Annotated in this window: 52 protein-coding genes and 2 pseudogenes (2 of these 54 cut by a window edge); 26 read left to right on the forward strand and 28 right to left on the reverse strand. The window is 56.6% G+C overall.

The window, feature by feature from the left end; translation table 11 throughout:
* Nucleotides 1-406: the 3' portion of a heme ABC transporter ATP-binding protein gene (locus tag ACYBHZ_RS01620; RefSeq protein WP_460272433.1), read on the forward strand. 398 nt of this gene lie to the left of the window's left edge; the window shows 406 of its 804 coding nt (coding positions 399-804); its start codon lies off the left edge, out of view; its stop codon occupies nt 404-406.
* 74 nt (nt 407-480) lie between these two features.
* On the opposite strand, the gene ACYBHZ_RS01625 is transcribed toward ACYBHZ_RS01620, so the two are convergent.
* Nucleotides 481-780 carry a DUF2218 domain-containing protein gene (locus ACYBHZ_RS01625; RefSeq protein WP_460272434.1) on the reverse strand — a complete coding sequence of 100 codons (300 nt, stop codon included), beginning with the start codon at nt 778-780 and terminating at the stop codon, nt 481-483.
* Nucleotides 781-907: 127 nt separating this feature from the next.
* Here ACYBHZ_RS01625 and ACYBHZ_RS01630 point away from each other — a divergent pair, with 127 nt between their 5' ends.
* From ACYBHZ_RS01630 to gph, 5 genes are all read left to right on the forward strand, one after another.
* Complete coding sequence (locus tag ACYBHZ_RS01630; RefSeq protein ID WP_460272435.1) at nt 908-1,804, forward strand: siderophore ABC transporter substrate-binding protein; 897 nt, start codon at nt 908-910, stop codon at nt 1,802-1,804.
* Complete coding sequence (locus ACYBHZ_RS01635) at nt 1,801-2,730, forward strand: ABC transporter permease (protein ID WP_460272436.1); 930 nt, start codon at nt 1,801-1,803, stop codon at nt 2,728-2,730. The genes ACYBHZ_RS01630 and ACYBHZ_RS01635 overlap by 4 nt, the downstream gene beginning before the upstream one ends.
* Nucleotides 2,723-3,664, forward strand: a complete 942-nt coding sequence (locus ACYBHZ_RS01640; protein WP_460272437.1) for an iron chelate uptake ABC transporter family permease subunit — start codon at nt 2,723-2,725, stop codon at nt 3,662-3,664. The genes ACYBHZ_RS01635 and ACYBHZ_RS01640 overlap by 8 nt, the downstream gene beginning before the upstream one ends.
* Nucleotides 3,661-4,413: an iron ABC transporter ATP-binding protein gene (locus ACYBHZ_RS01645; RefSeq protein WP_460272438.1), complete on the forward strand. Its 753-nt coding sequence runs from the start codon at nt 3,661-3,663 to the stop codon at nt 4,411-4,413. Before ACYBHZ_RS01640 ends, ACYBHZ_RS01645 begins: the two co-directional genes overlap by 4 nt.
* A 73-nt stretch (nt 4,414-4,486) precedes the next feature.
* On the forward strand, nt 4,487-5,134 hold the full coding sequence (gene gph, locus ACYBHZ_RS01650) for a phosphoglycolate phosphatase (protein WP_460272439.1): 648 nt from the start codon (nt 4,487-4,489) through the stop codon (nt 5,132-5,134).
* A gap of 91 nt (nt 5,135-5,225) precedes the next feature.
* Here gph and ACYBHZ_RS01655 read toward each other — a convergent pair whose 3' ends face one another.
* From ACYBHZ_RS01655 to xdhA, 8 genes are all read right to left on the reverse strand, one after another.
* On the reverse strand, nt 5,226-5,579 hold the full coding sequence (locus ACYBHZ_RS01655) for a carboxymuconolactone decarboxylase family protein (protein WP_460272440.1): 354 nt from the start codon (nt 5,577-5,579) through the stop codon (nt 5,226-5,228).
* A 231-nt stretch (nt 5,580-5,810) separates the two neighbouring features.
* Nucleotides 5,811-6,893, reverse strand: a complete 1,083-nt coding sequence (locus tag ACYBHZ_RS01660) for a BMP family ABC transporter substrate-binding protein (protein ID WP_460272441.1) — start codon at nt 6,891-6,893, stop codon at nt 5,811-5,813.
* A gap of 39 nt (nt 6,894-6,932) precedes the next feature.
* Nucleotides 6,933-7,859, reverse strand: a complete 927-nt coding sequence (locus tag ACYBHZ_RS01665) for an ABC transporter permease (RefSeq protein WP_460272442.1) — start codon at nt 7,857-7,859, stop codon at nt 6,933-6,935.
* Nucleotides 7,859-8,944, reverse strand: coding sequence for an ABC transporter permease (locus tag ACYBHZ_RS01670; protein ID WP_460272443.1), 1,086 nt, complete (start codon nt 8,942-8,944; stop codon nt 7,859-7,861). Before ACYBHZ_RS01670 ends, ACYBHZ_RS01665 begins: the two co-directional genes overlap by 1 nt.
* The gene (locus ACYBHZ_RS01675) at nt 8,941-10,479 is read right to left on the reverse strand and encodes an ABC transporter ATP-binding protein (RefSeq protein WP_460272444.1); all 1,539 of its coding nucleotides are present in this window, start codon (nt 10,477-10,479) and stop codon (nt 8,941-8,943) included. The genes ACYBHZ_RS01670 and ACYBHZ_RS01675 overlap by 4 nt, the downstream gene beginning before the upstream one ends.
* A complete protein-coding gene (gene xdhC, locus ACYBHZ_RS01680) occupies nt 10,476-11,399 on the reverse strand; it encodes a xanthine dehydrogenase accessory protein XdhC (RefSeq protein WP_460272445.1) in 924 nt (307 codons plus the stop codon). The genes ACYBHZ_RS01675 and xdhC overlap by 4 nt, the downstream gene beginning before the upstream one ends.
* Nucleotides 11,396-13,810 carry a xanthine dehydrogenase molybdopterin binding subunit gene (gene xdhB / locus ACYBHZ_RS01685; RefSeq protein ID WP_460272446.1) on the reverse strand — a complete coding sequence of 805 codons (2,415 nt, stop codon included), beginning with the start codon at nt 13,808-13,810 and terminating at the stop codon, nt 11,396-11,398. Before xdhB ends, xdhC begins: the two co-directional genes overlap by 4 nt.
* Nucleotides 13,810-15,171 (reverse strand): xanthine dehydrogenase small subunit, encoded by a 1,362-nt coding sequence (gene xdhA / locus ACYBHZ_RS01690; protein WP_460272447.1) that lies wholly within the window; start codon nt 15,169-15,171, stop codon nt 13,810-13,812. The genes xdhB and xdhA overlap by 1 nt, the downstream gene beginning before the upstream one ends.
* A gap of 227 nt (nt 15,172-15,398) precedes the next feature.
* Here xdhA and dnaE point away from each other — a divergent pair, with 227 nt between their 5' ends.
* The gene (gene dnaE / locus ACYBHZ_RS01695) at nt 15,399-18,917 is read left to right on the forward strand and encodes a DNA polymerase III subunit alpha (RefSeq protein ID WP_460272448.1); all 3,519 of its coding nucleotides are present in this window, start codon (nt 15,399-15,401) and stop codon (nt 18,915-18,917) included.
* A 72-nt stretch (nt 18,918-18,989) separates the two neighbouring features.
* Here dnaE and ACYBHZ_RS01700 read toward each other — a convergent pair whose 3' ends face one another.
* Complete coding sequence (locus ACYBHZ_RS01700) at nt 18,990-19,202, reverse strand: SlyX family protein (protein ID WP_460272449.1); 213 nt, start codon at nt 19,200-19,202, stop codon at nt 18,990-18,992.
* A gap of 160 nt (nt 19,203-19,362) precedes the next feature.
* Between ACYBHZ_RS01700 and hisS the strand changes: the two genes are divergently transcribed.
* From hisS to hisG, 3 genes are read left to right on the forward strand one after another with little or no spacing between them, the layout of a single operon-like run.
* The gene (gene hisS / locus ACYBHZ_RS01705; protein WP_460272450.1) at nt 19,363-20,847 is read left to right on the forward strand and encodes a histidine--tRNA ligase; all 1,485 of its coding nucleotides are present in this window, start codon (nt 19,363-19,365) and stop codon (nt 20,845-20,847) included.
* Nucleotides 20,847-21,956 carry an ATP phosphoribosyltransferase regulatory subunit gene (locus ACYBHZ_RS01710; RefSeq protein WP_460272451.1) on the forward strand — a complete coding sequence of 370 codons (1,110 nt, stop codon included), beginning with the start codon at nt 20,847-20,849 and terminating at the stop codon, nt 21,954-21,956. The genes hisS and ACYBHZ_RS01710 overlap by 1 nt, the downstream gene beginning before the upstream one ends.
* Nucleotides 21,956-22,654, forward strand: coding sequence for an ATP phosphoribosyltransferase (gene hisG, locus ACYBHZ_RS01715; protein ID WP_460272452.1), 699 nt, complete (start codon nt 21,956-21,958; stop codon nt 22,652-22,654). The genes ACYBHZ_RS01710 and hisG overlap by 1 nt, the downstream gene beginning before the upstream one ends.
* A gap of 84 nt (nt 22,655-22,738) precedes the next feature.
* On the opposite strand, the gene ACYBHZ_RS01720 is transcribed toward hisG, so the two are convergent.
* Entirely contained in the window at nt 22,739-23,158 is a 420-nt protein-coding gene (locus tag ACYBHZ_RS01720) for a DUF1489 family protein (protein WP_460272453.1), read from the reverse strand.
* 144 nt (nt 23,159-23,302) lie between these two features.
* On the opposite strand from ACYBHZ_RS01720, the gene ACYBHZ_RS01725 reads away from it, so the two are divergent.
* Both ACYBHZ_RS01725 and ACYBHZ_RS01730 read left to right on the forward strand, forming a co-directional pair.
* Entirely contained in the window at nt 23,303-25,570 is a 2,268-nt protein-coding gene (locus tag ACYBHZ_RS01725) for an adenosylcobalamin-dependent ribonucleoside-diphosphate reductase (RefSeq protein ID WP_460272454.1), read from the forward strand.
* 431 nt (nt 25,571-26,001) lie between these two features.
* The gene (locus ACYBHZ_RS01730) at nt 26,002-26,397 is read left to right on the forward strand and encodes a hypothetical protein (protein WP_460272455.1); all 396 of its coding nucleotides are present in this window, start codon (nt 26,002-26,004) and stop codon (nt 26,395-26,397) included.
* 291 nt (nt 26,398-26,688) lie between these two features.
* Here ACYBHZ_RS01730 and ACYBHZ_RS01735 read toward each other — a convergent pair whose 3' ends face one another.
* Nucleotides 26,689-26,979, reverse strand: a complete 291-nt coding sequence (locus ACYBHZ_RS01735) for a hypothetical protein (protein ID WP_460272456.1) — start codon at nt 26,977-26,979, stop codon at nt 26,689-26,691.
* Nucleotides 26,980-26,994: 15 nt separating this feature from the next.
* Between ACYBHZ_RS01735 and ACYBHZ_RS01740 the strand changes: the two genes are divergently transcribed.
* Nucleotides 26,995-27,342: a cytochrome-c peroxidase gene (locus ACYBHZ_RS01740; protein ID WP_460272457.1), complete on the forward strand. Its 348-nt coding sequence runs from the start codon at nt 26,995-26,997 to the stop codon at nt 27,340-27,342.
* Between the two features lie 20 nt (nt 27,343-27,362).
* On the opposite strand, the gene ACYBHZ_RS01745 is transcribed toward ACYBHZ_RS01740, so the two are convergent.
* Nucleotides 27,363-27,758: a hypothetical protein gene (locus ACYBHZ_RS01745; RefSeq protein WP_460272458.1), complete on the reverse strand. Its 396-nt coding sequence runs from the start codon at nt 27,756-27,758 to the stop codon at nt 27,363-27,365.
* A 157-nt stretch (nt 27,759-27,915) separates the two neighbouring features.
* Here ACYBHZ_RS01745 and panC point away from each other — a divergent pair, with 157 nt between their 5' ends.
* The 3 genes from panC to ACYBHZ_RS01760 all read left to right on the forward strand — a co-directional run bounded on the left by panC (nt 27,916) and on the right by ACYBHZ_RS01760 (nt 30,887).
* A complete protein-coding gene (gene panC / locus ACYBHZ_RS01750; RefSeq protein WP_460272459.1) occupies nt 27,916-28,788 on the forward strand; it encodes a pantoate--beta-alanine ligase in 873 nt (290 codons plus the stop codon).
* 12 nt (nt 28,789-28,800) lie between these two features.
* Nucleotides 28,801-29,622, forward strand: coding sequence for a 3-methyl-2-oxobutanoate hydroxymethyltransferase (gene panB, locus ACYBHZ_RS01755; RefSeq protein WP_460272460.1), 822 nt, complete (start codon nt 28,801-28,803; stop codon nt 29,620-29,622).
* Nucleotides 29,623-29,969: 347 nt separating this feature from the next.
* Nucleotides 29,970-30,887: a pirin family protein gene (locus ACYBHZ_RS01760; RefSeq protein ID WP_460272461.1), complete on the forward strand. Its 918-nt coding sequence runs from the start codon at nt 29,970-29,972 to the stop codon at nt 30,885-30,887.
* A 22-nt stretch (nt 30,888-30,909) separates the two neighbouring features.
* On the opposite strand, the gene ACYBHZ_RS01765 is transcribed toward ACYBHZ_RS01760, so the two are convergent.
* From ACYBHZ_RS01765 to ACYBHZ_RS01775, 3 genes are all read right to left on the reverse strand, one after another.
* Nucleotides 30,910-31,107, reverse strand: a complete 198-nt coding sequence (locus ACYBHZ_RS01765) for a CsbD family protein (protein WP_460272462.1) — start codon at nt 31,105-31,107, stop codon at nt 30,910-30,912.
* Nucleotides 31,108-31,174: 67 nt separating this feature from the next.
* Nucleotides 31,175-31,381, reverse strand: a complete 207-nt coding sequence (locus ACYBHZ_RS01770) for a CsbD family protein (RefSeq protein ID WP_460272463.1) — start codon at nt 31,379-31,381, stop codon at nt 31,175-31,177.
* 91 nt (nt 31,382-31,472) lie between these two features.
* Entirely contained in the window at nt 31,473-32,471 is a 999-nt protein-coding gene (locus ACYBHZ_RS01775) for a 2-hydroxyacid dehydrogenase (protein WP_460272464.1), read from the reverse strand.
* Nucleotides 32,472-32,624: 153 nt separating this feature from the next.
* On the opposite strand from ACYBHZ_RS01775, the gene ACYBHZ_RS01780 reads away from it, so the two are divergent.
* Genes ACYBHZ_RS01780 through ACYBHZ_RS01790 form a run of 3 tightly spaced genes read left to right on the forward strand, consistent with a single transcriptional unit; the run spans nt 32,625 to nt 35,071 of the window.
* Entirely contained in the window at nt 32,625-33,170 is a 546-nt protein-coding gene (locus ACYBHZ_RS01780) for an SH3 domain-containing protein (protein WP_460272465.1), read from the forward strand.
* Nucleotides 33,171-33,176: 6 nt separating this feature from the next.
* Complete coding sequence (locus ACYBHZ_RS01785; RefSeq protein WP_460272466.1) at nt 33,177-34,166, forward strand: capsular polysaccharide export protein, LipB/KpsS family; 990 nt, start codon at nt 33,177-33,179, stop codon at nt 34,164-34,166.
* A gap of 26 nt (nt 34,167-34,192) precedes the next feature.
* Nucleotides 34,193-35,071: a cation diffusion facilitator family transporter gene (locus ACYBHZ_RS01790; RefSeq protein WP_460272467.1), complete on the forward strand. Its 879-nt coding sequence runs from the start codon at nt 34,193-34,195 to the stop codon at nt 35,069-35,071.
* Nucleotides 35,072-35,117: 46 nt separating this feature from the next.
* Here the strand turns inward: ACYBHZ_RS01790 and ACYBHZ_RS01795 are convergent, their stop codons facing one another.
* The 6 genes from ACYBHZ_RS01795 to ACYBHZ_RS01820 form a co-directional block, all read right to left on the reverse strand.
* Complete coding sequence (locus ACYBHZ_RS01795; protein WP_460272468.1) at nt 35,118-37,142, reverse strand: M3 family metallopeptidase; 2,025 nt, start codon at nt 37,140-37,142, stop codon at nt 35,118-35,120.
* Between the two features lie 64 nt (nt 37,143-37,206).
* Nucleotides 37,207-38,247 (reverse strand): HesA/MoeB/ThiF family protein, encoded by a 1,041-nt coding sequence (locus ACYBHZ_RS01800; protein ID WP_460272469.1) that lies wholly within the window; start codon nt 38,245-38,247, stop codon nt 37,207-37,209.
* Nucleotides 38,244-38,711: a dUTP diphosphatase gene (dut, locus tag ACYBHZ_RS01805; protein WP_460272470.1), complete on the reverse strand. Its 468-nt coding sequence runs from the start codon at nt 38,709-38,711 to the stop codon at nt 38,244-38,246. The genes ACYBHZ_RS01800 and dut overlap by 4 nt, the downstream gene beginning before the upstream one ends.
* Nucleotides 38,712-38,734: 23 nt before the next feature.
* Nucleotides 38,735-39,934 (reverse strand): bifunctional phosphopantothenoylcysteine decarboxylase/phosphopantothenate--cysteine ligase CoaBC, encoded by a 1,200-nt coding sequence (coaBC, locus tag ACYBHZ_RS01810; protein ID WP_460272471.1) that lies wholly within the window; start codon nt 39,932-39,934, stop codon nt 38,735-38,737.
* 95 nt (nt 39,935-40,029) lie between these two features.
* Entirely contained in the window at nt 40,030-40,851 is an 822-nt protein-coding gene (locus ACYBHZ_RS01815; protein WP_460272472.1) for a ChaN family lipoprotein, read from the reverse strand.
* Complete coding sequence (locus tag ACYBHZ_RS01820) at nt 40,848-41,729, reverse strand: RNA polymerase factor sigma-32 (protein WP_460272473.1); 882 nt, start codon at nt 41,727-41,729, stop codon at nt 40,848-40,850. Before ACYBHZ_RS01820 ends, ACYBHZ_RS01815 begins: the two co-directional genes overlap by 4 nt.
* Before the next feature lie 122 nt (nt 41,730-41,851).
* Here ACYBHZ_RS01820 and cobU point away from each other — a divergent pair, with 122 nt between their 5' ends.
* From cobU to ACYBHZ_RS01840, 4 genes and pseudogenes are all read left to right on the forward strand, one after another.
* Nucleotides 41,852-42,400: a bifunctional adenosylcobinamide kinase/adenosylcobinamide-phosphate guanylyltransferase gene (gene cobU / locus ACYBHZ_RS01825; RefSeq protein ID WP_460272474.1), complete on the forward strand. Its 549-nt coding sequence runs from the start codon at nt 41,852-41,854 to the stop codon at nt 42,398-42,400.
* Nucleotides 42,397-42,966: a histidine phosphatase family protein gene (locus ACYBHZ_RS01830; RefSeq protein ID WP_460272475.1), complete on the forward strand. Its 570-nt coding sequence runs from the start codon at nt 42,397-42,399 to the stop codon at nt 42,964-42,966. The genes cobU and ACYBHZ_RS01830 overlap by 4 nt, the downstream gene beginning before the upstream one ends.
* A 75-nt stretch (nt 42,967-43,041) precedes the next feature.
* The gene (locus tag ACYBHZ_RS01835; RefSeq protein WP_460272476.1) at nt 43,042-43,728 is read left to right on the forward strand and encodes a glutathione S-transferase; all 687 of its coding nucleotides are present in this window, start codon (nt 43,042-43,044) and stop codon (nt 43,726-43,728) included.
* An 89-nt stretch (nt 43,729-43,817) separates the two neighbouring features.
* A pseudogene (locus ACYBHZ_RS01840) lies at nt 43,818-44,462 on the forward strand (magnesium chelatase domain-containing protein); the annotation flags it as partial.
* 352 nt (nt 44,463-44,814) lie between these two features.
* Here the strand turns inward: ACYBHZ_RS01840 and ACYBHZ_RS01845 are convergent.
* The 3 genes from ACYBHZ_RS01845 to ACYBHZ_RS01855 are packed head-to-tail and all read right to left on the reverse strand — an operon-like array spanning nt 44,815 to nt 49,401.
* A complete protein-coding gene (locus ACYBHZ_RS01845) occupies nt 44,815-45,966 on the reverse strand; it encodes a 5'-methylthioadenosine/S-adenosylhomocysteine nucleosidase family protein (protein ID WP_460272477.1) in 1,152 nt (383 codons plus the stop codon).
* Nucleotides 45,963-46,418, reverse strand: a complete 456-nt coding sequence (locus tag ACYBHZ_RS01850; RefSeq protein ID WP_460272478.1) for a response regulator — start codon at nt 46,416-46,418, stop codon at nt 45,963-45,965. The genes ACYBHZ_RS01845 and ACYBHZ_RS01850 overlap by 4 nt, the downstream gene beginning before the upstream one ends.
* Nucleotides 46,399-49,401 carry a hypothetical protein gene (locus tag ACYBHZ_RS01855; protein ID WP_460272479.1) on the reverse strand — a complete coding sequence of 1,001 codons (3,003 nt, stop codon included), beginning with the start codon at nt 49,399-49,401 and terminating at the stop codon, nt 46,399-46,401. The genes ACYBHZ_RS01850 and ACYBHZ_RS01855 overlap by 20 nt, the downstream gene beginning before the upstream one ends.
* 401 nt (nt 49,402-49,802) lie before the next feature.
* Here ACYBHZ_RS01855 and ACYBHZ_RS01860 point away from each other — a divergent pair, with 401 nt between their 5' ends.
* Nucleotides 49,803-50,369: a recombinase family protein gene (locus ACYBHZ_RS01860; RefSeq protein WP_460272480.1), complete on the forward strand. Its 567-nt coding sequence runs from the start codon at nt 49,803-49,805 to the stop codon at nt 50,367-50,369.
* A 67-nt stretch (nt 50,370-50,436) separates the two neighbouring features.
* Here the strand turns inward: ACYBHZ_RS01860 and ACYBHZ_RS01865 are convergent, their stop codons facing one another.
* Nucleotides 50,437-51,939 (reverse strand): tyrosine-type recombinase/integrase, encoded by a 1,503-nt coding sequence (locus ACYBHZ_RS01865; RefSeq protein ID WP_460272481.1) that lies wholly within the window; start codon nt 51,937-51,939, stop codon nt 50,437-50,439.
* Between the two features lie 672 nt (nt 51,940-52,611).
* Between ACYBHZ_RS01865 and ACYBHZ_RS01870 the strand changes: the two genes are divergently transcribed.
* Nucleotides 52,612-53,391 carry a hypothetical protein gene (locus tag ACYBHZ_RS01870; RefSeq protein ID WP_460272482.1) on the forward strand — a complete coding sequence of 260 codons (780 nt, stop codon included), beginning with the start codon at nt 52,612-52,614 and terminating at the stop codon, nt 53,389-53,391.
* A gap of 306 nt (nt 53,392-53,697) precedes the next feature.
* On the opposite strand, the gene ACYBHZ_RS01875 is transcribed toward ACYBHZ_RS01870, so the two are convergent.
* Complete coding sequence (locus ACYBHZ_RS01875) at nt 53,698-54,108, reverse strand: hypothetical protein (RefSeq protein WP_460272483.1); 411 nt, start codon at nt 54,106-54,108, stop codon at nt 53,698-53,700.
* A gap of 7 nt (nt 54,109-54,115) precedes the next feature.
* A complete protein-coding gene (locus tag ACYBHZ_RS01880) occupies nt 54,116-55,852 on the reverse strand; it encodes a recombinase family protein (protein WP_460272484.1) in 1,737 nt (578 codons plus the stop codon).
* Between the two features lie 38 nt (nt 55,853-55,890).
* Here ACYBHZ_RS01880 and ACYBHZ_RS01885 point away from each other — a divergent pair.
* A pseudogene (locus tag ACYBHZ_RS01885) lies at nt 55,891-56,260 on the forward strand (YifB family Mg chelatase-like AAA ATPase) (its annotated part continues 515 nt past the right edge of the window); the annotation flags it as partial.

The raw sequence follows: 56,260 nt of genomic DNA on the forward strand, positions 1-56,260 counted from the left end.
GGAACTCTCCGGCGGAGAACGCCAGCGCGCCCAGCTTGCCCGCGTGCTGGTGCAAATCTGGGAACCTGTTCTGGACGGTCACCCACGCTGGCTCATCCTCGACGAGCCGGTCTCGGCGCTCGACATCGGCCATCAACTTGCCGTGATGGAATTGGCCCGCGATTACGCCCGGCGTGGTGGCGGCGTCATCGCGGTGATGCATGATCTCAACCTGACAGCTATGTTTGCCGATCACGTCGCGCTGCTCGGCAATGGGCAGATGCTAGCCACCGGCACGCCGCAAGACGTCTTCACCGACGGGCGGTTGTCGGCCTGTTACGGCTGTGCCCTGCGAACGAATACTCCGCCCCCGGCGGGTGGGCCATGGATTTTGCCGCAAGCCTCGCAACACGTTCCCCAGCACTGATAAGATATAAAAAAAGACCGCCCCTGAAAGGACGGTCTTTTTCGATTTTATAATACCTTGAATGCCTTACTCAGTCAGACGGCCTTTTCCATTGGCCCCCAAGCCATTTCCTCAAACGCTTCACGGAAGGCAAATTTCTTGAGGTGCACATCAATGATCGCACGGGCCTTGCCCATGCCTACGTCATCCTGCGCCGTCAGACGCACGATCAGGCTCTGCTCATTCGCCTCCAGTGTCGCAGGCCCCGACGGCAAGGCGGCCTGGCCTGCGGTCGAGGTATATTCGACCTCTACTTTATGAGCGAAATGCTTGCAGAGTTGTTGCAGATATTTGGACGCATGCTGCGTCTCGAAACGTCCGGTTTGAATGTGCACTGGGGTCTCCTAGCTTTTCAGTCAGAATACGGGTTGCGGCACCATCGCGCAATAACTTATGAAAACAATCAAGAATGGAGCAGCTGAGTCTGATCCTCATGGCTTGTCCCTCAGATTGGAGAAACGCATGTCCCGCACCTTGTTGAAAGCCGCCTTTCTGGCGGTGATGGCCACCTCGGCCGTCGCAGAAGATATCACGATTGACACAGCCACCGGCCCCGCGACCGTTCCTCACGCACCCAAATCCGTAGCCGTTTACGACATGGGCGCGCTCGACATGTTGGACGCACTGGGCGTCGAAGGCATCTCCGCCACATCCAAGACTTATCTGCCTTATCTGTCAGACCACCAAAGCGATATCGGCACCCTGTTCGAACCGGATTATGAGGCGCTCAACGCGCTTTCCCCGGAGCTAGTGATCGCCGGGGGACGCTCCTCCGCTCAGGTGGACTCGCTGTCGAAACTCGCGCCGACCATCGACATGACCATGTGGGGCGACAATCTTCTGGACCAGACCCGCGCCCGTCTCGCCACCTATGGCGAGTTATTCGACAAACAGGACGAAGCGGCAACTCTGACCGCCAAACTCGACGACGAGATCGCCGCGACTGAGGCCGCCGTTCAAGGCAAGGGCACCGCGCTCATCCTTCTGACCAATGGCGGCAAGGTTTCGGCCTATGGCGCAGGCGGTCGTTTCGGTTGGATCCACACGGAAATCGGCCTGCCGGAAGTCATCGACGGGCTGGAAGACACGGCCCATGGCGAATCCGTCTCTTTCGAGTTCATCCGTGAAGCCGATCCGGATTGGATCCTTGTGCTCGACCGTGTGGCGGCCATCGGCGGCGAAGGTGAAAGCGCCAAGGCGACGCTCGACAACCCGATCATGGCCGACACCAAAGCCGCGAAAGCCGGACATATCATTTATTTGAACTCGGGCGGTATTTACATTGCCGGCGGCGGCATCCAATCCACGCTTGAAACCCTCGACATCATCAAAACGGCTTTCAGCGGCGACAACTCGTGACACGCAAATCCATCGTCCTCGCCACTTTGGCGGTTTTCACCCTCGTGAGTTTGCTCACGGGGGTGTCGTCTTTGCGCGGGGACGATCTTTGGCTCCTTTTCGTGAGCCGTATTCCCCGCACAGCCGCTGCGCTTTTGGCGGGTGCGGGCCTCGCTGTGGCCGGGGTCATCATGCAGATGCTCAGCCGCAACCGCTTCGTCGAACCAGCCACCGCAGGCACGGGTCAAGCCGCCGCCCTCGGCCTCGTGGCAATCACGCTTTTGGTCCCCGGCGCTGCGATCTGGTTAAAAATGACCGCCTCCACGGTCACCGCCCTCATCGGCACCGCAGGCTTTCTGGCCATCGTGCGCCGCCTGCCCCGCCGCGATCCGCTCATGGTGCCGCTGACCGGCATCGTCTACGGCGGCATCCTCGGCGCGCTGACCACGTTTCTCGCCTATGAGCGCGACCTTCTGCAATATATCGACATCTGGATGACCGGCGAATTTTCCGGCGTCATGCTCGGCCGCTACGAATTCCTCTGGATTGGTGGCATTCTGACCGTGGCGGCTTATCTATATGCCGAACGCTTCACCATCGCGGGGCTTGGCGAAGAGGCCAGCACCTCGCTTGGCCTCGATCATCGCCAGATCATGGCGCTTGGGCTTGCCATCGTTTCGATCATCACAGCGATCACCGTCGTCACCGTCGGGATGATCCCCTTCGTGGGCCTTGTCGTCCCCAACATCGTGGCCCGCATCATGGGCGAAAACCTACGCGCCACATTGCCCGTCGTGGCGGCGAGCGGCGCCGGGCTTGTGCTTGGATGCGATATCCTTTCCCGCGTCATTCGCTACCCGTTCGAAGTGCCCGTCGGCACCATCCTCGGTGTGATCGGTGCGGCGATCTTCCTGTGGCTTCTGAACGGGAGAGCCGCCCGTGGTTAAACCCCGTTTCCTACTGCTCTGTGTGCTATGCGCCTTGTCTGTTGCTGCCTTCATGACCCTTGGTGCGCGCGGCAACTGGGATTTTATCCTCCCGTTCCGTGGGATGAAGCTTCTGGCGCTCGTCACCATCGCATCCGCAGTCGCTCTTTCGACCATGGTGTTCCAGACGCTCACCGCCAACCGCATCCTCACGCCCACGATCATGGGCTTCGATGCGCTGTATCTGATGCTTCAGACCTCGCTGGTGTTCTTCCTCGGCGGGTTGGGTTTTGCCACGCTCGATGCGACGCTGAAATTCGTGCTTGAGACCGCATTGATGCTCACGGCTGCACTCATTCTATTTGGCGCCGTCCTGCGCAATTCAACCGATCTGAGCCGCATGGTGCTGACCGGGCTTATCCTTGGCGTCCTGTTCCGCAGCCTCACCGCGCTCATAAACCGCCTGATCGATCCGTCCGAATTCTCCGTCGTGCAACAAGCGAGCTTTGCCCGCTTCAACGCCGTCAACGCCGATCTGACATGGATCGCCGCCGCAATTACCTTGGCCGCGTTCATCTGGCTGATGCGCAAACATCATGAGTTAGATGTGATTTCGCTTGGCCGTGAAGCGGCGATCAATCTTGGCGTGGATCATGACCGCGCGACACGTCGGCTTCTCGTTGTCGTCGCCCTACTGGTGTCCGTCTCCACTGCCCTTGTCGGGCCGATCGTGTTCTTCGGCCTTCTGGTGTCCGCGCTCACCCACCGGCTGATCGGCACATGGCGGCACTTCGCTCTCCTCCCGGCATCGGCCCTGATCGCCACCACGGTTCTGGTCGCAAGCCAAACACTCTTCGAACGCGCTCTTCGCCTGCAGACCTCGGTTTCCGTGGTGATCGAGGCGCTTGGCGGACTCGTCTTTCTCTTTCTCATCCTGCATCGGAGGCCCCGATGATCGAAACCCTCTCCCTCTCTGTGCACCTCACGGAGACCCCAATCCTGCAAGACGTGTCGGTCAAAATTCCTCTTGCAAAGATGACCGCTCTCGTCGGACCGAACGGGGCCGGAAAATCCACATTGCTGTCTGCCATGGGACGGTTGATCCATCCCGCCGCAGGCGAGGTGCGGCTTGATGGTAAACTCCTGTCCGACTACTCCCCAAAGCGACTTGCGAAACATCTCGCGATTTTGCGGCAGGACAGCCAGATCACCCCGCGCCTCACTGTGCGCGATCTGGTTGGATTCGGTCGCTATCCCCATAGCCACGGACGCCCCGGCCCGAAGGATTTCGAGGCCATTGATGCGGCCATTGCGCGGCTCGATCTCAAGGAGTTCGCGGATCGTTTCCTCGACACCCTGTCGGGCGGGCAACGTCAACGCGCCCTGATCGCGATGGTTCTGACCCAAGACACCGATGTGCTCCTTTTGGACGAGCCTTTGAACAACCTCGACATTGTACACGCCCGAACCGTGATGCGCGTCGCGCGTGAAGAGGCGGACAAAGGCAAAACGGTTGTCGTTGTCCTCCATGATCTCTCCGTCGCAGCAACCCATTCAGACCATGTGGTTGCGCTGAAAGCTGGCCGCCTGCATTCCGAAGGAAGCCCAGAGAAGGTAATCTCTCACGAGAACCTGTCCGATCTTTACGACACCGAGGTCCAGGTGTTGGAAGCCGAAGGACGCCGCATCGTTCTGACGGTTTAAGAGCAGAGCGGTGGACAATCCAAAGGCCTGAGACAAGACTATCACAGCGCACCAAAGCGCCACAGAGGATTTCATGACCCGCATTCTTTTCGATCTCGACGGCACGCTGATCGACAGCGCGCCAGACATTCACGCCATGGCGAATGTCCTTCTGAAACAAGAAGGCAAACCGCTCATTTCCCTGACCGAGGCGCGTAGCTTTGTCGGAAATGGCGCGAAGGTGTTCGTGGAACGCATGCGCGGCGCGCGGGCCATCCCAGACAGCGAGCAGACACGGCTGCATCAGGCCTTTCTGAAGCTCTACGAAACCGCCGTCACCCTGACCCGGCCCTATCCCGGTGTCATCGATGCTTTGTCGTCGCTCAAAGAGGCTGGGCATCGGCTCGGGATCGCGACCAACAAACCGCATCACGCGGCGCTTGCCGTGCTTGATCACCTCGCACTGACGCCGTTCTTCGACGTTGTGATTGGTGGCGATAGCCTAGCAACGCACAAGCCTGATCCGCTGATGCTGCACACCGGTTTCGACAAGCTCGGCAGTGGCGCGCGGGTCTTTGTGGGAGACAGCGAGATTGACGCGGCGGCGGCGCAGAACGCAGATGTGCCGTTCCTGTTGTTCACCGAAGGCTACCGCAAAGCCGAGGCCGACAGCCTTGGGGCCGTTGGCCTCTTTTCCGACTACGCGGAGCTGCCCCGGATGGTGTCAGAGGCCGCCCGATAAGGTCTGGCTCAGGACCGACGGAGCAAAAACAGACAAGGCGGACACAGAGACATGCCCCGCGTCCGCCTTGTCTCAGCATCCGAACAGATACTTATTTGGCTGGGACGCCAAGCTCAGCCAATTCATCCCAGCATTCCAGAGCCTTAGCCGCATACATCAGCACCGGCCCCCCGCCCATCTGGACGTTCATCGCGAGCATTTCGGTCAGCTCTTCACGGGTGCCGCCGTGTTTCATCAGGGCTTCGACGTGAAAGCCGATGCAGGGTTCGCAGCGCACGGACACGGCCATCGCCGTTGCCAGAAGTTCCTTGGTCTTGTGATCGAGCGCTTCCCCTTCCAGCGCGGCTTTCGACATGGCACCAAAGCCCGCCGGAATGTTCTTATTGGCCTTGTTCAGCGCGCGCAGCGCTTCGCGCATGGATTCGTTCTTTTCAACCCAGGACATGGGAAACTCCTTGTTCGCGTGTCTTTATTTCGCAGTCTTTCGCACATGCAGCATGGCGCGACTTTGATCCGAGTCAAACATATTCAGATATAAACAAGCGTGAACAAACAGCCGCATAGAAAAGGGCCCGCACATGTGGCGGACCCCGATGTTGACGGTCAAATTTGACCTGTCGGATTTGCGTCGGACTTCTGTCGGACTTTCGTCGGGCAGAGATCCGAGACCTTGCGCTTACTGCGGGATCTCGCCGGTCAGGCCTTCAACGTAGAAGTTCATGCCTGCGAGGGTGCCATCATCGGCCACTTCGCCGTCAGCCAGCCAGACGGAACCGTCCTGTTTGTTGATCGGACCGGTGAACGGGTGGTACTCGCCCGCAGCGATGGAATCGCGCAGCGCTTCGGCGCCCGCTTTCACATCTTCCGGAACAGCGGAGGAAATCTCGCCGATGCCGACCATGCCGGCGCCGATACCATCCCAGGTCATGTCGCTTTCCCATGTGCCGTCGATCACAGCCTGAACGCGCTCGATGTAATAGGGCGCCCATTCGTCAATGATGGAGGAGATACGCGGCATCGGGCCGAACTCGGCCATGTCGGCAGCTTGGCCGAAGGTGTAGACGTTGCCAGCTTTCTGCGCAGAGATCTGCGGCGCGGTGGAGTCGGTGTGCTGCAGCACGACGTCGATGCCTTGGTCGATCATCGCCTGAGCCGCGTCAGCTTCTTTCGCCGGGTCGAACCAGGTGTTCAGCCAGACGACGGACATTTCCACATCCGGGTTCTCTTTCTTGGCGTGCAGGAAGGAGGAGTTGATGCCACGGATCACTTCCGGGATCGGGAAGGACCCGATGTAGCCGATTTTGTTCGACTTGGTCATGTGACCGGCGAGGTAGCCTTCAACCGCACGGCCTTCGTAGAAACGGGCGGAGTAAACACCGACGTTCGGCGCGGTTTTATACCCGGTGGCGTGCTCGAATTTCACGTCCGGGAATTTGGAAGCGACGTTGATGGTCTGATCCATGTAGCCGAAGGAGGTGGTGAAGATGATGTCCGCACCGGAGAGCGCCATTTGGGTCATCACGCGCTCAGCGTCCGGGCCTTCCGGCACGCTTTCCTGTTCCACCAGTTCGATGGCGTCGCCGAAATGCTCAACCATCACCATGGCGGCTTCGTGGTGGTGCTGGGACCAGCCACCGTCGTTCTTCGGACCGACATAGATGAAGCCCACTTTCACCGGATCGGCAGCGAAGGACGGCATCGCCGCGCCAAGCGCGAGAGCGGAGGCCGCGGCTGCGGTCAGCAGAGTTCTACGTTTCATGGATATTCTCCCCTGTTGGAATATATGCCCTCGCGACAATCACGAGGTGTGGAAAATCCGCCCGAGCATGGCCGGTGCGTTGGAGGCACCATGACGCCGCGCGGAAATGACGACAAGGACCAGAATGGTCGCAAGGAAAGGCGACATGGACAAAAGCTCCACCGGAACTTTCGCGCCCGCCGCCTGAAGGTTGAGTTGCAAGACGGTGATGCCGCCAAAGAGGTAGGCCCCGATCAGAACGCGGCCCGCTTTCCAGCTCGCGAAGACGACGATCGCGAGAGCAATCCAGCCGATCCCGGCGGTGATCCCGTCGGTCCATTGCGGCACACGCACGAGGCTGATGTAAGCGCCGCCAAGCCCAGCCATGGCCCCACCAAACCCAATGGCCGCAAAACGGACGGCCTTGACCTTGTAGCCAAGGGCGTGGGCGGCAGCATGGTTTTCCCCGACCGCGCGCAGGATGAGGCCGGCGCGGGTAAACTTGAGGAAAGCCCAGATCACAACGACCATGACCAGCGACAGGTAGACAATAGCGTCATGCTGGAACAGCACCGGACCGATGACCGGAATGTTTTCCAGCACCGGAATGTTGAGATCCGGCATACGCGGCGGTGACATGCCTTGGTAATTTTGGCCCAAGAGCGACGCAAGGCCGGTGCCCAAAAGCGTCAGGGCGAGACCGGCGGGCACCTGTGTCGTCAGGAAAATCTGGGTCAAAAGGCCGAAGAGCATGGAGAGCGCCGCACCGCCGATGGCGGCAGCGATGAAACCCACGGTCGGCGACTGCGTCTCGATCGCAGCGATGAAACCGCAGACCGCCCCGAAGATCATCATGCCTTCAACGCCGAGGTTCAGAACGCCGGATTTCTCCGTGACCATTTCGCCCAGAGCGGCGAGGAGGATCGGGGTCGAGGCCACCATGAGAGAGGCCAGAAGGACAACAGGGTTGATCGAACCGAAATCCATTACGCGGTCTCCCGGTTGATGAAGGTGATGCGGTAATTCACCACGAGGTCCATGGCGAGAAGGATCATCAGGAGCATGCCTTGGAACACCTGAATGGCGGCGGAAGGCAGGCCCAGCATGAACTGTGCGAGTTCCCCGCCAATGAAGGTGAGCGCCAGCAAGAGCCCGGCGAGCAGGATGCCGATGGGATTGAGGCGTCCGAGGAAGGCCACGATGATCGCGGTGAAGCCATAACCTGCGCCGAAGTCGATGGAGATTTGACCAGCGGGGCCTGTCACTTCGAACAAACCCGCGAGGCCCGCAAGAGCGCCAGCGGCACCGAGGCAGAACATGACAAGAAGCTTGTCTTTGACGCCCGCAAAACGCGCCGCGCGCGGGCTTTCTCCCGTCAGGCGGATTTGGAAGCCGAGGAGATGTTTATTCAGAAGTACATAGGCGGCGACCACTGCACCCAAAGCGGCGATGACGCCCCAGTGCGCCCCCGTGCCGGGGATCAGTTCAAGGTTCGACATCCAAGGAATTTGGCTCATGTTGCGAGAGCCGGGAAAGCCATTGCCCTCCGGGTTGCGCAGAAAGCCAAGGGCGGCAGAGGCGAGGATTTGTTCGGCCACGTAGACCAGCATCAGCGAGACGAGAATCTCGTTGGTGTTGAATTTGGTTTTCAAAATGGCCGGGATCATCGCCCAGAGAAAGCCGCCGACAGCACCCGCGATGACCATGAGCGGGAAAATCCACCACGCATCCAGCGGGTAGAGCGCGAGACCGACGGAAGCGCCAGTAATAGCGCCCATGATGTACTGACCTTCCGCTCCAATGTTCCAAATGCCGGCTTTGAAGCCCAGTGACAGGCCAATGGCGATCAGGATCAGCGGCCCGGCTTTGACGAGAAGCTGCGGGCGCGAATAGGAGGCAAATTGTTCGTTGAACAGCGGATCCCAGAAAATCGTGCGGATCGCGGCGACCGGGTCTTTGCCCATCGCGGCGAAGAGAAGCCCGCCGAGGATCATGGTCAGGACGACCGCAAAGACAGGCGTCGCGAGGGTCCAGAATTTCGAGGGTTCGGGGCGTTTGACGATGGCGATCATCCAGCCACCTCCGTTTCTTGCGTCGTCTCCGCCGCGTGCATATCATGCGCGCCCCCCATCATAAGGCCGATCTCATCCACGGTGAGACCTTTGGCCGGACGCGGCGCGGTCAGTGTGCCCTCGTTGAGGGCGGCGAAATGATCAGAAATTTCCATCAGCTCGTCGAGATCCTGAGAAATCACGATGAGACCCGCGCCTTTGGCCGCAAGATCAAGCAAAGCCTGCCGGATCGCCGCCGCGGCGGAGGCATCGACGCCCCAGGTCGGCTGGTTCACGACAAGCACTTTCGGATCTTGCAGCACCTCACGTCCGATGACGAATTTCTGCAGGTTACCGCCGGACAGCGAGCGCGCGGCAGAGCCGGGACCGGGGGTGCGCACGTCGAAGGATTTGATGATGTCCCTCGCAAAGCTCTCGGTCTTCTTCCAGTTCAGGAAATTGTTTTTGCTGAGTTTCTTGCGGATATTCGCGGTCAGAACCGTGTTTTCCGTCAGGCTCATATTGGGCGCGGCGGCGTGGCCGAGACGCTCTTCCGGCGCGGCCAGAAGACCGATCTTGCGCCGGGCGTTCGGCGCCATATGGCTCACATCCTGCTTGTCGAAAATCACCGAGCCCTTGCCGGTTTTCGCCTCGCCCGACAGCACAGAGAGCAATTCGTCCTGTCCGTTGCCTGCAACCCCGCCGATGCCAAGCACCTCGCCGGCGCGGAGTCGCAGGGAGACGTCTTTGAGCCGTGTTCCAAACGGGTTCGAGGGCACGAAGTTCAGCCCCTGCACATCAAGCAGCACCTCACCTGCCTCGCTACTTTCGCGCGAGGGCACATGCAGCGTCTGGCCGACCATCATTTCCGCCATCTCGCGCGCTGAAGTGGCTTTCGGATCGCAGGTGCCAACCATCTTGCCAAGCCGCAGGATCGTGGCCCCGTCGCACAGCGCCCGGATTTCTTCCAGCTTGTGAGAGATGTAGAGGATCGAAGTGCCCTCGGATTGCAGCTTGCGCAGGGTCTTGAAGAGAATCTCGACCTCCTGCGGCGTCAGAACCGAGGTCGGCTCGTCCATGATCAGAAGCTTCGGGTCTTGCAGCAGGCAACGGATGATCTCCACCCGTTGCCGTTCACCTGCGGAGAGATCACCGACGATGCGGTCGGGGTCGAGTGGCAGACCGTAGTTTTCGGAAACCTCGCGGATCGCCTGCGCCAGATCGCTCATTTTCGGCGGATTTTCCATGCCGAGCGCGACATTTTCGGCGACGTTCAGCGCTTCGAACAGAGAGAAATGCTGGAACACCATCGCGACGCCTGCGGCACGGGCCGCCTGCGGGTTCTGCGGGGCGTAGGAGCCGCCGTGCAGCTTCATGAAGCCCGCATCCGGTTTCTCCAACCCATAAATCATTTTCACCAGCGTCGATTTCCCGGCGCCATTCTCGCCCAAAAGCGCATGTACCTCGCCGGGTCCGATGGAGAAACTCACATCGTCATTGGCGCGCACGCCGGGATATTCGCGGGTCAAGCCCACGACTTTCAAAAGCTCCGTCACGCAGTCCGTTCCCCATAAGATTCTGTGATCTTTCGCCCCCAGATTACTTGGGCCGCAACCCCAACCGCAATGGCCTGCGGGTGTTTCCCGAGCTCTGGTTGCCCAATTGGACAGCAGATGCAATCGATTTGAGCATCCCCGTGACCCAAATCCCGAAGACGATTGCGAAACCGCGCCCATTTGGTGCGCGAGCCAATAAGCCCGGCGAAGGCAAACCCATGGCCCAGCGCGCGGTGGCACAGCTCCAGATCGAGCGCATGGGAATAGGTCAGGATCAGGTGCTCGGCCTCACTGGGCGCATAGCTCATAAACCGCTCGGGCTTGTCTGCGACCAGCTGCGTGACACCCTCCGGGATCACCTCTGGAAAACGATTGGTAGCGGTGTCGATCCAAGTGATCGCCAGGTCTGGCAAGGGCGCAAGCGTCGCCACGATGGCGCGCCCAACATGCCCCGCGCCCCAGACCCAGATCGGACGTGTGGCGTGCGTGATCGGTTCGATCATCCAATCGCTGCAAAGGCTTGGTGTAATGACACCCTGTGCCCGCGCCTCTGACAATATCTTTTTCACCGTGAAGGGCATGAGGCCGGGACCACGGGCGAAGACATCTTCCGGGATGTCCGCGACGCTCTCGAAGACCTCCGTCAAAAGCGTCACCGCCCCGCCGCAGCATTGCCCCATCGCGGGACCAAGCGGCAGGCGTTGCAAGCGCGGGGCGTCAAACGCATGTTTGGCCGCCTCATATTCCAAAGTGCCGCCGCCGATGGTCCCGGATTGGCCAAAGCCCCCAACCCTGTGCCAGACCAACATGGATGCACCGACCTCGCGCGGGGCGGAGCCTTGCACCTCCGCCACCACGACGCGGGCCACAGGGCCATGCGCTTCGATGGCCGTTTTCAATGCCTCCCTGTCGAAACTCACGCGCTCGCCTCCCCCTTGGCCCGAGCGATGGCAGACAGGCATTCTTCGGGCGTAGCAGGAGCATTCAGAGCCGGGTAGTTCGGCCCGCAAGCCGCACAGGCGTCCGAGAGCGCGAGGAAGGCGGAGATGCCCAACATAAAGGGCGGCTCGCCGACAGCCTTGGAGCGGTAGATCGTCTCTTCGCGGTTGCGCCCATCCCACAGGTCCACATTGAACACGTCGGGCGCATCAGAACAGGCCGGGATTTTATAGGTCGAGGGGGCGTGGGTCTTGAGCATGCCCTTGTCGTCCCACACAAGCTCTTCGGTGGTGAGCCAGCCCGCGCCCTGCACGTAGCCGCCTTCGACCTGCCCCTTGTCGAGCGCCGGGTTCAGCGAAGCGCCCGCGTCATGCAGGATGTCGGCGCGCAGAATGCGGTTCTCACCGGTCAGCGTGTCGAGCGCCACCTCGGTGATGGCGATGCCATGGGCAAAATAGAAGAACGGACGCCCCTTGCCCGCGATGCGGTCCCATTCGATTTTCGGTGTTTTGTAAAACCCGGTCGAAGAAAGCGAAACGCGGTTCATATAGGCAAGGCTGATCAGTTCAGCGAAGTCCATCTCGTGAACGCCGAAATGCACCTTACCGTTGGCCCAAGACACATCGCTTTCGCCGAAGCGTTCTAGGATGAAGACCTCAAGCCGGGTGCGGATGCGGTCACAGGCGTTTTTCACCGCCATGCCGTTCAGGTCGGACCCAGAAGAGGCGGCGGTGGCCGAGGTGTTCGGAACCTTGGCGGTGTCCGTCGCGGTGATCTTCACCTTATCCAGAGAGACGCCAAATTCCTGCGCCGCGACTTGGGCGACCTTCTGGAACAGCCCCTGCCCCATTTCCGTGCCGCCGTGGTTCAGGTGGATCGAGCCATCGTTATAAATATGAACCAGCGCGCCCGCCTGATTGAGGTGGGTCAGCGTGAAGGAAATACCGAACTTAACAGGCGAGACACCCAATCCTTTTTTGATGATTGGGTTCTCTGCATTCCATTTTGCAATGGCATTTTTGCGTATAGTATAGTCGGAGGTCTTCAGAAGTTCCTCTGTCATACCGTGCAGGATGAAGTCTTCGACCTCCTGACCATAGGGCGTCAGCTTGCCGCGCGGCGTGACTTGCCCCCCAGCGTGTTTGGGATGATCGTCGAGATGTTCAATGCTGCCCAGAGAGGTCGGCTCGCCCTCGACAGAGAGCACATGATCCTCGGGCATACCGTCGCCCGCGGTCGGAACCACCATCTCGTCGTAATAGTTGAGCTTGCGCACTTCGATCGGGTCTTTGCCGAGCGTGTGGGCGATGTGATCGACAACGCGCTCGATGCCTAGAACACCCTGCGGCCCGCCAAAGCCGCGATAGGCGGTGTTGGACTGGGTGTTCATCTTGAGCCTGTGGCTCTCAATCCGGGCATTGGGAAGGAAATAGGCGTTGTCTGCGTGCAGCATGGCGCGGTCGGCCACCGGCAGGGTCAGGTCCATCGACCACCCGGCCCGCGTCAATTGAAGAAAATCTATGCCAAGAATACGCCCCTCTTCATCAAATCCGCAGGTATAAGAGATGCGAAAGTCATGGCGTTTTCCGGTGATGATCATGTCATCGTCGCGGTCATAGCGCATCTTGCAGGGCTTACCGGTATCGCGCGCCGCGATGGCGCAGGCGATGGCAAGCCAGTTGCCCTGAGATTCCTTGCCACCAAAACCACCGCCCATGCGGCGGGTTTCAACGCGCACCGCATGCATCGGAATGTGCAGCGCATGGGCGACCTTGTGCTGAATCTCGGAGGGGTGCTGGGTCGAGGCATGGACCAGCATATCGCCGCCTTCCTGCGGGATGACGGCGGCGGCCTGTCCTTCGAGATAGAAATGCTCCTGACCGCCCATCTCGATCATGCCTTCGATCACATTGGGGGCTTCAGAGATGGCCTTGGCGGCATCGCCGCATCCGTAAATGCGCGGACCGTCTTCGAACCGACTTTCTGCCTCCATAGCAGCGTCATAATCGAGAAGCGCAGGGAGTTCCTTGTAGTCAATCTTGCCAAGCTTCGCGGCCTTGCGCGCGGCGAGGTGCGAGGTGGCGACGACGAGGAAAATCGGTTGACCGATGAACTGCACCTCGCCGGAGGTGAGCAAAGGTTCGTCACCTAGAGAGGGCGAGCAATCGGGCACGTGATCACCGAAATCCTCAGCCGTGTAAACCTTGACCACACCGGGCGCGGCGCGGACGGCGGAGAGGTCCATCGCGGTGATCTCGCCATGCGCGACAGACGACAGCCCGAAGGCCAGATGCAGCGCACCGACGGGCAGCGGGATGTCATCAATGTAACGGGCTTGGCCGGTCACATGGAGCTTTGCGGCATCATGCGGAAGGGGGGAACCAACAGACATTACGCGCCCTCCTTCACGTCGAGGACCGAGGTGGTGAGGCCTTCGGTTTCCGCGAAATAGCGTTTCAGCATGTTCTGGGCGGCCGTTAGGCGATAGGCGGCGGAGGCGCGCATGTCGCTCATCGGGGTGTAATCTTCTGCGAAACTGGGAAGCGCGGCTTCGATGGTGTCCATCGACCAGGGCTTGCCGATCAGTATCGCCTCAACCGTTTTCGCCCGCGCGGGTGTCCCCGCCATACCACCAAAGGCGATCCGGGCGGAGGAGATAGCGCCATCCGAAACAGTGATATTGAACGCACCGCAGACGGCAGAAATATCCTGATCGAAACGCTTCGAGAGCTTGTAGACCTTGAGATCTTTCAGGCCGGATTTCGACACGATGATGCTTTCGACAAACTCCGACTCGGCACGGTCCTGTTTGCCGTAAGCGATAAAGAACTCTTCCAGCGGAATGGTCCGGCGATCTTCACCTTTGCGCAGCCTGAGCATCGCCCCGGCGGCAATCAGCGGCGGCGGACTGTCCCCGATGGGAGACCCGTTGGCGATATTGCCGCCAAGGGTCGCAGCGGCGCGCACTTGGGTGGAGGCAAAGCGGCGATACATCTCCGAAAGGGACGCGGAATGCGGTTTGAACAGGGCGATCAGATCGGCAATCGGGGTCATCGCGCCAATTTCGAATGCCTCGTCGGTCTCCGTCACGCCCTTCAGATCTTCAACACCATTCAGGAAAATGACCTCATTCAGATCGCGCATCTGTTTGGTGACCCAAAGCCCGACATCGGTCGCCCCCGCGATCAACGTGGCGTCGGGGCGCAGGGCATAAATGGCGGCGAGTTCCTCGGAACTTTCCGGGCGCTCGACAATGGCCGGGGCCGTGAACGGGATATGCTCCAACTCTTCCGGGATCGGCGCGTCTTCGACCTTGCGCGCGGCGCGCAGGATCGGGGCGTAGCCGGTGCAGCGGCACAGGTTGCCCGCCAGAATGTCATCATGATTGGTCTCGCCGCGCGCATGCGCCGTCGCGAGAGACATGACGATGCCCGGGGTGCAAAAACCGCATTGGCTGCCGTGTTCTTCGATCATCGCCTGTTGCACGGGATGCAGCTTGTCACCTTTGGACAAGCCTTCCACCGTGGTGACGGATTTGCCGTGAAGCTGTGGCAGGAACAGGATGCAGGCGTTCAGAGGTTTCTTGCCGCTTTCATCCTCCACCATCACGGTGCAGGCGCCACAATCGCCTTCGTTGCAGCCTTCCTTGGTGCCCGTGAGGCCGCGTGTTTCGCGTAGATATTCGAGCAGAGTTCGCGTCGGCGCGTCGCTTGCGGTGATAAGCTCGCCGTTCAGCCGAAAAGTGATCTCCATACGTCAGACCAGCCGCTTTCTTGTTCAAAACACGCGCCCGATGCGGCGGAAAGCGCGTGTGATTTCTAAAAGAAAACCGAGATGCGCGGTGTTTTGCAAGGGATTCTTAATCGCTTTTGCTTGGCTTTTGTACTTTTGATCAAAAAATGAGCGCCCGCGAGAAGCTGTGGACAAGTGGCGTTTTGCCCTTGGCGAGCCGCGCGCGCTTGCGATAGCTTGCCCCTTACATGAGCACAGCTTCCTTTATCCATCTGCGGGTCCACACCGAATATTCGCTCCTCGAAGGGGCGATGAAGCTCAAGAAATTGAGTGGCATGGTTGCGGACATGGGCATGCCCGCCGTGGCCGTGACGGACACGAACGATCTGTTCTGCGCGCTGGAATTTTCCGAGTATTCCAAAGGGGCTGGCATCCAGCCGATCATCGGCTGTCAGATCAGCGTGGCCTACACGAAGCCAGAGCCCGGCGCGAAGCCGAAAGCCCCTGCCCCGGTGGTTTTGCTGGCCCAGAACGAGACTGGCTATGAGCATCTGATGAAGCTCAATTCTTGTCTCTATGTCGACAAGCACGACGGCATACCGCAGGTGACGCTTGAGGAGCTGGAGCGCTATTCCGGCGGGTTGATCTGTCTCACGGGCGGCTCCGACGGGCCGATTGGGCGGATGATCCGCGATCACCACGAACCGCAGGCGCGCGCGCTTCTGGAGCGGTTCAAAGCGATCTATCCGAACCGGCTCTACGTCGAATTGCAGCGCCATCCGGGCGAGGAAGGCAGCCATACGGAGGCCGAACGGCTGACCGAGCGGCCTTTCGTGGAATGGGCCTATGATTTGGGCCTGCCGCTGGTGGCGACGAATGATGTGTATTTCCCGAAATCCGAGATGTACGAGGCGCATGACGCGCTTTTGTGTATCGCCGAAGGGGCTTACGTCGATCAGGTCGAACCACGCCGCCGCCTGACGCCGGAGCATTATTTCAAATCCCCCGCCGAAATGATCGCGCTGTTTGCCGATCTGCCGGAGGCCATTGAGAACACGGTGGAGATCGCGAAACGCTGTGCGTTCAAAGCCTATAAGCGCGCGCCGATCCTGCCGAAATTTGCCGATGACGAGGTCGAGGAACTGCGCAAACAGGCGTGGGAAGGCCTCGACAAACGCCTCGCCGTGATCCAGCCCGCTGCCCCACGGGAAGAGTATGAGGACCGGCTCAAATTCGAGCTTGGGATCATCGAACAGATGGGCTTTCCGGGCTACTTCCTGATCGTGGCCGACTTCATCAAGTGGTCGAAAGATCACAACATCCCGGTCGGACCGGGACGGGGCTCAGGCGCTGGCTCTCTGGTCGCCTATGTGTTGACCATCACGGACCTTGACCCGCTGCGCTATTCGCTGCTGTTCGAACGCTTCTTGAACCCGGAACGTGTGTCGATGCCTGACTTCGATATCGACTTCTGCATGGATCGCCGCGAAGAGACGATCCAATACGTGCAGCAGAAATACGGGCGCGACAAGGTGGGGCAGATCATCACCTTCGGTGCGCTTTTGTCCAAAGCGGCGGTGCGCGACATCGGGCGGGTTTTGCAGATGCCTTACGGTCAGGTGGACCGTCTGTCGAAGCTGATCCCCGTCGAAGGCGTCAAGCCAGTGTCGATCAAACAGGCGCTGGAAGACGAACCGAAACTGCGCGAAGAGGCCCGCAACGAAGAGGTCGTGGATCGGCTTTTGACCTATGGCCAGCAGGTCGAAGGGCTTTTGCGGAACGCATCGACCCACGCGGCGGGGGTTGTGATCGGCGACCGGCCCTTGGACCACCTCGTGCCGCTCTACCAAGACCCGCGCTCCGACATGCCCGCGACCCAATTCAACATGAAATGGGTCGAGCAGGCCGGTCTGGTGAAGTTCGACTTTCTTGGCCTCAAGACGCTGACGGTGATCCAGTCCGCGATGGACCTGATCTTCAAATCCGGTCGCCCCCTGCACATCGCCGCTGACGGGACCGAGCTTTATGAGCCGCCAGAAGGCGGGGAGAACGAGATCAACCTCATCCCGCTGGATGACGAAAAGACCTACAAGCTCTATTCGGACGCCAAGACCGTTGCGGTGTTCCAGGTGGAGAGCTCGGGCATGATGCAGGCGCTTCGGCAGATGAAGCCGACCTGTATCGAGGACATCGTGGCGCTTGTGGCGCTGTATCGTCCCGGCCCGATGGAAAACATTCCGACCTATTGCGACGTGAAACACGGGCGCAAGGAATTGCAGTCGGTCCACCCGACCATCGACCACATCCTCGCGGAGACGCAGGGCATCATCGTGTATCAGGAACAGGTGATGCAAATCGCGCAGGTCATGGCGGGCTATTCGCTCGGCGGCGCTGACCTTCTGCGTCGTGCGATGGGTAAAAAGATCAAAGAGGCGATGGACGCCGAACGCCCGAAATTCGAGGCGGGCGCGGCGAAGAACGGGGTCGATAAAAAGAAAGCTTCCGAGGTCTTCGACCTTCTGGAGAAATTCGCCAACTACGGCTTCAACAAATCCCACGCGGCAGCCTATGGCGTCGTATCCTACCAGACCGGCTGGCTCAAAGCGAACCACCCGGTGGAGTTCATGGCGGGCGTCATGAACTGCGATATTCACCTGACCGACAAGCTGTCGATCTTCTGTGAAGAGGTGCGGCGCGGGCTTGATATCGAGATCATTCCGCCCTGTGTGAACCGCTCTCTGGCGACGTTCGATGTGGTGGATCAGAAGCTAGTCTATGCGCTCGGTGCGCTGAAAAACGTCGGCGTCGAAGCGATGCAATTGATCGTCAAGGCACGCGAAGAAGGCGGCAAACCCTTTGTGACGCTCTATGATTTCGCGCGCCGCGTCGATCTCAAAAAGGTCGGCAAGCGACCGCTTGAGATGCTTGCCCGTGCAGGCGCCTTTGACCTTCTGGACAGCAACCGCCGCCGCGTTTTCGACAGCCTCGACGCGCTGGTGCAATATTCCGCCGCGATCCATGAACAGAAGGCCTCGAACCAAGTGTCGCTCTTTGGCGATGCGGGCGAAGACCTGCCGGAACCGCGGCTGTCACCGGTCGGCGATTGGGTCGCCTCCGAACGGTTGATGGAAGAGCAGAAAGCCATCGGCTTCTACCTCTCCGGCCACCCGCTCGACGATTACGCAGCCGCGCTCAAACGCAAGAAAATCGGTACCATCGCCGAGGTGCAGGCCAAGGCAGAGGCCGAAGGCGGCACGATCATGAAGGTTGGCGTTTTGGTGTCCGGCTTCCGTCCGATGAAATCCGGCAAAGGCACGCGCTACTTCCGGATGAACATTTCCGACCCGACAGGTCAGCTTTCCGGCATCGCGATGTTCCCGAAGAAGGGCGAATACGACTCCTCCTACGATATTTTCGAGAAACACGACAAACTTGTCATGTCGCTTGAGGGCCGGTTCAACGACGGGCAGTTCGACCCGATGATCCGCTCCGTCGCCCCGATGGAGACCGTCGTCGCCGATGCCGGCGGCGCGGCGCTCAAGATTTATTGCGAGAACACGCAGGCGATCATTCAGGTCGGTGAACTTTTGACCCGCGTGACGGAAGAGGCGAAGCAACCCGCCAAGGGCGCGATCAGTTTCTGCCTCATGCCGCCTGACACGCAAAACGAAGTCGAGATCGACGTGCCGCAGCCGTTCGTCATCACCCCGGAGATCAAAGGCGCGATCAAGTCCTTTGACGGCGTGGTACTGGTTGAGGATATGTGAGGCGGGCTGGTTCGCCCGACGACGCAGTACGCAGGAACCTTACGGTCACAATCTGCGGTGCAGATTGTAACTTCACCAATGCGGCGGGCGTTGATCGGCGAGCGGCACGGAACCGTCTGTCTCCGACTGACGCAGGGCTTCGGCCTCCATCAACATACCAAGCCGACGTTCGGCATTTTCGATGATACGCTCCTGCTGCGCGACGATGTCGGACAGCTCCTCAACGGTTTTCGTGAGATAGGCGACCTGTTCTTCAAGGGCTGTGATGCGGGTTTCGTCGGACATGTCGGATCCTCTCTCGTTCGAACTTGGGCACATGTGAGCGCGATATAGGCCCCTTATAGGCCTCTGTCATAGGGATTTCACAGGCCAGACATGCCTGCCGCCTTGCCCCTTTGGCCCCCGTGCGATATGCCGCCCGCGACAAAGTGCAAAAGGACCGGCCATGGCCAAGCCCAAGAAAACCCCGCGCCCCAAGGCAGTGACGCCGAAGGGCTTTCGTGATTACTTCGGCACCGAGGTGAGCGAGCGCAAACATATGCTCGATCAGATCGCTGAAGTCTATCATCTTTACGGGTTTGAAGCACTGGAAACCTCGGCCGTGGAAACCGTCGAGGCGCTCGGCAAATTCCTCCCCGATGTGGACCGCCCGAACGAGGGTGTATTCGCCTGGCAGGAAGACGACTCGGATTGGGTCGCGCTGCGCTATGACATGACCGCGCCGCTCGCGCGGGTCGCGGCACAGTACCGCCAAGACCTGCCCTCCCCCTATCGCCGCTTTGCGATGGGGCCGGTATGGCGCAACGAAAAACCGGGGCCGGGACGTTTCCGCCAGTTCTACCAGTGCGACGCCGACACCGTGGGCGCGCCGTCTGTGGCCGCTGACGCAGAGATTTGCGCGATGCTGTCGGACACGCTGGAAGCCGTCGGCATCCCGCGCGGCGATTACATCATTCGTGTGAACAACCGTAAGGTTCTCGACGGCGTTCTGGAGGCCGCTGGCCTGCCCGACACCGCGGAATTCGCGACTGTGCGCGGCATCGTTTTGCGCACCATCGACAAGCATGACAAGTTCGGCGACGCAGGCGTCATGGCTCTGCTCACCGAAGGGCGAAAAGACGAGAGCGGCGACTTCACCGAAGGTGCTGGCCTTGCCAAAGCACAGGTCGAATTGATCCTTGGTTTCGTCAATGGTCGCCAAGACAGCAATGCCACCACCTTGGACCGTCTGGGCGCGCTGGTTGGCGAGGCAAAAACCGGCCAAGAGGGCGTCGCGGAACTGCGCGAGATCGCCGAGTTGCTCGAAGGCCAAGGCTACGGTCCCGACCGTATCGTTATCGATCCCGCCGTGGTGCGTGGCCTCGGTTATTACACCGGCCCGGTCTACGAGGCCGAGCTGACCTTTGAAGTCACCGACGAAAAAGGCCGCGTGCGCGAATTCGGTTCCGTCGCCGGCGGTGGCCGGTACGACGATCTGGTGAAACGCTTCACTGGTCAGGCTGTCCCGGCGACGGGTATGTCCATCGGCGTCGACCGTCTTCTGGCCGCACTGCACGCCACGGGTCGGATCGGCTCGAAGGCGCAAGGCCCTGTCGTGGTGACCGTGATGGATCGCGACCGGATGGGCGACTACATGGAAATGGTGACGGAACTGCGCCAAGCGGGCCTTCGCGCCGAAGTCTACCTCGGCAACCCGAAGAACTTCGGCAACCAGCTCAAATATGCTGACAAGCGTGAAAGCCCGGTGGCGATCATTCAGGGCGGCGACGAGGCCGAGCGCGGCGTGGTGCAGATCAAGGACTTGATCCTCGGCACCAAGATTGCCGAGAGCGCCTCGCTTGAGGAATGGAAAGACCGTCCGAACCAATACGAAGTGCCGCGCGGCGAAATGGTCGCGAAAGTGCGCGAGATTATCGAAAGCTATAGCTGATGCCCCGTTTTGACATTCCGAAGGCGACGGTCAAAGCCGAAGCTGCGCGCTTGAAGGCGCTCTTTGAGGAGAGCGGCGCGCAGGCCGTCGAGATGGATATTCTCCTGCCTGCTGAGGTGCTTTTGGACCTCTACGGCGAAGACATCCGCGCCCGCGCCTATGTCACCAATGACCCGGAGCGTGGCGAAATGATGCTGCGCCCGGATTTCACCGTGCCCGTGGTACAGGAGCATATGACCAACGGCGCCGAACCCGCGCGCTATACCTATGCAGGCGAAGTGTTCCGCAAACAGGAAGATATGCCCACTCGCGCCAATGAATACATGCAGGTCGGCTACGAGGTGTTCGACGGCTCCGATCCGGCGGCTGCTGATGCCGAGGTTTTCGCGAGGTTCTCTGAAGCTCTCGCTGGCTCCGGACTTCACGCAGCGACCGGCGACATCGGCATTCTGATGGCTGCCGTGGCGGGGCTGAAAACCACCGAACGCCGCCGCGCCGCTTTGCTGCGCCACATCTGGCGGCCGCGCCGGTTCCGCGCTCTGATGTCCCGGTTCTCCGAGGCGGGCACCGCCCTGCGCAAGCAAAACCTCGAACGCGTGCGCGCCAATCTGGCCGAACCGGAAGCCCCCTTCATCGGCTTGCGCACCCAGACGGAGATCGACACCCGGATCAAGGCCCTTGAAGAGGATGCCGCCGAGCCGCCGATCTCCGCCGCCGAGATCGAATTGCTCGACGACATCCTGTCGCTCAAGGAAACCCTGCCGCATGTGCTCTCGCAACTGCGCGACATTGCGGTGGACCTGCCTGCGATTTCCGATGCCGTGCGGCTTTTGGCCCGCCGGGTCGAGGCGCTCGATGCGCGCGGGGTCGATGTCGAGAATCTCGACTTCGAAGCTTCCTATGGCCGCACCTCGATGGAATATTACGATGGGTTCGTGTTCGGCTTCTATGCACAGGGACGCCCCGATCTGCCTCCAGTGGCCACGGGCGGGCGTTATGACGCGCTGACCGCGGTGCTCGGGCAAGGTCGTTCGATCCCCGCTGTGGGCGGCGTGATCCGCCCGAATGTGCTTTTGGCCCTGAAATCCACCCAGAAAGGAGCGGCGTGATGGTTGTCAAACTTGGCGTGCCCTCAAAGGGCCGGTTGATGGACAAGACCTTTGAATGGTTTTCCGAGCGCGGCGTGACCCTGTCGCGTGCCGGGGCCGAGCGGGAATATTCCGGCGCGGTTGACGGCATCGAAGGCGTCGAACTTGTGCTCCTGTCCGCCTCTGAAATTCCGCGCGAACTGGCTGCCGGGCGCATTCACCTCGGAGTTACCGGCTCCGATCTGGTGCGCGACAAGCTGGCGAGTTGGGACAGTAAGGTGATCGAACTGGCGAAAATGGGCTTCGGCCATGCCGATCTGATCATCGCCGTGCCGAAATGCTGGGTTGATGTCGAAACCCTCGACGATCTCGACGCCGCCGCCGCCGCCTTCCGTGCGCGCCACGGGTTCCGGCTTCGCGTGGCGACGAAATACCACCACCTGATCCGTGAGTTCTTCAAAGCCAATGGCGTCGCCGATTATCAGCTCGTAGACTCTCAGGGCGCAACTGAAGGCACCGTGAAAAACCTCACCGCCGAGGCTGTTGCCGACATCACTTCGACGGGGGAAACCCTGCGCGCCAACCACCTGAAGATCCTGAACTGCGATCCGGTGCACCGCTCGCAAGCGACCCTGTTCAAATCGCGCATGGCGCATTGGACCGATGAGACCCGCGCGACGCTCACCGAGCTGACCCAGATGATGGGTCTCGACGACTGACACAGACCTGAGACAGCCGGGCGGGCGCATGGTCAACCCTGCGCTTGCCCGTGCTGGCCTCAGTTTCCTTTGCTGTGAAAATACTCAGATCACACCGATGTCGGACAAAGCCTGCGCCAGCTCCGGCGGCAGATCGGGTTCCGCTTTGCGCCCTTTTGGCAGGTCAACAGGGGCATCTTCCGGCTTGAGATAACGCCAGCCTTGAAACGGGCGGCGCGCGGCATTCGCGGTTCGGATCAGTTCCTTGTCGAGCATAATCTCGCAGCGCCGCACGCCGTCGGAGCCGATCACCTCTTCGAGACCGACGATGCGTTGACGTGCCTGAATGACACCCTTGATCACCCAATAAAGCGAGCCGCCATCAAGCAACTCCTTGTCCTTTTTGGGAAAGAGGCGCGAAACATGCCCACGATAGCTACTTGCCGTCGCATCGATATAGGCCTGCAGTTGATCGACACTCTCGACGCCAACGCATAATTTGACTAGGTTTATGTGGTTGGCCATTTGATCGCCCTAACTCTGGTATAAGAGCATAGGTCGCATGTGCGATTCTTCAAGCAGGGCTTTGAACGCCCTATTGCGGTTCCCCATGCTGACGCCGCAAAAGCACGTGTCCTGTCTGCTGCCATTCGAGATCGGAAAACCGCTATGACCCGTTTTACTGCCCCTATCGCCGAACAAATTTGGGATATGAAATATCGCCTCAAAGAGGCCGATGGAACAGTTCTGGATCAATCGGTCGAGGACAGCTGGCGCCGCGTGGCCCGTTCCTTGGCTTCGCTCGAAAAAGACAAGGCCGCTTGGGAAGAAAAATTCTACCACGCGCTGGAGGATTTCAAATTCCTGCCCGCAGGCCGCATTCTTGCGGGCGCAGGCACCGGGCGCGCCGTGACGCTGTTCAACTGTTTCGTCATGGGCACCATCCCCGACAGCATGTCCGGCATTTTCGACATGCTCAAAGAAGCCGCGCTCACCATGCAGCAAGGTGGCGGCATCGGCTATGATTTCTCCACCATCCGCCCGAAAGGCGCGGATGTGATGGGGGTGGCGGCGGATGCCTCCGGGCCGCTGTCCTTCATGGATGTCTGGGACGCGATGTGCCGCACCATTATGTCCGCCGGCTCGCGCCGTGGCGCGATGATGGCGACGATGCGTTGCGACCACCCGGATATTGAGCAATTCATCGAGGCGAAACAGGACAGCGCACGTCTGCGCATGTTCAACCTGTCCGTCCTCGTGACCGACGATTTCATGGAAGCGGTGAAGGCCGACGGCCCGTGGGAGCTCAAGTTTGGCGACAAGGTCTATCACACGGTCGAGGCCCGCGACCTGTGGAACAAGATCATGCGTGCGACCTATGATTACGCCGAGCCGGGCGTGATCTTCATCGACCGCATCAACAAGATGAACAACCTCTCCTATGTGGAGACCATCGCCGCGACCAACCCCTGCGGCGAGCAGCCCCTGCCCCCTTACGGCGCTTGCCTGCTCGGCTCGATCAACCTTGCTCGTCTCGTGAAAGACCCGTTTGGCAAAGGCGCGGAAATGGACGAAGAGGTTCTGTTCGATCTCGTCGCCACCGCCGTGCGGATGATGGACAACGTCGTGGACACCTCCCGCTTCCCGCTCGACGCGCAGGCACAGGAAGCGCAGGCGAAACGTCGCATCGGGCTTGGCGTCACCGGTCTGGCCGATGCGCTTCTGATGATTGGTCAGCGTTACGGTTCCGTGGAAGCCGCTGCGACCTGTGAGAAATGGCTCAAAATGATCGCCCGTGCGTCCTACCTCGCCTCCGCAGGTCTGGCCAAAGAGAAAGGCGCTTTCCCGCTCTTTGACAAAGACAAATATCTGGCGTCTGGGTCGCTCAAGATCATGGATCAAGACGTCAAAGACGCCATCGCAGAGAATGGCATCCGCAACGCGCTTTTGACGTCCATCGCGCCGACCGGCACGATCTCGCTTTACGCGGGGAACGTATCGTCGGGGATCGAGCCGGTGTTCGCCTATGCCTACACCCGCAAAGTGCTGCAAAAAGACGGCTCGCGCACGGAAGAGGAAGTCGTGGACTACGCGGTGAAGCTTTACCGCGATAAGTTCGGCGCGGATGTGGAACTGCCCGAGTATTTCGTGAACGCCCAAACGCTCGCCCCGCTCGATCACGTGCGGATGCAGGCGGCGGCACAGAAATGGGTCGACAGCTCGATCTCCAAGACGATCAACTGCCCGGAAGACATTGCCTTCGAAGACTTCAAAGAGGTCTATATGGAAGCCTATGAGACCGGCTGCAAAGGCTGCACGACCTACCGCCCGAACGATGTGACCGGCTCTGTCCTCTCTGTTTCCGAGACCTCGGAGAAAGCCCCGGAACAGGACGAAGGCGCAGAAGTCGTCTACCTGTCTGAGCCGCTCGACCGTCCGCAACAGCTTGAGGGCAACACCTACAAGCTCAAATGGCCGGACAGCGAGCACGCGATCTATGTGACGATCAACGACATCGTCCATGGCGGTCATCGCCGCCCGTTCGAGATTTTCATCAACTCGAAGAACATGGAGCATTTCGCCTGGACCGTGGCGCTGACCCGGATGATCTCGGCGGTGTTCCGTCGCGGCGGCGATGTGTCCTTCGTGGTCGAGGAGCTTAAAGCCGTGTTCGACCCGCGCGGCGGCGCGTGGATGAAAGGCAAGTACATCCCCTCCATTCTGGCGGCGATCGGCGGCGTCATCGAGACCCATCTCATCGAGATCGGCTTTATCGCAGGCGAAGGCATGGGCCTCAAAACCGACCCGAAATCCGAGGTGGTCGCGATTGGCGAGAACCCCCGCGGCAAAGCCTGCCCCTCCTGCGGTCAATACGACATGCGGATGATTGAGGGCTGCATGACCTGCGCCTCCTGCGGCCATTCGAAATGCGGGTGAGACGTGCTGCCGAGGGGATGTGTAGGACCCACTAAACCTTGTCCATTTCCGGGGTAATTTGTCCATTCCGGCACAGGATTAATGACCATCGGCTGCCATGCAGTCGGTGGTTTCATTTTATTTCAATAGTTTACGCGTCTTCCGGATTTGCGACCTTTGATGCGCCGCGACAGCGCTCCGTCCTGGTGGCGGGCGTTGACGACCAGCCGCACTTTCGACATTCCTCAGGCTGTTCGAGGTCAGGCCCCAGCTGATCCAGGACATGTCGAACCCGACCTGGTACTAGGGACACTTCCAGACGGCAGCTACCCAAGTGAGGGTAATCGGGCGATGAAATGCCCCTGATTGGCGATGACGCCAAAAGGTTGAAGAAGGATCGGAGGTGAATTACGCTAAACTGTAAGAAATTTACAGCACATGGTATTTATTGCATGAAAACTTGGTATATTTTAACGGGTCTCTTTATAGCTGTGTGTTTGCTGGCATTTCGCTTTGTTGCATTTCACAAACAAGATTACGTAATTGTTGATGTACCGGGCCTACGTGATGGCGAAGTTTGGCAATTCGAGTGCAAACTTCATAGCGACGAGAGCCAAACTGAATTTGATATCCGAGTTGAAGAGGCTGGAGAGTTTTTTCGGGCTTCTGTGAATGCTGCTCTGAGGGGCGCGAGCCATGAAATAGTGGATGCGGTCCGAAACAAAGATGGTATGGCCGCGGTCAGCCAAATCAATGCTGCAGACAGGTCACTACAGGAAGCAGGCAAACGAATAGATGAAGATCTGAAAATTCTATATGACTGTGAGGGTATAGCGAGAGCCTCTTAGAGCAATCCTATTTCTAGAGTAATCTTCTAATTTCTCTGGATGAAATGGCCATCTGGCGGCCTCAAGATGTTTTTGGGTGATTTGGGTTATTATATTTCAATGACTTACGTTTCCAGAAAAGCCGCCAATGGACTATTATTCATGGGTTTACAGGGACACCTCCCCTCGGCGCCCTTCCTAGGAACATCTAAACACATATGATTTGCGGCATATTTATCACATCGAAAAATTCACAGAATAGTATTTGGCTAAAAAGATCGGAGGTTGGCTTGTCAGGGGAATTGCCCCCTTCTAAGCAACCCCGAATTTCCAGGTAGCGAGCTTCGCGCCAGCCTCCCCCGGATCGTCCCATTTCGACTCTGGATGGCCTATGCGTTTTACCCAGAGGCCTTCGCCGCCATATACGGCGATGAAGTGATTACGCTCGACCGAGTTGCCGGAGCGCTTGCCGCGTTCCAGACTCATCTCGATACACCAACCCGACTGGATCGTTTTCTCTCCGGGGAAACAGATATGCTCACAGATCAGCAAATCGAAGGCCTGCATCTTTTTCGCACCAAGGCCCGCTGCGCGAATTGTCACATGGGACCGGCCCTGATGGATGGCGCATTCCACAAGATCGGCCTGACCTATTATGAGCGCACATATCACGACATGGGCCGCTATGAGATCAGTGGTGATCCGGCGGATGCCGGGGCGTTCCTGACCCCCAGCCTGCGCCAAGTATCATGCAGCGCCCCCTATATGCACAACGGGCTTTTCCCGACGCTGCACGGGCTTGTGAAGCTCTATAATGCCGGTGGCGCGCATCAACCCGAACAGCCCGAGCGAGCCGTGCGCGCCCCCTTGTTCCTGCCCGCCACGGAAGTCGATCCACTCTTGCAAACGCTTGAACTCACACAAGAGGAGCGGGCCGCACTTGTCGCGTTTCTTGAGGCGATCTAACTGCGTCCCGCAGAGTCATTTCAACTGCGGGTAATCGAACAGCTCTTGCCTCCGCCCTGTTTGGTTTTGCAGTCCATCTGGATCGTCTCTTCAGGCTCCTCTTCGACTTCCTTTTCACCGAAAAGCCAGACGCTCGCCCGTTCGAAATAATAGACGGCAAGTTCACCGATCCCCGCATCTTCAGGCGGCGCTGCAACCTCTTCTTCGACGCGCTCGGCCTCTGTGTCCCCCGCTTCGGCGGTTTCTGCGCCGGTTTCTGCGCCGGTCATTGGCTCCGAAACGCTCCCTGACGCGTCCACGGCGACCTCATCCGTCCCTGCCGATTTGATCTGCACGAATTGAACGCCCACGAACACCAAGATCACAATCCCGCTGGCCAGGCTCAGTATCCTGATAATTTTGCCAAAAGATCCCATCGTCTTCATCCTGTTCAAAGCCCCGCTTGCGGGCCAACATCGGGGTAAATTCTGTCGAAATTGCGGAAGCGACACGGATATTCGATGCAAGGGCAAGAAAACCTTCGTCGCCGGATGCGCTGGACGACACCTCGCGTAATTTGTACTGTCCGCCCGAATGACCGCCTCGGGAGGGCTGACATTGAAAATCTGCCGGACAAAACAAGACATTCGTGACACCGTCAAAGCCTTTCAGGCGGCGGGAGACAAGGTCGGGCTGGTCCCGACGATGGGCTATTTGCACGAGGGTCACATGACGCTGGTGCGGACCGCAAAGTCCGAGGCGGAGCGGGTCATCGTGTCGATCTTCGTCAACCCGACGCAATTCGGAGAAGCCGCCGATCTCGATGCCTATCCGCGCGATGAGGCCCGTGACTTCGCCCTGCTCGAAGCCGAGGGGGTGGATGCGGTGTTCTGTCCTTCTGTCGAGGAAATGTACCACCCGCAGAAACAAACCACCGTACTGACCGAAGAGCTCGACACCGTGCTGATGGGCGCGCTGCGTCCCGGCCATTTCAAAGGCGTCTGCACCGTGGTGACCAAGCTCTTCAACATCACCGGCGCGGACAAGGCGTTCTTTGGCGAGAAGGATTATCAGCAGCTTCAGGTCGTCAAAACCATGGTCCGCGATCTGGACATGCCCATCGAGATCACCGGCGTGCCGACCGTGCGCGAGGTGGACGGGCTGGCGATGTCCTCGCGCAACGTGCGCCTGACACCCGAAGATCGCCAAGCCGCGCTGATCCTGAACAAGGCGCTGGCCTATGCCGATTACGAGGCTTCGGACGGCCGGACAGGCCCCGATCTCGAACAGGAAATCCGTGACTTCATCGCCCGCGAACCGCGCGCCAAGGTGGAAAGCGTCGATGTCCGCGATGCCGAAACCCTTGCCGAAGTGCCCGGAACGATCACCCGCCCCGTGGTGATCCTGCTGGCCGCCCGTTTCGGCGATGTGCTATTGATCGACCAACGGGTTGCAAACCCGGTCTGAGGAGGAAACGCAATGTCCAGTCAAACCGAAACCATCCGTCGCGTTACCGTGCCGCAAATCCGCGCGCGCAAAAACGGCGACCCGATCGTTTCGCTCACCGCCTATCACGCCCACACTGCGGCGATTGCCGAAAAATACTGTGATTTCCTGCTGGTTGGCGACAGCCTCGGCATGGTCATGCATGGCATGGAGAGCACGGTCGGCGTGTCTTTGGAACTGATGATCATGCACGGCAAAGCCGTGGTGCGCGGCACCAAACGTGCGCTTGTCGTGGTCGACATGCCCTTCGGCTCCTATGAAGAAAGCCCGGCGCAAGCCTTCCGCAATGCCGCTAAGATCATGAAGGAAACCCAGTGTCAGGCCGTCAAACTCGAAGGCGGCGCGCGCATGGCGGAAACGATCAAGTTCCTGTCCGAGCGCGGCATCCCGGTGATGGCGCATATCGGCCTGACCCCGCAATCCACCAATATCATGGGCGGGTTCAAGACACAGGGCCGCGACGAGGACGACTGGCAATTCCATATCGACGACGCCGTGGCCGTGGCCAAGGCCGGTGCTTTTGCCGTCGTGGTCGAGGGCGTGGTCGAACCGCTCGCCGATAAGATCACCAAGGCCGTTGATGTGCCGACCATCGGCATCGGGGCTTCGAAAACCTGCGACGGGCAAATCCTTGTGATGGAAGACATGCTCGGCCTGAACGACTGGGTGCCGAAATTCGTCAAGAAATTCGGCGCGGTTGGCGAGGCGATTGAAGACGCCATCGCGTCCTATGCCGAAGACGTCAAATCCCGCGCCTTCCCGACGCCCGACAATGTTTACGGCTCCAAGAAATAAGATTGAGCGCCCTTCGGGGCGCTTTTTCTTTGAGTATTTAGGGCACAAAGGAAACAAAAATGCGCCCTGACCGCCGGTGCATGGCGCTGTGGCGTCTCCGGAAGGGATTTCGTCCCACGGGTCAGGGCGTCTCCTTCGTGCACGGCCATCGGCTCTCCAGCCTGTACCGCATCGATACCGTGCCCGGTTAACCTTAACATGGGACTAAGGTCCGTCTCCTTTGTGCCCAAAATACTCAAACTGCGCGTTTCCGTTCGCCCGCGCACAGAACCCGTTCGCGCAAAGCCGTTTACGCACAGAGGCGAATGACCACATGATGAGGCAACAGATGACACAGGAGTCTCCTCATGACATTTCGTCCCGTCAAAGCGACCTCTGAAGGTCAATACACGCTCGAAGGTGCGGGCGTTCATCTCTATCGTGCGTTCGGTTTTCACAAGCCGCGCGAGTTCGATCCGTTCTTGTTGTTCGATGACTTCCGCAACGACGATCCCCGCTTCTATGAAAAGGGCTTCCCTTGGCACCCACATCGCGGCATCGAGACGATCACCTATGTGCTCGACGGTGAGGTCGAACATGGCGACAGCCTTGGCAACAAGGGCGTGTTGGGTAAAGGCTCGGTGCAATGGATGACGGCTGGCTCCGGCATCATGCACCAAGAAATGCCGCGCGGGAACGCGGCGGGCAAGATGCACGGGTTTCAACTTTGGGCCAACCTACCCTCCTCACTCAAGATGACCACCCCGCGTTATCAGGACATTCAGGGCAGTGACATTCCCGAGATCATTGACGACGATGGCACCAAGGTGAAGATCGTCACAGGCTCATTCTGGGGTCAGCGCGGGCCTGTTGATGGCATCGCCGCCGATCCGCTTTACCTCGACATTTCCGTGCCGCCGAACACGCGCAAGGTGTTGCCGGTCGATACCTATGCGAACACCTTTGCCTATATTTTTGCCGGAAGCGCCTCGTTCCGAGATGCATCCAAACCCTACGGCGTGCGCATCGAAAAAGAGGTGAACGGCGAAGAGGTCAATATTCGCGACATGTCCGGCAATCGGACTTTGGTGAATTTCGATACCGGCAACGAGATCGTGGTGAACAGCGGGCCAGAGGGCGTGCGCTTCCTGTTGATTTCCGGGCAGCCGCTCAAGGAGCCGGTCGCATGGCACGGACCAATTGTGATGAACACGCGAGAAGAGCTTATGCAGGCGTTCAACGAGTTGAACAACGGCACATTCATTCGCGATCAGCGCGATCACTGATCCAGAAACACAAAAAACGCAATCAAAGCTTGTCGATAAAGTCGTTCACAGCCTTGCGGGCCTCTTCCTTCGACTTGCCGTAGCGCTCTTGGATTTTGCCTTCGAGCTGTTCGCGATTGCCTTCGGCTGCGGCAAGATCATCGTCGGTCAATTCGCCCCATTCCTCACGAACGCGGCCTTTCATCTCTTTCCATTTACCTTGAACTTGATCCCAATTCATCGGGGGCCTCCTTTCAGTGTCTGAAAAGAAAACGCACGGCCCCTCGGACAAGTTCCGAGACAAATCTTCAGGCGGCAGCAACCCGCTCTTTCCAACTCGACACCGCGAAGCGGACCTCGTCCGGTGCCTTGCCATATGTGGCCGCAATCTCGCGTTCAAGAAGATCGCGATCTCCCGCAATCTCTTCAAGTTGAGCGTCGCTCAGCGCGCTCCATTCCTGTTTGGCCTTGGCTTTAAAGCGGAACCATTTGTCTTCGATGCTGGACCAGCGCATGATCTGTCCTTCCGGGTTTCACTGCATAAATCTTCAGATTATCAACGCAGCTTGAGCGGAAATGGTTGCAAGCCGGTCAAACCGGTGGACGTTAGAGCATCGCTGGCACCACCATATCGGGCGGGCGGACGCCATTGTTGAAATTACAAATGTTCAACAACACACGCTCACCCATTTCAATGCGCCCCTCCACGGTCGCAGAGCCCATATGCGGCAAGAGCACCACATTGGGCAGGGCACGCAGGCGCGGGTTGATCTGATGTCCATGCTCGAACACGTCGAGACCGGCCCCGCCAATCTCTCCCGCGCGCAGCCCCCGCGTCAGAGCGTTTTCATCGATCACCTCCCCACGAGAGGTGTTCACGATCACCGCCGTGGGCTTCATCAGCTTAAGCCGCCGCGCATTGATCAAATGATAGGTCGCCGGCGTATGCGGGCAGTTGATCGACAGGATATCGATCCGCGACAACATTTGATCGAGACTGTCCCACCATGTCGCTTCCAGCGCGTCCTCCGTCTCCGAATGCAGACGATGGCGGTTGTGATAATGCACGGACAGCCCGAAAGCCTTGGCCCGGCGCGCGGCGGCCTGCCCCACACGGCCCATCCCGAGAATACCGAGACGTTTACCACCAAGGCGTTGTCCCAAAAACGCCGTCGGCGCCCAGCCCTGCCATTCGCCCGATTGCATCACGGCCAGCCCTTCGGGAATACGGCGCGTCACGGAAAGTAGAAGCGCCAGAACCATGTCGGCCGTGTCTTCTGTCACGACATCGGGCGTGTTCGACACCATGATGCCGCGCCCCTGCGCCGCGCCGACATCAATGTGGTCCAGCCCCGCACCGTAATTGGCAATCAGCTTGAGCCGGTCCCCGGCCTGCGCCAGCATCTCGGCATCAATCCGGTCGGTCACACAGGGCACAAGCACATCCGCCCGCCCCATCGCAGCGATCAATCCAGCGCGATCAAGCTTCGCGTCGTCGTGACTGAGCTCCACATTGAACAATTCCTTCATCCGGGTCTCAACCTGTTCGGGCAAAGCCCGTGTGACGACAACCCTGAGACGCTCTCTGCCCCTGATCTGACCCATGATCGCGACCTCACTCCCTTTCTTTTTCATCACCATACTGGCAAACTGGATTGCATCCCGGCAAGGCGTAAAGGATAAGATCGGGATGTCATGAACAGGATGCGCACACAGAGACGCGCTCTTCATGTGAAAGCAGGCAGGTCAGAGTAGACAATGGTGCATAGCCGGGCGAACAGTGGTCGATTTTTCACGGGCCGTTCCCTGATCGGGGTTCTGCTGTTCTGTATGCTCTTGCTCGCCCCTGTTGTTGCGACGGCTGCCGCCAATCCGACGCGCGGGTCAGTGACCAACCTGCCCTTGCCGCGTTTCGTGTCTCTCAAGAGTGACAAAGCCAATGTGCGACGCGGGCCGTCCCTGTCTCACCGGATCGATTGGGTCTTTGTGAAACGAGGCTATCCGCTTGAGGTGATCGCTGAATATGGCCACTGGCGTCGTGTCCGCGACATCGAGGGCGCAACCGGCTGGCTGCACTATTCCCTGATTTCCGGGGTGCGCACCGCGCTTGTGAAGAGTGACATGATCGATCTCTATGCACGCCCCGATCCAACTTCGCGCCTGAATGCGCAGGCCGAAAAGAACGTCATCCTCCGTCTTCTTGAATGTGACGTCTCATGGTGCAGGGTCTCTGCCGGGGGGCAGAAGGGCTGGGCTCTGAAATCCGGGCTTTGGGGGGTACGTCCGGACGAAATTCTGGAGTGATCCCCAATGGAGCAAATCAAGTCCCCGCTCGCGGCGCGCAATATCCAGGCCGGATTAAAATCATGCGTCATTCACGCCTATGGCAGCTGGTATGACGCCATCGCGCAGGGGCGGCATGATTTCTTCACCAAACTGATGCCGAAGCTGACACAGAAAGGCATGTCCACCTATCTGGTGGAAGGGCAGTCCCGCAGCTCCCGCGCCCTGTTGGAAGCCGACCATTTCCACATCATCGTTGGTGGCCCCGCGATGTACGGCCCGACGATTTTGCACGCCTACCCTTCCTACCTTTGGGGCTTTTGGTATTTTGACGAGGTGGGACAAGGCCGGGACAGCTCGCTACGCTTTGCCCAATACACGCCCGATCCAGAGAAGCGCGCGGACGCGGAATATTTCTTCAACGGCGTGACCAGCTACATGCTCCGCGAAAACGTGTCCAAGCTGCGCCAAGAGCCGCGCATGGATGCGCCGTTGCGCCCGGCCAGCGCGACGATCCTGTGCCAGCCCCGCGAGACACGTACCCCCGGATCACATTATCTCACCACCGAACAGATGATCGCCACGGCGGCGACTTTCGACCGCGATGCGCTTGTCTATGTCAAACCGCATCCGCATCAAAGCAAACAGGGGCGGCGGCAAATTCTGGAATTCTGCCAGAACCACCCGAATGTGAAACTGTCAGACGCCTCGCTGCATGATCTGATCGAAGCCGCCCGTGTCGTGATCACGCAAAACTCCTCCTCTGGGTTTGAAGCCCTGATGCAGAAAAAGCCGGTCATCACCTGTGGCAAAAGCGATTACTGGCACGCCACACTGACACCGCGCAATGTGGCGGACCTGAAAGCCGCCATCGAGTTCGGCCCGGAAACCATGGCGGATTTCGATTTCGAGGGGTATTTCCACTGGTTCCTCGGTCGCAATTGCCTCGAACCTGCGAAAGACAATTTCACGGCCCGGGCTTGGGCCCGTATTCGGGACAAGCTGATGCTGGACTAAACCGCTCATAAGAGTCATGAGGGGCCATGCAGGACAAACATCTGAATCTCTCGGCAGGCCTCGCCTCCGTTTCTGTCGCGACCATTTTGGTCATTGCGAAAATCTGGGCGCTCAGTGCAACCGGATCGCTCGCGATCGCCGCGTCTCTGGCAGACAGCGCGATGGATTTGCTTGTGGCCTCTGGCGGCCTCATGGCGATCTGGTATGCCTCGCGCCCGCCGGATGAGGATCACACATTCGGCCATACCTCTGCCGAGGATTTGGCGGCACTGGGACAGTCCATCTTCATTCTGGTGTCCGGCGGCGTAATCGCAGTGACATCCGTTCGTCGCCTCCTGAACCCCGTTCCGATGGAAATGACATCCGAAGGCATCGGCGTTGGCGTCATGGTCCTGTCCATCGTGCTGACCATCGCGCTGGTATTTTGGCAAAAACACGTTGCCAAGCGGACCCGCTCAAAAGTCGTCTCCGCCGACAGCCTGCATTACATCGGTGACCTGATCCCGAACATCGGCGCGATTGCCGCCCTGCTCGCCTCATCGCTGTTCGGCTTTGACCGTCTCGACAGCGTGGTCGCCCTCGCCGCCGCTGCCATTCTCGTCGCCGGGGCGCTCAAAATCTGGAAAAGCGCCTGGGATGCTTTGATGGACCGGTCCGCGCCGCAGGACATGATCGAAGACATCGAAAAAATGGCGCAGGCCTATCCCGGTATCTATGCCTTTCACGACCTGAAAACGCGGATGGCCGGGTCCAAGCCCTTCGTGAACATTCATATCGAAGTGAATGGCGATCAGCCCCTGCGCGAGGCCCATGCGATCTCTGCCGGACTGAAACGTCAAATCCTTGAGGCCTACCCGACCGCCGAAGTGATCGTTCACAAGGACGTCGCTGGCGAGGCGGACTAGTCCGCCTCGCGTGTGAGTATTTCCGGCAGCAAAGGAAACGAAGGTCTCACTCTGCCGCGAGCAGCCCGCGTCCTTTGAGCAGCGCCTCAACACCCGGCATCCGACCGCGGAAAGCCGTGTAGAGCGCTTCGGCATCCTGTGCGCCACCTTTGGAGAGGATGTTCTCCTCAAGGCTTTTGGCCATCGTCGGATCGAAAGCAGAGGTTTCCTCAAACGCCTCGAACGCATCTGCGTCCATTACTTCCGACCACATGTAGCTGTAATACCCCGAGCTATACCCGTCGCCCGAGAACACATGCGAGAAATGCGGCGTGGCGTGGCGCATGGTGATCGCATGAGGCATGCCCAGTTTGGCAAGGATCTCGCCCTGCGCTGCCATCGGATCTTTCGGGGCCGGGCCGTCGTGGAATTCCAGATCGACCAGAGCCGAGGCGACATATTCGACGGTGGCAAAGCCCTGATCATAAGTCTGGGCCGCGAGCAGCCGGTCGAGCATATCGCGCGGCATCGGTTCGCCGGTTTTCGCATGGGTGGCGAATTCTTCGAGAACCTCCGGCACTTCCAGCCAGTGCTCATACAGCTGGCTCGGCAGCTCGACGAAATCGCGCGCAACCGAGGTGCCGGAAATCGACTCGTAGGTCACGTCAGAGAGCATTTGGTGCAGGGCATGCCCGAACTCATGAAACAGCGTGCGTGCATCATCATAAGATAGCAAAGCCGCTTCCCCTTTCGGCGGTTTGGCAAAATTGCACACGTTGAGCACAATCGGGCGAATGTTCCCCATGAGCTTTTGCTGGCTGCGCATCGCCGTACACCATGCGCCAGACCGTTTCGAGCCCCGCGCAAAATAATCCCCGATGAATACGGCGATATGCTCGCCGTTCCGCGTCACATTCCAAGCCCGCGCATCCGGGTGATAAACCGCCATGTCGAGTGCTTCGAATTCCAGCCCGAACAACCGGTTCGCACAGGTGAAAGCCGCCTCGATCATGCGCTCAAGCTGCAGATAGGGTTTCAGCTCCGCCTCATCGAGATCATGTTCGGCCTTGCGGCGGATCGACGAATAATAGCGCCAGTCCCAAGGCTCCAGATCGCCGTTCACCCCGTCCTCGGCCATCATGTCGGAGAGGATCGCCGCATCACGCTCCGCAGCTTCTTTTGCCGGCGTCCAAACCCGCTTCAAAAGATCGCGCACATGCTCCGGCGTCTTCGCCATTTCGGTTTCGAGCTTGTAGGTCGCGAAATTCTCGTAACCCAGAAGCTTGGCCCGTTCTTCGCGCAGCTCCAAAATCTCTTTCGCGATCTCGCGGTTGTCATTGGCATTGCCATTCTCACCGCGTGCGACCCAAGCGCGGAAGGCCTTTTCCCGAAGATCGCGACGTGGGGAGAATTGCAGGAAGGGCGTGATCAGGGAGCGCGACAGGGTAACGACCGGGCCGTTCGCGCCCTTTTCTTCGCCAGCCGAATGTGCGGCATCGACCACGAATTGCGGCAGGCCTTCCAGATCATCCTCAGACAGCTCCATGAACCATTCGCGCTCATCCGCCAAAAGGTTCTGGCTGAACTGGGTGCCAAGGGTCGCAAGGCGCGATTTGAGCGCCGCCATACGGTCCTTGTCCGCCCCCTCAAGCTTCGCACCAGAGCGCACGAAAGAACGACGGGTGAGCATCAACACCCGCTGTTGTTCGTCGGTCAGATCGAGCGTGTCACGCGCCTGCCAGAGTGTCTCAATCCGCTCGAACAGCGCCGAATTCGCCGTGATTTCCGAAGAGTAAGCGGAGAGCATCGGGGAAAACTCCCGCATCAGCCCGTCCCGCACATCATTGGTGTCCGCCCCGGCCATGCCGTAAAACGCGCCCAAGACTTTGGACAAAGTCGCATCGGCCTTTTCCAAAGCTTCGATGGTGTTGGCAAAGCTCGGTGCCTCGGAATTTTCTGCGATCGTTTTGATCGCCGCGCGGCCCTCTTCCAAGGCGGCCTCGACGGCAGGTTTGACGTCCTCATCGCGCAGATCGGCGAAGGGCGGCAGGTTGAAGGGCGTATTCCACTCGGACAGGTAAGCGTTGATCATGCATGTCTCCTTTGCAAACAAAGCTATGCTTCGCCGGAGCCAAGGAAAAGGGGCAGTCGCGACTTTACACGTGGTTTTGCGCTCCGCAGATCGGGCAATCCTCGCGCCGCGCGATCTTGATGCTCCGCGTCTCGGCATAGAGCGCATCATAGATGATCAACCGCCCTTGAAGACCCTGCCCCGCGCCGGTGATTTCCTTCACCGCTTCCATCGCCATCATGGTCCCTAAGATGCCCGGCAACGGCGCGGCAACGCCGGCTTCGGCACAGCTCGGCACCATGCCCGGCGCTGGACGTTCAGGGAACACACATTGATAACAAGGGCCATCTTCATGCGGTTTATAAGTGCTGATTTGACCTTCCCATTGGGTGATCGCCGCAGCAACCAAGGGCTTGCCGTGCGTGACACAGGCCCGGTTCACCAGATAGCGCGTGTCGAAATTATCGCTGCCGTCTAGGATCAGATCGTATTCCGCGACCAGATCCAGCGTGCTGTCATCAAAGGCCCGGTGATAGGGCCGCACCTCGATAAATGGGTTCTGCGCCTTCATCGCCTCGGCGGCGGAAAACACTTTCGGCATTCCCAGCCGATCATCCCTATGAATCACCTGCCGTTGCAGGTTTGATGCCTCGACCACATCCGGGTCGATCACACCGATCACACCGACGCCCGATGCGGCGAGATACTCCAGAACCGGCGCGCCAAGCCCGCCCGCGCCGATCACAAGCACCTTTGCTTCTTTGAGCTTTTTCTGCCCCGGCCCGCCGATCTCCCGCAGGAGAATATGGCGCATATACCGATCCAGTTCCGCCGGGCGGAACGATCCGTCATCGACCTGCTCTTCAACAGGCTGCGCCTTGCGGCGGAGCGCCGAAAGCGCCGCGCGGTAGCCGATGATGAGAAGCCCGGCCCCGCCAAGCACCAGCCATTCGCCCAAAGTCCCGCCAAGGCTCACGCGCAAGGCATGCCCCTCGGGCAAGACGAAAAGCGCAAGAAGAACAGCAAGATACAAAACCCCGATCATCGCCCAACGCGCCCGCATCGGCGCGCCGGTCAGCCATCCGATGCCCCAAAGCACAGCCGCGATGATCAGGAAGAAAGTCATTTCCGACCGGTCGAGCCAAACCCACCCGTACCGCGCGCGGTGTCTGTCAGGCTCTCGACCACTTGGTAATCGCCCTGTACCACAGGCGCGACAATCATCTGCCCGATCCGCTCCCCATGGGTGACATGGAACGGTTCTTGGCCGTGATTGATCAGGATAATACCGACCGGACCGCGATAATCCGCATCGATCGTGCCCGGCGTGTTGACCAAAGAAATCCCGTGCTTGAGCGCCAGCCCGGAGCGGGGGCGCACCTGCACCTCATAACCTGCCGGAATTTCCATCGCGAAGCCCGTCGGAATCAGCGCGCGTGCGCCCGGCGCAAGTACAACGCCTTCTGCGCGTTTCTCTGGCGGAAAATTCGCGCGCACGTCGCCACCCGCCGCATGTGCCGTCTCGTAAGACGGCAATTTGATCTCGGGATCAGCCCCGTCGAGCCATTGGATTTTAATCTCTACGCTCATGTCTTCCTCAATGATCCCTAAATTTAGTTTCCGGTCAGATGGTCGGCGATACGATACGCCAGTTGGCGCGCGACCTCGTCTTTGCCCATGCGCGGCCATTCATCGGCGTCGCGCTCCGTGATCAGGGTCACGGCATTTTCCGAACCGCCCATGATGCCGGTCGCAGGCGAGACGTCATTGGCGAGAATCCAGTCGCAGCCTTTGCGTTTGCGCTTTGCGGTGGCATGCGCGATCACATCGTCGGTCTCAGCGGCGAAGCCAACGACCAGTCGCGGACGGCCTTCCGTCATTTGGCTCACCCCGGCCAATATGTCGGGATTTTCGGAAAACTCCAAAACGGGCAGCTTTCCCTGTTGTTTTTTGATTTTTGACCCACTCTCCGACGCCACGCGCCAATCCGCTACTGCGGCCGCGAAAACGGCTGCATCGGCAGGCAAAGCGGCCTCGACCGCGTCTTTCATCTCACGCGCGGTCTCCACCGGAATCACCCGCACGCCGCGCGGCGGTGCGACATCGGCGGGGCCCGTGACAAAGCTCACATCCGCGCCAAGATCGCGCAGCGCCTTGGCAATCGCCGTCCCCTGCGCGCCAGAAGAGCGGTTGGCGATATAGCGGACCGGGTCGATCGGCTCGTGGGTCGGACCGGAGGTGACGAGGATATGTTTGCCCTTCAAAGGCCCTTCGGTCAGCGCGCGTCGGATCGCCGCAATGATATCGGGCGTCTCGGACAAACGACCAGGACCGAATTCGCCACAGGCCATTGTCCCTTCTTCCGGGCCAACAAAGAGCACGCCGTCCTCTTGAAGCTGCGCAACATTGCGTTGGCAAGCGGGATGCTCCCACATCCGCACATTCATCGCGGGGGCGAGCAGAACGGGCTTGTCCGTTGCCATCAAAAGCGTGGAGGCGAGATCATTCGCCAGACCGCACGCCATCTTACCCAGAAGATCGGCGGTCGCCGGTGACACGACGACAAGATCAGCGGCGCGAGACAATTCGATATGTCCCATCTCCGCCTCATCCGTAAGGTCGAACAGATCGCGATAGACCTTCTCGGCAGAGAGCGCAGACACGGACAGCGGCGTTACGAATTCTTCGGCGGCTTTCGTCAGAACCGGCACAACGCGCACCCCTTGCTCGCGTAAACGCCGGATCAGATCGAGCGATTTGAACGCCGCGATGCCGCCGCCAATGATCAGCAGAATGGTTCGTCCGTTCATCATGACAGCTCTCCCTCGCCCGCGACGGCTATGACGGTGCTTTGACACGTCCCGTTTCGAAGATTGGTTCTAAGCCAAGGCCGCGCCTGAGACAATGGTCAGCCCTGATCGGACATGGAGGTCGCAAAATCGGCGCAAGGATCATCCCTTTCGACCGGCTCCGTCACCAACCATAAATCATAAGGCGGGGTCTCGTCCGGGAGGCCTTCTAACTGACCGATGGACAATACGGTCACGTTCGGGGCCGCCAAGGCCAAGACGGACGGCATTCCCCAATCTGTCCGCGCATGGCCATTTCCCGTGATCACCGCCACAGGGCCGCCGGTCTCGGCATAGGCCCGGAGCACAGTTTGCGAGAAGGCCGCATCGCGAAGCCTTTGCGCCTCGACCATGCCCGACATCATCTCCAGCGGCATGGCGGCGCAATGGGTCTCGTATTGCATTTGCTCGCGTGTGGACTGGATTTCGGCGGGCAAAGGGGTCTCAAGCCCAAAGCGTCCGGCCTCATTCCCAAAGACCGCCGCCGCTCCTTCAGTGAAGGCACGCCGCACGTCTTCTCGCGGCAAGGCTGCGCCGTAGATCGGCGCATCACTGGCGGCAAAAATGCCGTAATACATGGAGAAATTCGGCCAGCCGGACATCTCCCAGTCCAAAGCCTCGGACAAGGCCTCCTCATTGGCGCGCAGCTCCGGCGTGATCCGCGCGGCCTGCTCCGGCGTCAGCATTTCAAACACCACAGCCTTGGGCGACAGGACCTTGATCGCCGTCGCCTGATGCGTGTGGTGGATCGGATTGTCATGAATTTCGCCAAGGATCACGACATCCGCCGGAGGCAACTGGGACAGGGCCTCCAGCGAAATTTGATCCGAAAAAGCGGGACTCGCGGCGAAAATCGCCGCAACAAAGAGCAAGCATTTCATGAGAAGAAATGCTGCACCTCGCCGCGATGGGTTTCAAGGGTCACCCGCATTTTTTGCAGGGCTCCCGCTTCGAGCTGCCGCACGCGTTCCTTGGAGAGCGACAATTCCTCACCAAGGCTTTCGAGCGTGCGCGGCTCGTCCGACAGTTTACGGGCGCGCAGGATAAATTGCTCGCGCTCGCTGAGTTTCCCCATCGCCTCACCCAACCATGTCTTGAGCTGGGCCTGATCATGGGCTTCCCCGACCTGTTCGGCAGTGGTTTCCCCGTCATCGGCGAGCGTGTCGATCCATTCGCGCCCCTCTTCCTCGCCCGACTGTTGCGCGTTGAGCGAAAAGTCGGAGCCGGACAGACGCCCGTCCATCATCTCCACATCGCGGAGCGGAACGCCGAGGTCCATGGAGATCATCTGCAAAAGCTGATCCCGATCAAGCACCTCACCCTGCGCCATAGCTTCGCGCTCGATGCGCGCCTGAACGCGGCGCATGTTGAAGAACAGAGATTTCTGCGCGGAGGTCGAGCCGGTGCGCACCAGAGACCAGTTGCGCATGACATAGTCCTGAACAGAGGCCTTGATCCACCAGACGGCATAGGTCGAGAAACGCACGCCCCGGTCGGGGTCGAACTTCTCGGCAGCCTTCATGAGCCCGAGACCGGCCTCTTGAATAAGATCGTTCATCGGGGCGCCGTAGCGCTTGAATTTCGCGGCTGTGGAAATTGCCAGACGCATGTAAGCCGTGATTAGACGGTGCAAAGCCTGCTCGTCGCGCTCATCTCGCCAAGCGCGTGCAAGCTGAAGCTCCGTTTCAGCATCCAGCATTTCCGCTTTCATCGCCCGCCGCGGCAGGGCGTTGTCCGATGCAGTCACATCGAGTGCCATTGTAACCTCCTGTTAAGGTTTCTGTGCGCTCTGGCTCAACTCACAGGCGGGTCCCATGGCTTTTGGCCGTTTGCGAGCGGTGGCTACTCCTGATACGCAGAGCCTAACAAATCGGATGAAAAATGGATCTCACGATCATGTGCACAAATATGACAGTCGTGCTTGGCGGCGCCTCTTCGGGAAAGTCCGATTTTGCCGAAAAAATATGCGTAAACAGCAACTTGAGCCTCACCTACCTTGCCACTGCGCAGATGTTTGATGAAGAAATGCGCACAAAGGCTGAGCGACATCGCACAAAAAGAAGCTCCAACTGGTGCACAATTGAAGAACCCTATGCTGCCGATCAGGCCATTTCCCGCGCGAGCGAAGGGGAAATCCTACTGTTTGACTGCGCGACGCTATGGCTGACGAACCATCTCTTGGCCAATCATGACATTGATTTTGAGACCGAGAAGCTATTGGCGGCGATCCGCACCACAAAGGCTGAGATCGTCATTGTCTCCAATGAGGTCGGCCTTGGCATCGTCCCAGAAAACACCCTCTCCCGCCAGTTTCGCATCGCTCAAGGCGAGCTGAACCAGCGTTTGGCACGGGAGGCCGACACGGTCGTCGGCGTGATGGCGGGGCTGCCCTTCGCGCTGAAAGGCACATTGCCGGAGGGGGTGGTATGAGTCGTCTCTGGCTGATCCGGCACGGGCCGACCCATGCGAAAAGCTTCGTCGGCTGGACCGACCTGCCTGCCGATCTCTCCGATCATGCGGCCATCGCTCGATTGGAACAAGCACTGCCGCAGGTTCCTGTGATTTCTTCCGACCTGAGCCGGGCGGTCGACACCGCAAGCGCGATCCAGAACACCCGACACCGCTTGCCCCATGATCCGCGCCTGCGGGAAACCCACTTCGGCGACTGGGAAATGCTGGAATGGGCGGACATTCAAAAGCGCGATGGCGATCTGGCGCGGCGTGTTTTTGAAACGCCCGGCGACATCGCCCCACCGGGAGGCGAAAGCTGGAATGGTTTCTCAGCGCGGGTCCATGCCGGGATCAACACGCTTGAAAGCGAGACCATCGTTGTCGCCCATATGGGGGTCATCCTCGCACTCTTGCAAAAGGCCCTGAACTGCACGGCCTATGAAGCAATGGCACATCAAATCGATCCGCTGTCCGTGACTTTGATCGATTGTCCTGCAGGTATCTCTGGGGATTGGTCTTGCACGCAAATAAATCACAAATATTGATACATTAATGTGCAATTATTAATTTTTATGATGTGAAATTCTCACATAAGATTCTCCTGACAACAGGAGGTTCTCATGTCTTACGATCTTTTCATCGGTGATAAAACATTTTCAAGCTGGTCTCTGCGCGGATGGCTCCTGTTTGAAAAATTCGGCATCCCTTTCCGCGAAATCATGGTCGGCCTGTATAGCGGCACCATGAAGGAAGACCTCGCGCCCTTCTCCCCGGCGCGGTTCGTGCCCACCGTGCGCACGCCAGAAGGCTGGGTCATCGGCGAAAGCATCGCACTTGCCGAAACCCTCGCCGAACGCCACCCGGAAGCAGGCCTTTGGCCGGCAGATGCCGAGGCCCGCATTTACGCCCGCTGGCTCGTGGCCGAAATGCATGCCGGGTTCAGCGCGCTCCGCGATGCCTGCCCCATGCAGCTCTTGCACCAGTACGCATCCTTTGACGTCGCCCCGGGCGTGCAAACCGATCTCGACCGGCTGGAGCTTGTCCTCGGCCATGCGTTTGAACGGTTCTCCGATGATGGACCATGGCTATTTGGGCCCTATAGCGCGGCGGATGCCTTTTATGCCCCTGTCGCAGCGCGGATCGCGGGCTATGGATTGCCCGTCTCCGAACGTCTGACCGCCTATGTCAACGCGCATCTGGCGGACCCGGCATTCCGGGCTTGGCGTGCGGATGGCCTGAAAATCAGCTACGATCCCGTCCCCTACGCGCTGGATCTGCCGACCACAGCTTGGCCGGAAAGCCTCTAAGCGCACACCGCGCCCCTGCCTCGTTAACCAATTCCTAACCATGCCTGCGCTAGCACGGATGTGTATTGGTTAACGGGAGTTCTCAGGCCATGGTCGCACGGACCTTCTCCGTCGCCTTCGAGGGCGTCGACGCGCGCCCCATCGAAGTGCAATGCGCCATCGCCCCCGGCCTGCCGAGCTTCACCATCGTCGGCCTGCCGGACAAAGCGGTTACTGAGGCCCGCGAACGGGTCCGCGCTGCCTTGGCCTCTATGCAGATTGCCCTGCCCTCCAAGAAACTTGTCATCAACCTCTCGCCCGCCGATCTGCCAAAGGTCGGATCGCATTTCGATCTCCCCGTCGCCATTGCCATTCTCGCGGCAACCGGCCTGATCCCCGAAGAGAAAGCCGCCGAGACGCTCTCCCTTGGCGAACTGGCGCTGGACGGCTCCCTCGTCGCCGTCAACGGCGCCTTGCCCGCCGCATTGAAAGCCGCCGAACTGGACTGCGTTCTCGCCTGCCCGGAGGCCTGCGGCGCGGAAGCCGCATGGGTCGGCGCAACGCCAGTCTACGGCGCCAAAACACTGGCGCATCTCTTGCGTCATTTCACCGGTGATCGCCCCATTCACGAGGCCCATCCGGGCGAAGTCACCCTGCCAAATCACGCCCGTGACCTCCGCGATGTGAAAGGGCAGGAAAAAGCAAAACGCGCGATGGAGATCGCCGCAGCGGGCGGACATCACCTGTTCATGTTGGACGCAATAAAGCAACCCGCAGATATTGCCCAGATGGAAGCTTGGGACACCCATACAAAACTTGTTTTTTACAATATTATCAAACCAACAAATGATAATTGGTATAAGAAAATTAGCCCTATAGATGAGGACGATTGCTTCTAAGGAGCATTGTTTCTTCTGTGACCCTAGACCCAACCAAAGCCCAAAAAGAATAAACGAGATTCACAAATTCACTTCATCAAGAATGATCTCATGAAGCGTGATAAAACGCTATGCGAAGGTAACTGCTATCGTTCATCCCCAGTTTTGATCCATGGAGACATATCTTTCAAATTCACCATTTAAAAACGCGCCGCATCGGCTCTGCGTTTCATTTGTTCCGATCACCAAAGAATTCACGGATCACCTTAGTAACGAACTTCGCTGAAATATGTGAACCGTACTCGTGCAGCGAGTCATCTTTTTTTGCGTCTGCAAGATCAACAACTACTTTCGCAGCAAAAACCGCAGTACCTGAACCAGAGAGGTGTGCGGAACGATAAATTGCATAAGCTTCCATATCCAAACCAGCAACTTTCCGATGATACTGGGAAACGTTTTCCATAAATTCCTTGTTTGCGATAACCGCTGATCCACTTGTGAAGGGCGCCATCTTCGGCACGGCAGGACAACTGGGCCTATTTTTCTGCCAACCATCCTCTAAACTTGCCAGAATATCCTCAGACTCTATTAGCCCCCAAATCACTGCCCTCAATTTCTCTTGAATTGGTATTTGGTATGGCTCAGCCTTAAATCCATCACCAGTCCATTTCCCGCTTTGGTACTCATAGACAGGATCAGCGACGAGCAACTGCCCCATTAAAGCATTACCCGAGAACCCCCCGCAAATCCCCGACATTGCAACAAGCTTCGGAGAATAGCTCTGAATGCATTTCCCTGCCGTTACAGCCGCATCAACAAGTCCCATTTTTGGCAGTTCTATTACTGCCCCGCGCTTTCCTTCAATTTCTACATCGAAACGCGTCACCCCTCCACGCGTAGAAATACCCCCCTCGCCTTCCAATAAAGTCGCATATGGCACACGCTCTTCGCGCAGCGCGGTAAAGATAAGGAAATCAAACTTCTCCCTTGCAGCGCTCTGAAGCAACAGGACCTTCAAAGCCCCTTGCCAGGTCGCAGGCTCGTGGTAACTCGCCAAGATACACCCCTGACTTTCGAATCTTTGCCGTATATTTTCAAATTCTTCTGGATACGCGCTAATGGCCAAGGACTTTACGTGGCCACCACTTGAACCTGCAAGCTGTTGCAGAATCCCCAAGCCATTCAAATGAGGCTCGGCCCCTTCATAGGCGGGAATCCTAATATCTATGATACAGATGTCTATTTCTTCAGTGAGCTTCGAACCAAACTCTGCAAGATTTCGCGCGATTTTGATGTCGCCTTCCGGCACACCTTCCGTTTTTAAGAAACCAACGAGCTGCTTTAGCTTACTGTTATCGTCTTCGGTGATAAGAATCTTCAAATTAGTTGCCTCAACAAATGTTCTATCTTGGTTCGGTTCAATGGTGATTTGTATTTATAAAGGACAGCACCGACTACCTCCTGCCCATACATTTTCTTAAGTGCGATCTGAGCTTTACCTATTTTGACCCTTCTACCACCCAGAAATATGTCCGGGTACTGAGTGACGATCATGACACGCTGGAACTTATTCAGAGCCCGCAAGGTTCTAAGAATTTCAACTCCACCCAATGCTTGATCAAGACCGCCATCACTCGAATTCTGGCCAACAGAAAACGTAGGGAGCGCCATATCGAGAACGATAAGATCGTAATCGTCGTTTGAAACCAATTCGATAGCCGATTTTACACTATCGGAGACCTGAAGATTGAGCCGTTCTCCAAAGAAAGACTGCAAATGACCTGAGAGTTCGTCTCTCTTGTGGGGTTCGTCTTCAATCAACAGGATTTTCACTGTTCCTAACCTCCTCAGCAGAAATTTCCACTTTAAGCCCGAAGATTATTTCTACCTCGTCACCTACAGACACAAATTCAACGCTACTCGCACCCAAATTGAGTTTGGTAAGGTACTTCAGCTTTTTCAAACCAGAGTATCCCTCGGTCACCATATCCCTCCCAGTTTCCGCCGAATCTAATGCCGCCTGAATTCGAGCAATCGACGCCTCAACTTTATCCTCGGGAATCTTCGAGAGAACCGAAACTCGGAGATTATGCAAATTTGTTCCGATTATCGGCTGTGAGCTGGCATTAACGGTTACTTCACCCAAGTTCACACCGTGCCTCACAGCGTTTTGCAGAACAACAGCGAGGCAATCGTATAGTCGATGCACACTAATGCCATAGTACTCGGTTGCTAGCCGATTGCCGGTGACAACAGTCGGCGACTCTGAGCGCCCAATTTCCATGTCAATTATTCGGCAAATGTCGTTGATAGTGGCCGACACAAATCCGGTATCCGGACGCCGAAACCAGCTGGCGACTTGTGAGAAAACTGCGTCAATAGCTTCATTTAGCTCAACTCGGACACGTTGCTGCTCTGGTCCAGAAAACCTCCCGGCCATTGCCTCCAAGGACTGTTTAACATCACCAGACATCCTTATTTTGATTTCTCTCGATGCATTGTCCAACTGCGGCGAAATCTGCTCCCAACAAAAAGCTATCATTAAGTCTGGTAACATCTCCGGACCAGAGAGCTTCAGAGCTTGTGTTAAGTTGTCAACGCCCCTTCTTGTTGCGGAGTCACTGAAATCTAGTGTGGGGTCAAAAAGCGCGAAGGGCTTTCCCTCTGATTTGAACTGAAGAAACTCTTTTCTCATCCGGTCAATGTAGATGCGATATGCAGACTTCCATTGAGAAATTGCGTCGCCAAACCTTGTCTGAGAAATTACAGGGTGAAAAACTGGTTTACTAACCACTGCATCTACCGGATCAAGCATTACGCCATGCAGCGTATTGTGCCTAATTCGCCTCCCGAGATATGACTCGATCCCAAACTCTGGATTGATGCAAAACTCTCGGAATGCCTCTTGAGCAATCTGCTTCACGATATGATCAACCGTATTTGAGACTTCAACAACTGGAACCTTGCGGGTCTGCCCCGTCAGACTGTCTTTTACATCAGCTATGGCTGCCAAGCGCGTCACCAGTTGAGGTAGTAGCTCTTTATAATGCTGGGTGTATGCCGAAGGGTTTGCAGCAAGCCAATCGCCCATCGCAACAGAGTCCACGAACATTCTGCTACCATCGAAATACTTACGCAATCCTGAAACTTTGGAACGAGTTTCGATTGCCTCTGCTTCGATAATGTATTCGATCCGGTTGAGCGCAAAACCAACGGAAGTTAATATCTGCTTCCTTACCTGCCCTGCCTGCTGAGAAGAACTAACAAGGCGGTACATTTTTTGCAGTGTTGCATCATCAAGCGATGAAGACAGATAGCTTGCGATCTGCGGATTATCGGTTGTAAGCTCCGCAATAAAATCCGGAATATTCCCTGCGAAGTTCTCGATGATATAATCTTCGAGTTTAAGCCTGTACTCAAAGTCGACATCTGGGTCTGAGGAACGCCCTCTAAACAATGCAAGCGCGAGAACAGAGACTAAGGCCCTAGTATCTTCCGACGCACTCATATGCATAGTTTGCAGCTCTGCTTCAGTTAGAAGAGCATCAAGACCCACTGTGTTATTGAAAAGAAATTTTACCTCATTCTCACTGAGTAGTGACAGCTGGCCCTTATCCTGCACGTAGCGAAGGAAGAGATATGTTCGATAAAATGTGTCCACTTTTACATTGTCATGGCCATGCTCAAAAACATCAAAAACTTCACTTGGTTTCATGAGCACGCTCAAGTTTTCATAAGGCTCAGATGGCCAATCTTTGCCTTTTGCAATTAGCGAGACGACGAACCGATACCCAATGACACGATCTAAATCATTTCGGAACCGAGCGAGGACAGTGAACTCCAGAAAGGCGGAGCTCTTCTTGTAGCATTCCAAAGAGCGATCCAGTTCGGCACCCAGGTTTTCCACGAGAAGCGGGCACTCAGATTTATCTACACTGTCCTTCGCCAACAGGAGTTGATGCAGCAAGTCCTCGCTTAGAACCTGGGCAACTACATGCTCCAGATTTGGGAAGCGATCACGTAGACTCCAAATCACCCACAGAGAGTAAACTGCATCTAACAGACTCGACTCTACTGCCCTGTGCAGAAACGAAGCGGCGTCTGCGCTGGAGAACGGTGTTGCAACAAGATTATTTAAACTGTGACTACGGCGAAAGTTGCCAGAAAACACGTGGCGAAGAGTATTTGTATGCCTTCGAGCTATCGAAAATAGAGACAGATTTTCCTTCATGTATTCCATGGCGCTGAACTGAAGCGCAGGACTGTCTCTATGCCCGACGATATCATCTATCTCATTGAGTACAGACAGGGTTGCAGCATCGCCAGTCGACACATGTTTTAGATACGCTACCTTGAACGCGAGGTAGCTCGAAGCGCCCCACTCTTTAGCGCAAGCAAGCAGAGCGCACGCAGCATCTAAGTGTTCAGTATTCCAAGCCCCAGAGATTATCTCAATCGTACCAATTGCTTTAGAAGTTTCTTCGGGCCAAGCATTCAAAAAACCGCACAAATAGGCTAGTTCGAGTTCGAATGCCTGCTCAGGAGTAGTGTAGGTTTCCCAAACATCCTTCTGAACCAACCCCGTAACGGCGCGCCCTCTGAGACCGTATGGTGCCTCTAATAAGCTCGCGGAAACAGCCATATCCTCCACGTTATTGTTACGCCGGATAATTTCTATGGAGCGTGAACTAACTCCATTTTGAGCGATATATGAAATTGCTCCACGAATTTCGTTGCGACGTGACCTGCTAAAACGGCGCAAAAGCGCCAATGCGCTTGGCGAGACATGGCTCTCGCCGTTCTTAAAGCTCAACATCTTCTCCCCTCAAACATTTAAGATAAAGTATTTCAGGAGCTTAGGTAAGCACACAAAGAGTGGCTGGCGCAATGCTCTGCGCGCTTCGCAAAACTCCTAGCGCTTTTGATTTTTCTTAAAAAGTAGGGCTTCCACCTCCGAAACACCGTTCATGTGGTCATTGAAGATTCCGAAATTAGAAATCTCTTGGTAATTCGACTTTGCAATGAATGGCTTCACCCCCCGAACACCATTCCCTGTGTCAGAATTTAACTAACCCTACCTCATTTCCGAACTTCAACATCATAAATTCTCAATAGGCCCTGCCTTATAGAGGCCTTAGAAAGGTGTCTCAAAACTATTGAAAATGTACTCATGTGAGACAATTATCAAAATATACATAGACTCTATGGAGATTCGTCATGTTGATTGGGTACGCGAGAACATCAACTTTTGAGCAAGATGCTGGATTACAAGCCCAAGTGAGAGACCTAGAAGCTTTTGGTTGTGACGTGATCTACAAAGAACAGGTTTCTTCTGTTGCGGAACGCCGAGAGCTAGAGAGCGCAATTAAATCTCTGCGCCCAGATGACAAGTTGGTAGTTACCAAACTAGACCGTTTGGCACGTTCAGTTCGTCACCTTGGCGAACTCCTAGATACCCTCGAAGGCAAACGGGCAGAATTGGTCATTCTATCTATTGGTGGACAACAAATCGACACTACGACTGCCACCGGACGTCTCATGCTCAATGTCATGAGTTCTGTTGCCCAGTTCGAGAGAGAAATGATGCTGGAACGACAGCGAGAAGGAATTGCGAAGGCAAAAGCAGAGGGCAAATATACTGGCCGCAAGCCTACTGCTATGGCCAAAAGTGAAGCTGCGATGTCTTTGCTCGCTTCGGGAATGCCCAAGGTTAAAGTGTGTGAACATTTGGGGATTAGCCGAGCTTCCCTGTATAGGATTCTTAGCAAGTCGAAACCGGCGTGAAGCTATTCTGAATACAGATGTGCAACGGACCCGGCCATTTCCAGATTTTAATTTTGAGACAAGCTTACTATTGACGTCGCCCTATACGTTCCGCAGCGTCAAACACTTCGGCGACCTCGCGCACTGGCGATGTAAATGATCTCTTTGGCGTAGAGGTCGGTTGCGCAACCGATGCATATTCACGCCAATCGTCCTTCTGCAATGTGGTCCATAGCTTGCTTAATTCATTTTTCCGCCGCAACATTTCAGCTCTTTGTGCCTCGCTCAACGGACTGAAGCGGCGGCGGACCTGCTCTTCTCGATATTGATCGGCCAGATGACCATAAGTGTTGCTTACCGTCGTGCTATTTGAGTGCCCGAGCTGCTTGGCGACCACTTCAATAGATACACCTCGGCGTATTAGATCGCTTGCATACGTGTGTCTCAGACCATGAAATACGAATTCTTTGGGCAGGCCTGCCTTCATCACCGCACGTCGAAACAATTGCGAATGTTGTCGCCGCCAAGGCTTGCCTTTTTCAGAATGCAGAACGAGTTCTCCTCCTGACTTGCCTTCGCATTTCGACAAGAAGAAAGCCATTCCTTCATCGGGGAGGAAAACGAAGCGTGCAGGTGATCGCTTGAAAGCATCTATTCGAAGACCAAATCCCTGCTTGCCGACATCATCAACAATTAGCCTTCCCAGCTCCCCAACACGACAGCCACTGTATAGTCCAGCAAGCACTAAGTCCTTAAGCGCTGGGGAGCATGCATTCAGAAGGCGACGACATTCCTTGCGATCCAGGAAGAGTGTTCGAGGGCTGTGATTCACCGATATTCTTTTAAGGCATCGCCAAGGCCGCTCTGTTTCGATCTCTGCATTGTCCCATGCATGCCGAAATGCCATCTTGAGTATAGACACCAATGAATTGAAGGTTCGTTTTCGACGCCTTAACTCATCGGGTGTTAATGATACACTTCCAACTCGCCGTTGCCGTTCCATGAAGCCATACCTTGGAGGTGTCTCAAGAACTTGTTGCGCGAGTTTTCTCAGGTGTTTTGCCGAGAATTCTTCCAGAGGCAAGTTAGCAAAGTCTGGAACAATGTGGTAATTGATCAACACAAGATTGTTGTAGTGCCCTCCAGTGGAGCGAGCTAAGCGCGTCCACTCAGTATAGTCCCTTAGTGCATGCCCTACTGTATAGACATCTCCGATAGGACAGAAACTGACAGCATTTATCCGTCCAAGTGCTTTGGGTTCATTGGCTAGGGCTCTCACAGCTCCAGAGTCAAACCATTCAAATGCCCTTGCAATCGCAGTCCGGTAATCAATTGCACCTTCGCCTCGATCTATCGCCGGTCCAACGCACTTCTGCTTGTAGAGCTTGTCTTTTGTCAGAATTCGCGCAGTCCAGTTGCAAAGTATATTGTCGGGGCGATGGATGCCGATATGCCGACAGCGGTAGAGCGAGTGCCAATATGGCGTAGGTCGGATGCCAAGGTTCAAGACACTCTCATGCTCAGCGAACCTACAAGGATTGATCAGATGTTCGGTCTTGAGGAATTGATCTGCGATACGCAAATACGACATCGGAACGCCCTCCCATGTATATGCTGATCTTGAACATCATACCAGATATCGTCTCCCGTTGAGATTTTTTCTTATCCGGCCCGATTTACCTTTTTTTAATCATTTTTCATTAACCGTAACTCACAGAAATTAGTGAGGGCAGAATGAACGAGTGTCGAGAGAAGCGCCTTGAAGAAGCTCTTTTGGAATATGTCGAGCTCTATGGGGCCTCAGAAAAGGTACGAACCATTTACTATGAAGATTCTGGAAAACACGAGGATGACCTAACGAACACAAAAGATGCCGCCTCGTTGATCAAGCCCCCCAGCAGTTGAACTGGTATAACAATTTTCTCAAGCTAGTGTTGTGTGGTCATTTTTTTAAAATATTGAAATGTATAAATAAATTGACATGTTCGACCAGATTTGATAGACTGAAGAGTATAAATACACCTAGAGAATTGGTGTATCGGGAAGCTTTTGATCTATTGATGATCTCGCTTTCAGTTCCCCTATAAAATTCCTGAATATTTGGAACTTTTGGGGTCTTCGAACCATCCATCTTGACGAGCTTGTGAGCCGAAGGAAGGCCACAAGAAGGAGAGAGTTTAGACTAAGCTTGTGGCTTGAAATGCAGATGCCATGCATCATGCAAATGGATGTTTATTATTAATAACAAGGAGATATGAAATGTATGATTACGAAACGAAATTTAGATAGAGAAAGTAGAAAAACAATATTTGGAATTCAAATTTTGAGTTTGGCAATTGCACATTGGCCAAAAGAAGAGTGGAAAAATATAGATCAGAGAATGCTATTTCTTACCGTACATGTTCCACAGCAAGACCAAATCGAAGAGCTAATGAATGTAACCTATAGTAAGGTTAGAAAGGTATTTGGCTTTAAAGATAAAAATACAGAAATCGCCATGATTTCAGCTGGAGATTTGAAGGGAACCAGACATCATGCAGTTGGCTTAACTGATGATGATGGGCCTCATTTCCATGCGATTGTTATTTTACCAAATTTTTTAGTCCAGCAGCATGGATTTGATTGGTGTCATATTGAACGAGAAATTTGCTTATCAATCTTGGAGATCAAAGAAATTAAGCAATTATTTGGTTTGGGAGGCCTTCTTCCCGTCCATGTTGAAAGAATGAGTTTTGATGACAGGGATGTATTCACTGCGATCGACTATGTTTTGAAGGCGGGAAAGAATTACACTCAACTGATGGGAAATAATTCAGCACATCTCATCTTTCCATTTGAGCAATTTTCGATAGGGAAGCGGGAGCATCTCAATGAAGAGCGTGTTCGGCTCAATATGCACTTATTGAGAGAGAGCTTTTTTCAATTTCCCCAAAACCTCACCGTTAGACCCTTTGAAGAAGAGGCCATTGATAGATTTTTCGCTTCAAAATCTGATGTTGAAAAACAAGAAGTGTTTCAAAAACTATATCGCTTAATTGAGTAGGCGGAACTCTCAGCTTCCATAAATATGTATATACATACATTAAGAAATTGGAGAGCAAGAATGGCTATAATTTATAGGAAAACTTTTAAACCTGTGCACGTCAACATGGATGCAGAATTATTAGGGCGTTTGGACGAATACCGATGCTCGGAGCGCTCAAGAACCCAGCTAATACATGAAGCGATCGAATTGTATTTGGAAAAACTGGAAAACCCGCAGGAGACAAAAGGAATCTGGAAAATGTTGAGAAATTGAGGGCCTTAATTATGGGGGGGGGGGGTAGCTCACTCACAACGCTGGAAAGCTTCAATTCTTATTCCAGCTGCGCCTTTCTTCGATTGCGAAGGCGGCGCAGTTTAGAAAATCTACCTCCTCTTCAGTCAAGATACGCCGATAGATTTGGAGGCGTGCTAGGTTTTCCTGAATTTCGGCTTGTGCATCCCCGGATTTTAAATGTCTGTTTCCATTCAGGTCCGCTTCGAGCTGGTCCAATCGTTTTTTAAGCTTTTGCTTTGCTTTCAAGAGTTCTCCGTCATGTGCTGGATAGGCAATCCACCATGCTAACGACGCAGCTCCGCCACAGCTGAACCGACTTCCGCTTGTTTCAAAATACTCATGATCTGAGCATAGCTGTATTTCGATCTCTTCATCAGATTCTCCTCCTTCATCTTTCGAGAAAATTCTACTCCCCCCAAAAAATTCTCGGTGTATTAACATACTCCCCTTACTGTAATGTCTGCTTCATAAAGCCGAAGACATTTTCATCGCTATGATATGTCGCATTATCGTGCGGCCAAACAATCCGCTTTGTATCATTAGTAAAAACAACTTCATAATATCTGGAAAATTCGTTGTAATGCCGCTTTCCCGATACGCTCTCCAAATAGCCCTCTATATCTTCTGAAGAAAAGTAACCTTTTGATTTTACCTCATTTATAAACTTGGAAGGTAAAATATCCCATTCCCACGGATACGCTTTATGACCGTTATAAACACTAATACTTGCAATATTTCGCTTGATGATATCCGCCATCTCCGATCTGGCTAAACGCCGATCCTCTTCCCCAATTTCACTCAACATTCTTGATAGACCAACAAGTGTGTCTTGATCCGCTTGTTGGTTGCTCTGCGTAATCTCAACAAGCCTCATTTCAAGTTCTGATATTTCTCGTTCTGCGCTCTGAATCTCCTCAGCCAACACAGAAGAACGCTTTGTTAGAGTATCCAGCATCATATCTGGAAGATTGCCACGTTCAAAAGTTTCAACAATGTTGTAGAAACCATTCGTATGCGTTCGCAATTCTGCCTGCTTCGCTTCGATTTGGTCCTTCACTGTCTCTACTTCACCAGCCCCAGATTTTGAAAAAATGTGACCAAAAGAAATGTCAGAAACGAATTCTAAGAAAGACTTCTCAAATTCATCGTAGCGCCAAGCAGGACAATCGCAGGCAGAAGAAGTGACGGACGCGTGGCACCTTAGATATGTGTAACCTTTTGGCGGCTTGCCCTTGTTTTTGAACATCATTGTTCCCCCGCATTTGCCACAAATGGCAATTCGTGAAAACAGGTTGGAAATCACCTTTCCTTTTCTTCCTCCATTGCTCTTCCTGCTATCTTTGCGAGATTGGGCTAGGTGGAAGGTCGTTTCATCGATGATTGGCGGGTAGTAATCATGCCAAATTTCACCTGTTGGAATGCGTTTTCCGTTCACTTTGTTGTTTGGGCGGAAAATGCCAATAACCGCCTCATTGCGCAAAATTTTTGTGACGTAACTAGAATTCCAAACTTTCGATTGTGCGATTGGTTCGAAATTGTCGTTCATAAAACGTGTGATTGAATAGATACCCATTCCGCCAACGGACAATTCATAAATTTTTCGAACAGCGTCAGCTTTAGGTTCATCAATTATGAACGACTTGCGATCTGCCGCAAGCGTGAGCCAAGCAGGACATTTTTTAGTTAGCTTGATGTTTGAACTAACTTTTCTCTTTTCCGCCCAAGCAGATTTAACGCGCTTTGATTTTGTTTCAGACTCTTCGTTTGCCCTCACCATTGCCACATACGACATCAGAAATTTGAAAGGTTCTGCTTTCAAAATTTCACGGGAGTATCTTTGACCATCGATCAAAGTAACAACTTCAATACCAGCATTGATGATGTTCGATAGTTGCTGCTGCGCTAAAAACGGTTCTTGACGTGAAAGGCGGTCTAGAGATTCAACAATAAGAACCGAGTCTTTTTCCACTTCACCAGCTTCGATAGCTGCAAGAAATTGTGAGAAAGCCCCTTCCGATATGTTTTTCCCCGAATAGGCAGATACGCCAATATCTTCGATCTGTTCGACTAGCTCTAATCCGTTGTCATCAGCATATTTTTTTGATGCTTCCATTTGGCGACGAATTCCGTCACCTTTCAATTGAATGTCAGATGAAATTCTCAAGTAAGAATAAGCTTTTGTCATAGTGAGTATACTAAACGCTTGCTGGTTGCTTTACAACACACACCATCTTCATGGTCGGCACGCCCGGTTCCGGAAAATCCATGCTGGCCGCACGCCTACCCACAATCTTGCCGCCACTGTCGGCTCAGGAAGCCTTGGAAACCTCGATCATTCACTCGCTTGCCGGACTTCTCGACGAAGGCGGCATTTCCCGCGCACGGCCCTTTCGCGAGCCGCATCACACCGCCTCCATGGCCGCCATCGTGGGCGGGGGGCGCGGCGCGCAGCCCGGCGAAATTTCCCTCGCCCATAACGGCGTCCTGTTCCTCGATGAGCTTCCCGAATTCCCGCGCCCCGTGCTCGAAACTCTGCGCCAACCGATTGAGAGCGGTGAGGTGATGGTGGCCCGCGCCAATGCACATATGCGCT

This window comes from Celeribacter sp. ULVN23_4, assembly GCF_054788345.1.

Excerpts from the sequence above, each read along its gene's own strand:
- ACYBHZ_RS01630 (WP_460272435.1), top strand. The coding sequence starts at position 908 with ATGTCCCGCACCTTGTTGAAAGCCGCCTTTCTGGCGGTGATGGCCACC.
- ACYBHZ_RS01645 (WP_460272438.1), top strand. The coding sequence starts at position 3,661 with ATGATCGAAACCCTCTCCCTCTCTGTGCACCTCACGGAGACCCCAATC.
- gph (WP_460272439.1), top strand. The coding sequence starts at position 4,487 with ATGACCCGCATTCTTTTCGATCTCGACGGCACGCTGATCGACAGCGCG.
- ACYBHZ_RS01655 (WP_460272440.1), bottom strand. The coding sequence starts at position 5,579 with ATGTCCTGGGTTGAAAAGAACGAATCCATGCGCGAAGCGCTGCGCGCG.
- ACYBHZ_RS01660 (WP_460272441.1), bottom strand. The coding sequence starts at position 6,893 with ATGAAACGTAGAACTCTGCTGACCGCAGCCGCGGCCTCCGCTCTCGCG.
- ACYBHZ_RS01665 (WP_460272442.1), bottom strand. The coding sequence starts at position 7,859 with ATGGATTTCGGTTCGATCAACCCTGTTGTCCTTCTGGCCTCTCTCATG.
- ACYBHZ_RS01670 (WP_460272443.1), bottom strand. The coding sequence starts at position 8,944 with ATGATCGCCATCGTCAAACGCCCCGAACCCTCGAAATTCTGGACCCTC.
- xdhB (WP_460272446.1), bottom strand. The coding sequence starts at position 13,810 with ATGTCTGTTGGTTCCCCCCTTCCGCATGATGCCGCAAAGCTCCATGTG.
- xdhA (WP_460272447.1), bottom strand. The coding sequence starts at position 15,171 with ATGGAGATCACTTTTCGGCTGAACGGCGAGCTTATCACCGCAAGCGAC.
- dnaE (WP_460272448.1), top strand. The coding sequence starts at position 15,399 with ATGAGCACAGCTTCCTTTATCCATCTGCGGGTCCACACCGAATATTCG.
- ACYBHZ_RS01700 (WP_460272449.1), bottom strand. The coding sequence starts at position 19,202 with ATGTCCGACGAAACCCGCATCACAGCCCTTGAAGAACAGGTCGCCTAT.
- hisS (WP_460272450.1), top strand. The coding sequence starts at position 19,363 with ATGGCCAAGCCCAAGAAAACCCCGCGCCCCAAGGCAGTGACGCCGAAG.
- ACYBHZ_RS01710 (WP_460272451.1), top strand. The coding sequence starts at position 20,847 with ATGCCCCGTTTTGACATTCCGAAGGCGACGGTCAAAGCCGAAGCTGCG.
- hisG (WP_460272452.1), top strand. The coding sequence starts at position 21,956 with ATGGTTGTCAAACTTGGCGTGCCCTCAAAGGGCCGGTTGATGGACAAG.
- ACYBHZ_RS01720 (WP_460272453.1), bottom strand. The coding sequence starts at position 23,158 with ATGGCCAACCACATAAACCTAGTCAAATTATGCGTTGGCGTCGAGAGT.
- ACYBHZ_RS01725 (WP_460272454.1), top strand. The coding sequence starts at position 23,303 with ATGACCCGTTTTACTGCCCCTATCGCCGAACAAATTTGGGATATGAAA.
- ACYBHZ_RS01730 (WP_460272455.1), top strand. The coding sequence starts at position 26,002 with ATGAAAACTTGGTATATTTTAACGGGTCTCTTTATAGCTGTGTGTTTG.
- ACYBHZ_RS01740 (WP_460272457.1), top strand. The coding sequence starts at position 26,995 with ATGGATGGCGCATTCCACAAGATCGGCCTGACCTATTATGAGCGCACA.
- ACYBHZ_RS01745 (WP_460272458.1), bottom strand. The coding sequence starts at position 27,758 with ATGGGATCTTTTGGCAAAATTATCAGGATACTGAGCCTGGCCAGCGGG.
- panC (WP_460272459.1), top strand. The coding sequence starts at position 27,916 with ATGACCGCCTCGGGAGGGCTGACATTGAAAATCTGCCGGACAAAACAA.
- panB (WP_460272460.1), top strand. The coding sequence starts at position 28,801 with ATGTCCAGTCAAACCGAAACCATCCGTCGCGTTACCGTGCCGCAAATC.
- ACYBHZ_RS01760 (WP_460272461.1), top strand. The coding sequence starts at position 29,970 with ATGACATTTCGTCCCGTCAAAGCGACCTCTGAAGGTCAATACACGCTC.
- ACYBHZ_RS01765 (WP_460272462.1), bottom strand. The coding sequence starts at position 31,107 with ATGAATTGGGATCAAGTTCAAGGTAAATGGAAAGAGATGAAAGGCCGC.
- ACYBHZ_RS01770 (WP_460272463.1), bottom strand. The coding sequence starts at position 31,381 with ATGCGCTGGTCCAGCATCGAAGACAAATGGTTCCGCTTTAAAGCCAAG.
- ACYBHZ_RS01775 (WP_460272464.1), bottom strand. The coding sequence starts at position 32,471 with ATGGGTCAGATCAGGGGCAGAGAGCGTCTCAGGGTTGTCGTCACACGG.
- ACYBHZ_RS01780 (WP_460272465.1), top strand. The coding sequence starts at position 32,625 with ATGGTGCATAGCCGGGCGAACAGTGGTCGATTTTTCACGGGCCGTTCC.
- ACYBHZ_RS01785 (WP_460272466.1), top strand. The coding sequence starts at position 33,177 with ATGGAGCAAATCAAGTCCCCGCTCGCGGCGCGCAATATCCAGGCCGGA.
- ACYBHZ_RS01790 (WP_460272467.1), top strand. The coding sequence starts at position 34,193 with ATGCAGGACAAACATCTGAATCTCTCGGCAGGCCTCGCCTCCGTTTCT.
- ACYBHZ_RS01795 (WP_460272468.1), bottom strand. The coding sequence starts at position 37,142 with ATGATCAACGCTTACCTGTCCGAGTGGAATACGCCCTTCAACCTGCCG.
- ACYBHZ_RS01800 (WP_460272469.1), bottom strand. The coding sequence starts at position 38,247 with ATGACTTTCTTCCTGATCATCGCGGCTGTGCTTTGGGGCATCGGATGG.
- dut (WP_460272470.1), bottom strand. The coding sequence starts at position 38,711 with ATGAGCGTAGAGATTAAAATCCAATGGCTCGACGGGGCTGATCCCGAG.
- coaBC (WP_460272471.1), bottom strand. The coding sequence starts at position 39,934 with ATGATGAACGGACGAACCATTCTGCTGATCATTGGCGGCGGCATCGCG.
- ACYBHZ_RS01815 (WP_460272472.1), bottom strand. The coding sequence starts at position 40,851 with ATGAAATGCTTGCTCTTTGTTGCGGCGATTTTCGCCGCGAGTCCCGCT.
- ACYBHZ_RS01820 (WP_460272473.1), bottom strand. The coding sequence starts at position 41,729 with ATGGCACTCGATGTGACTGCATCGGACAACGCCCTGCCGCGGCGGGCG.
- cobU (WP_460272474.1), top strand. The coding sequence starts at position 41,852 with ATGGATCTCACGATCATGTGCACAAATATGACAGTCGTGCTTGGCGGC.
- ACYBHZ_RS01830 (WP_460272475.1), top strand. The coding sequence starts at position 42,397 with ATGAGTCGTCTCTGGCTGATCCGGCACGGGCCGACCCATGCGAAAAGC.
- ACYBHZ_RS01835 (WP_460272476.1), top strand. The coding sequence starts at position 43,042 with ATGTCTTACGATCTTTTCATCGGTGATAAAACATTTTCAAGCTGGTCT.
- ACYBHZ_RS01855 (WP_460272479.1), bottom strand. The coding sequence starts at position 49,401 with ATGTTGAGCTTTAAGAACGGCGAGAGCCATGTCTCGCCAAGCGCATTG.
- ACYBHZ_RS01860 (WP_460272480.1), top strand. The coding sequence starts at position 49,803 with ATGTTGATTGGGTACGCGAGAACATCAACTTTTGAGCAAGATGCTGGA.
- ACYBHZ_RS01865 (WP_460272481.1), bottom strand. The coding sequence starts at position 51,939 with ATGTCGTATTTGCGTATCGCAGATCAATTCCTCAAGACCGAACATCTG.
- ACYBHZ_RS01870 (WP_460272482.1), top strand. The coding sequence starts at position 52,612 with ATGATTACGAAACGAAATTTAGATAGAGAAAGTAGAAAAACAATATTT.
- ACYBHZ_RS01875 (WP_460272483.1), bottom strand. The coding sequence starts at position 54,108 with ATGTTAATACACCGAGAATTTTTTGGGGGGAGTAGAATTTTCTCGAAA.
- ACYBHZ_RS01880 (WP_460272484.1), bottom strand. The coding sequence starts at position 55,852 with ATGACAAAAGCTTATTCTTACTTGAGAATTTCATCTGACATTCAATTG.